Raw genomic sequence first — 57671 nt, 5'->3', positions numbered from 1 at the left:
CACCCGGGGCAACATCGCAGATCCGCAGCTTTACGAGGTCGCATCCTCGAAGCTTCGCATCGATCGCGCAGTTGAAAAGCGCGAGGTCCCGAACACGGCCCGTGCTCTTCAACTGCTGCCTGATCCCCCATACGTGCTTGGGCTTGAAGGGCGGCTTGGGGCCGATAAGCCGGCGATGGTTCCAAGGTTGCTTGGGCGAAAAGAAAAGGTCGAGCTGAGCCATGTCACGCCTCCTGCGTGCCGATGTCCCTCCCCTTCACTCTACACCCCGTTACCGTGGTCTTGCGCCAATAGCTGCCCTTGGGTCCGTGTCAGACTCCAGACATTCAGCCAGCTAGCGCTGACGGAGAAGCCCTCCCCTTGGTGGACTGTTTGAGGTGCCTGCTGCCGAGCGATCAGCCAAACGCCAGAACAGCGAAGTCGATGAAGCTGCGTAGCTTGGGAGTCATGCGGCGGTCGGGTGCGTACAGGATGTGTAATGGCCGAGCGGGCGCGGTGTAGTCGGGCAAGACTTCGACCAGCCGGCCGTCTTCCAGAGCCGGCTGAAGGAGTTCGACCGGTTGCAGCAAGACGCCGAGGCCTGCGAGCGCCGCGTGCAGCAGCGGTTCCCCATGATCGACCATCAGACGACTCGTCACCGGCACGACGATGCGCCCTTCTGGGCCGTCAAACGTCCAATGGGTCCGGAGTTCCGTATGGGCGAAGCCCAGACATTCGTGTTGCTGGAGGTCCCGAGGCGCAAGAAGCGGCGGCGCTTCAGCAAGATAGGCGGGCGCCGCGCAGAGGACGAGCCGATAGGGCGCCAGAGCGCGCCCGACCAGACGGCTGTCGGCCAAAGCGCCGACACGGAAGGTGGCGTCATAGCCCTCGTCGACCAGATCTATGGCGCGGTTGTTGAGCGTCAGATCGACGGTCACCTGCGGGTGATCGCGGAGGAACTCCGGTAACCGCGGGGCCAGGGCATGCATGCCAAAGCTGACCGGCGCATTGACCCGAAGCCTGCCCGTCGGCGTCGCCAGGGCTTCGGCCGCTAGGCTTTCCGCCGCCTCCAGGTCAGCCAGAATGATCTTGGCCCTGTCATAAAAGACCCGTCCGAAATCCGTCAGGCTCTGGCGACGCGTCGTCCGATGAAGAAGCTGCACCCCGAGGTGAGCCTCCAGCTGGCCGACCTGTTTGCCGACCAGCTGCGGCGAAATCCGCAACGCCTGGGCTGCGGCGCTGAACGATCCGCGCTCCACCGCCCGGACGAACACCCTCATCGCCGCGAATCGATCCATTGGAAACTCTACGTTTCTACTGTCCGTTCAAAGCTACCATTATTCGCCGGCTGGTTTTCGATTATCACGACTGCGCCGCTGCCGGTGAGCGAACCGTCCATGCCGAGGTCCGAAATGTCGTCAGACGCCGCCCACGCGTTCATCCGCCGCTTCACCGACTTCATCAATTCGGGCGACCCGGACCTGGCGCCGGCGCTGGTTTCGCCGGACGCCATCTTCCACGCGCCCGGCGTGCCGACCCCGTTGCTCGGTCCCGACGGCTATCTGCAACTCCTGGCGATGCTCCGGAGCGCCTTTTCGGATGTGCGGTGGGTGCTGGAAGAGGCGGTGGCCGAGGGCGACAAGATCGCTGCCCGCTTCGGCATGAGCGGCACGAACGACGGCTCATTCATGGGCGCGCCGCCGACCGGCAAGGCCTTCCAGGCGACAAGCATGGCATTCTACAAACTCACGGGCGGAAAGATCGTCGAGGAGCGCGGCCTTCCCGACATGCTGTCGATCCTCCAGCAGGTCGGGCTCGTCCCTCAACTCTCGTAGCGGCGAAACACGGTCGGCTCCCCTTCCAGCCGATTCACACGTCCGGGTCATAGGCGGGGTCGCGCCAATTGCGGACATTGGCCCATCTCCAGAAAAATGGCCATTCACCGGCTAGGTGTGCCGAGATGTAGCATCTCTGGTTGACGCATGAATCAATTTCCCGACTTAGAAATCGACAAACTACCTTCGATTGAGGGGCACCCTTTACCTCCCTTAAGGCACAGCTTGATGAGACTGCGCCGAACCGAGCGCATCAAAACTTGGGATCACGCCTTGTTTTCTAATGGACCATTACATCTGAACCTGGCCGAGTTGGCTGACGCTATCGAGCGCTTGCGACGCATGATGGACGCCGAACGACCTCCTCCGGCTTCGCAACTCGAATTCGAAATGGGCATCGACGTCAGCGAAGCCCGACCCCCGAGCGCGGCGCCGGCAGATAGCAGATAGACGTCACCGCGGCTGGCGCGCGGGTAGACCGTGAGCGCCTGGCGCTCGCCGCTCAGCTCCAGCACATAGCGGCGCCCGCCTTCAGCAAAAACCAGCGTGGCGTTGGCCAGTTCGAAGCTCAGCAGGCTCGGTCAAGCCGCCAGGTCAACCCGACGACCAGTGCGCTTAGGCGGCGCCTCTCGTCGGCGGGCGAAGGTCAATGGGGGCTGCTGCTCGCCCCGATCCGATAGTAGTCAAAGTCGACACGGCCGCCGGCGGTCTTGGTCGAATAATAGAAGAGGGCGAAGCGATAACCCATGAAGTGCGGGACGGTGTAGGTCAGGCGCGAGGGACGACCAATGGGGGTCCAGGATTTGCCGTCGAGGCTGTAGGAGAAGCGGGCGACCTCAGGCGCGGGTTCGAATTCGCACTCGACCCTCAGATGGATGGTTTTGCCAGAGAGAGGAATGGAGGCGACCTCCTCGGGATGGTCGGAGTCGGCGCTCACCATGACGAGAGATTTCGCGCCGTTGCTCATCTTCACGCCAACAAAACCATAGCGTTTCTGAAAAGCGGCCAAGCCGGCCAAGTCGCCGTCTTTCATGCCGCTCACGTCGATGCTGGTGCTGGCGGAACTGCTAGGTCCAAAGGTGCGCTGCGTGAGGGTGTTGGGAGCCTCGGTGAGCGTGGAAACCACCCGGTTGGTGACGAAGCTCAGGTAGCCGGGGCGTTTGGTAAGCGACCAATAACGAGGCTCGGGATTGTGATTCCATTGCCAGGCGAGAGGCAGCTTGGGGGCGCCGGGCCGGTGGTCGAATTCGTCGGAGGCGACGATGCCGGATACGCCGGAGGCGCCCTGTCCGCCGGCGGGGATGTCGAGCATCATGGGGACCTTGCCCTCCTCGCCGAGCACGGGCCAGCCGTCCTTCCAAGTCACGGGCGCGAGGTAGGGGATGCGACCGACGGCGCCGTTGTCCTTGAACAGATAGGCATACCATTTGCCTTCCGGGGTATCGATGAGACCGCCCTGGGCGATACCGCGATCATCGAGCGCGAGGCGACCCTCGTAGGGACCGTCGATGGCGTCGGCGCGGTGGATGATGACACTGCGCGCCCAGCGGCTCCCCGGCGAGGCGATGTTGACGAGGTAGTAGCGGCCGTTGGCTTTGAAAAGCTGCGAGCCCTCGCCTTTGAGCCCGCCCTGGTCGGCGCCGAAGACGGCGTTCACGTTTTCGACGAGGACCTTGTGCAGGCCGCCGGGCTTGATCCCGGAGAGGTCGGGTTTCAGCTCGGAGATCTCGATGCGAGCGTTCCCGTAAACCAGGTAGACGCGACCGTCGTCGTCGAAAAACAGGCTGTGGTCACCGATCGCGGGCTCAAAACTCGTCTCTTTCCACGGGCCGTGATCCGGATCGCGCGTGGTGTAGAAGTGGGTGCGTCCGCTGGTGGCGGAGAAAGTCGAGACATAGAACATGCCGTTGTGGAAACGCAGGCTGCTGGCCCAGGAGCCTTTACCGTAGGCGTCCTTGCCGTTTTCGAGCCGGAGGGCTTCGTTGTCGGCTAGGGTTTCATAGGCGTAGGAGGCCATCCGCCAGTTGACCAGGTCCGTCGACTTCATGATCGGGAGGCCCGGGCTCATGTGCATCGTCGTGCTGCTCATGTAGTAGGTTTTTCCCACCCGGATGATCGCGATGTCCGGGACGTCGGCCCAGATCAGGGGATTGTGGGCAGGAGCCGCCTTTGCCGATGGGGCCGCCGCAACGGCGTGAGACGCGACGGAGGCCAGGACGAGGGCCATCATGGACAACATCGGGCGGCTCAGGCTTCCGGGGCGTTTGTCCATGTTTTGTCTCTCGATCAAAGGGGCGTGCCGCCACTTCACGCAGGACGACACCGCCAAGCGCTGACGGCCTGCGGCCATCTCAGCGCCCGTAGAGGGCGAAGGCGAGGTCGATGGCGGCGCCGGACTTGTCCTTGAGCGGCTGGCCGTCCCCGAACGCGACGCCGGCCGCATAGACGTCGCCGCGGCTGGCGCGCGGGTAGACCGTGAGCGCCTTGCGCTCACTGCTCAGCTCCAGCACATAGCGGCGCCCCGCCTTCAGCAGGACCGGCTTGGCGGTGGCCAGCTCGAAGCTCAGCAGGCCCGCCCCCTGGGGCTGGTAGGCGATGGCCAGGCCGCCCGGGCCGCCCAGCAGTTCGGTTCCGCCGTCGACACCCTCCACATCGCCCAGGTCTCGCAGCGACAGCCGCAGCGATCGTCCGTCACCGGTGCCGAGGCCGTCGCCCGCGTAGAGGCTGATACGCGCAAGGGTGATGTCGGCCGGCGGCACGAAGGTCTGGGCGATGCGGCTGAGGCCGCCGTCGCGGTTGAAGCCCACAGGTTCGGGCGCCTGGTTGAAGGGGTCGGCCACCGACGCCAGCGCCGGCGCGCCGGGCCAGGCGTTCGGATAGCCCTGGGCGAATTGCTGCACCCGCACCGCGGGGTCCGAGCGGCCGTAGTCGACGGCCGGCGCGGGCGCGGCGGGCGGGGGCGGCACGCTGATGCCGGCCTCGGTCTGGGTGATCGGCAGGATGCCGCCGTCGGCGCCATAGCGCAGGTATTCGATGGTGACGCTGCGGCGCGTGGTGGCGCCGGTCTGGCCGTCGGGCAGGGTCAGCGCGCCATTATGGTAGATCAGATAGGACCGGCCCTTGAAGTCGAGCAGGCCGGGATGGATGGTGAAGCTGTTCTTGGCCGGGCCGGTGATGAGGCCGCCATAGGTCCATGGCCCGCGCGGATTGGGCGCCGTGGCGTAGGCCAGGTGCTCCCACTCGCCCTGGTGGGCCATCGCCGCATAGGTCAGGTAGTAAAGGCCCTTGCGCTTGGACAGCCACGGCCCCTCGGTGTAGTTGGGCAGGGCGATGGTCTCGATGGGGCCGTCCAACTCCGTCATGTTGGGCTTGAGCCGCGCCATGTGGAGCACCGGGTTGCCCCAGGCCAGCCAGGCCGTGCCGTCGTCGTCGACGAGAACGGTGGGATCGATGTCGTCCCAGCCGTAGGGGCCGGGTGTCATCTGCTCATTGACCAGCGCCGAGCCGCGCGCGTCCTTGAAGGGGCCCAGCGGGTTGTCGGCCACCGCCACGCCGATGGCCCTGCCCGGGTGGCTGTTGTCATGGGTCACGGTGGCGTAGAAGTAAAAGCGCCCGTTGCGCTGCACCGCCTGCGCCGCCCAGGCCTCGCCTACCGCCCAACGGAAGTCGGTCGGCTTCATGATGGCGCCGTGCGACGTCCAGTGCTTGAGGTCGCGCGAGGAATAGACGCGCCAATCGTTCATGCGGAAGAATTCGTCGCCCTTCGCCTCGTCATGGCCGACGTACAGGTAGGCGGTGTCGCCCACCACTAGCGGCGCAGGGTCGGCGGTGAAGACGTCGCGCAGCAGCGGGTTGCTGCCCGGTGCAGGTTCGGCGGCCAGCAAGCTGGCGGGCAGAGCGAGGCACAGCAGCAGGGCGCCGCGGGCAATCCAGGTCCGAAGCGGAGCGGGGCCAGAGCCGACACTTCCGCGCGATTTCGATTCCTGCCGCATGACGCTTTTCCCCCCGGGTTTGCGCCTCGCTACCGCACCGAAGGCGGCGCGACAAGGCGTGCGCGATTTTTGTCTGACAATTAACGCCATGTCCGGCATTCTCATCGTTTGGGGAAGTAGTGACAAAATCAGGCGCGTGGAAAGAGCTACAACATCCTTGACCAGGTCAGCTATTCCCCTCCCCCAACGATCGCCATCAGGCTTTAGAAATATTACTCAGACATTTTTGAGGCGTAAAGCGGTTGCGGCGGCCTACCGTCGTGAGTGGTCAATTTCCGCCCTTCTCCGCCGAGCCAAACGTCTGCATCGCCGGCCGGGTCGCCCGCCAATAGCTGCCCTTGGGTCCGCGCCAGACTCCCGACGTTCAGCCAGTTAGCCCAGCACGCAGAGGCGATGAACGCCCCACTCGGACATACACGAGGTCCGCTCATGGCCTATCCGCTGCGGCGCCACCGGATGGGCGCTCTTCGTGCGCCGCCGTCTTCGCCGCAAGCGAACGCTCGATCGCTCGCCGGCCGCAGACGCCTGTCGCCGCCACACCACTACCGGGCTTGGCCCAACCAGTCCTCAAGTGCGACGCGTCGTTCTATCTGGTTCGCCCCACGCTTGAGCGTCAGCACCATCGCCGTTCCCACCGGCTGCTCCCAGACCGGGCGCACGGTAGTCTTGGCAAGATAGTCACCCGGCGAAAGACCGTCGATCTTCAACAAGACATCGCCGTCCTGGAGTCCTGCCCGAGCAGCCGGTCCGCCGCTGGCCACCTTGGCCGCGAGGTCCGGCGAGGTGAAATTGGCGCCCAGGCGATTATAAACAACCGCGCTCGGTCCAAGGGCGGGCAGGATCACCGCCCTTTTTCCCGGCCCGTCGAGATAAAGGTCCTGGTTGGCGAAGACGTCCAGGCCCAAGATCGCCGCGGCTTGGATTTCACCGGGCTGCCGCGAGACCGGCCGCGGCGACACCAGGACGTTGCGCAGGAGCAGGCGGCCGATCCGCAGGGTCGGTGCGAAACCCTGGGGAACCACCTGCGTCCCACTAGCGGGCGAATATTGATTGAGCAGGGTCGTGGGTTGGTTCGGATGTTCGGCCAGCCAAGCGCTCCATAGCGCCGGCGAGAGCTGGACGCCCGCATTGCTGCCGGTGTCGAGCATCACCCGCAGCGGCGCTCCGGCTTCGCCGGCGTCGAGAACCGCGACGCTCTCATCGATCAGCGGAAACACTTGGCCGCCGTTCAGGTCCAAGGCGATCTGGCGTTCGATCCGACGGACGCCGCGACCCGGCGCGTAGTAGAGCGCGTTGCCGCGCAGCCCCGGCCAGCCGACCAGGGCGTCCAAGTCGGGCTCGATACCTTCGGGCGAGACCTTAAGCAGAACGAAGACGCCATTGGGTTCGACATTGTTCGGCGGCAGGAAGATCCGGTGAGGCGAAGACAGGCCATCGAACAGATCGGCGGCGCCGGGCAGGTCCGGCGGCGGCTTGGCGACGGTCAGGCCCAGACGCCTCGCCCCGTCGGGCAAGGCGGCCAGCGGAAAGCTGAGGCCGGTGTCGAGCACGAAACGAGCCGGGCGGTCATCGACCCGACCGTCGAGGCGTAGGCGATCTTCAGCACGCGCCGAGGCGAACGCCAGCACACTGAGCGCCGCCACGAGCCTCGCCAGACTACGAACATGCATGAGCTGTTTCCCCTTGGCCTGCGACCGTGGGTAGATTGTACCCATGCTGACCGCAAATTCCGAGCCTCTATCGGACCCAAAGCGATGGCTCAGCGTAGAATTCGGAACGGAGTCGCTTCTTTTCGCATTCGGGCTGTGGCGATTGGAGGGAGGCGCGTAGATGCAAATCCAGGGAATATACGCGACGCTGGCGACCGCGAGCATGGATCGCGCCGAGAAGTTCTATACTCAGCTTTTCGACCGAGAACCCGATGATCGCCCCATGGAAGGGTTGATCCAGTGGCGCGACGTGGCGGGCGCAAACATTCAAATCTTTTACGATCGAGAGAAGGCGGGATCCGGCAGATTGACCATCGTCGTGCCCAAGATGGATGAAGCCCGACGCGCGCTCGACGGCGTGGGCGCCGAGCTGACGGGCGAAACGGAGGGCCGCTACGGCCGGATCGCTCAGCTCGCAGATCCCGACGGAAATCGCATCACCCTTGCAGAGCCGCCATCAAAGCCATTCGACCGCTAGACCTGGCTCCTGAACACGGGCGCCCCACCCCGACCGCCAAATCTTGGTATGCGGCGGGAGTCCTGGCTTGTCGGGGGCCTACCGCCCGAGTCTGAACGGCCGGCTCACTCGCGCCAAGAGCCGACCTTGGCATTGCTCCAGATTCCAGACCTTCAGACGCCGCGCCGATGGAGGTGCTTGTCCCGCAGCGGCCACTCCCCTTACCGACTTCGCCTGGCGGTCCCTTACCGCGCCACTGCCACTCCGGACCCGGAGGTTTGGTTGGGGCTGTCGGATACGGCACGCTCGGCACGATCCTTTTCTCAGAGCCCAGACATGCGCCAAACCGCAGCATTGGCCCCAAGGGCATAGGGCGCGCTGAGCCAAGTCGTACCGTTTCGATCAACCTGCTGCCCAGAGCACGGCCATTTCCCTGTAGCGATCCCCCGAGCCGCGGAGGTTCCACAACGCGCAGCGGTTCGGGGGATCGCGTTTAGCCCCATCCACCTTCGTTATTCGTGCCGCAGCGCCTTGGCCGGTTCGGTGGAGGCCGCCGCCCATCCCAGGCCGCCGACGGCGATCAGGCCTATGGTCAGCGCCGCCGCGGCGCCGACGATGAAGATTCCGGGTCCGACCGCCACCGGATCGTCGAACTGCGAGAGCCAGCGACGCAGCGCCCAATAGGCCAAGGGCCAGGCCAGAAGGCAGGCGACCAGCACCGGCCGCAGGAACTGGCCGATCAACAGCCGGGCGACCTGCTGGCGCGAGGCGCCCAGGACCTTGCGCACGCCGATTTCCTGGGTGCGCCGCGAGGTGTTGAACGCCGCCAGGCCGTAGAGCCCGATGCAGCCGATCCCCGCCCCGACCGCCGCGCCCAGGCTGAACAGGTTCGTGCGGTCGCGCAGGGGCTTGTAGTAGCGGTCGAGATTGGCCATTGCGGTCTTGCCTTCGAACGGAACCCCGGGCGCGGCCTTGCGCCAGGCGGCCTCGAGACGTGCGCGGGCTTCCGCCTCGCCGATCCCTGAATAGCGAACCAGGGTGATCGGCCAGTTCTCCGGCCAGTAGGCCGGGTAGGTGTTGAAGGTGTAGGCCTTGGCGGAAACCTTCTTGGTTGGACTGTAGAAGCGCGCGTCCTCGACCACGCCGACGATCCGCGACTTGCGCCCGTTGTATTCCAACAGCTTGTCCAGCGCCGCCTGCGGCGAGGCATAGTCCAGCTGGCGCACGGCCGCGCGGCTGATCAGGATGTTGGTGATCGTCTCCGGGCCGGCCTTTGGGACATATTGCTCGTCGCCGCCGTGGGCGGCGTCCAGGAAGCGGCCCGCCACCAGGGGCGTCCCGAGCACCTGGAAATAGTCCGGACCGATCCACGATCCACTGAGCGTGGAGGCAAGCTCAGGGCGGCTGGCCCGATCCAGGCGTGTGGCGGTCGTGTTGATATTGAAGGTCTCGTCGGCGGGCGCGGCGGTGCTCGCCGCGACCCCGACAACCCCGGGAATTTGTCGCGCCGCAGCCCAGAAGGCTTCGCGCTGTTGCGGCGTGACCCCGACGCCGCGGGTGGCGGTGACCAGATAGAGGCCGTCCCGGCGATAGCCGAAATCCGCGCTCTGCATGTGACGGATCTGGGCGATAAAGCCCAGCATCAGGATGAAGGCGGCCACCACGGCGGCGAACTGAAAGACCACTAGGCCCTCGCGGAGCCGCGCGCTGAACCGTCCGCCTGCCGGGACGCGACTGGACGCCAGCACCTGCGCGGGCTTGAAGCCCGAGAGCAAGAAAGCGGGATAGACGGCGGCCAGCAGCCCCGCCGCCAGCACCACGCCGAACACCCCCGCCAGCCAGGGTCCGTCCCGGCGATAGTCGAGACCGAGCGACAGCCCGCCGGCGGCGTTGATCAACGGCAGAGCCAACTCGACCATGGCCAGGCCGATCAGGAAGGCCAGGGCGACGGTCAGGGCGGCTTCGCCCAGGAATTGCGCCCGCAAGGCGACGGGTCCGGCCCCGAGGGTCTTGCGCACGGCCACCTCCCGGGCGCGCATCCCGGCGCGAGCGGTCGCCAGGTTCATATAGTTGATCAGGGCCAGACCCAGGGCGACCACGCCGACCAGACCCAGGGCGGTGATCGCCGCGCGTTGCTTGGCGTCGATCAGGTGCACCTCCCGCAGCGGCACGAACCTCAGGCGCAGCATCTTGTGCGGGACGACGCCGTCGCCAAAGGCCTTTCCCACCTGCCGATCGACGAAGGCGGGCATTTGCGCCTCCAGCGCCCTGACCGCTCCGGGTCGGTCGAACTTGAGATAGGTGTTCAGTTGGATCGAACCCCATTGACGCCAGCCTTGCGCCTTGGCGATCTTCGCCGGGGTCAGAAGCCGCAGGAGGTCAAGCTTGAGGTCTGTGTTCTTCGGCAGGGTTTTGATCACCGCGCTGACCGTGTAGGCCGCCCGTCCATCGGCGTCGCTGATCTCCAGCGTGCGCCCGATCGCGTCGTCGGTTCCGAAGTATTTGCGGGCGATCTCCTGCGAGATCGCCACCCGGCTAGGATCACGCAAGGCCGTGGCCGCATCGCCCGTCAGCAGGGGCGTTTTGAAGAAGGTCAGGAAATCGGCGTCGACCAGTTCGACCTGTTCGGCGAACGCGGCCGCTCCCTTGTGGACGATGGCGGGCTGGCTCAGATCGCGTACGCCCTGAACGTCGGGATAGTCGGTCCGCAATTCCTCCAGCAGCCCGCCCATCGTGCCGATCATCGTGTCCTGGGTGAACCCCGGAATGCTGAAGGCCACGCCGCCGGCGTAGATCTTCGCGCGTTCCGGCGTCCAGCTTTCGTAGCTGGTCTCGAACCGGTGCAGCAGGCTCAGCGTCAGAAACGCCGCCACGCCCAGGCTCAGCCCCAGGAGGTTCAGCGCCGCATAGAGCGGGCGCCGGGTGAAGGACCGCCAGAAGGCGATCAGGATTGAACGCAACATGGCGGCGCCCTCACAAGGCCTGGGCGACGGAGGCCACCAGCCGGCCGTCAAGGATCTCGACCCGCCGGCCGGCCTGGTCGGCGTGGCTGGGCGAATGGGTCACCATGATGATGGTGGCCCCGCCCGCATTCAGGCTTTTCAGGATCTCCATCACCTGGGCGCCGTTTTCGGTGTCGAGATTGCCGGTCGGCTCGTCGGCCAGGATCAGGTCCGGCTGGCCGACAATGGCCCGGGCGATGGCCGCCCGTTGCTGCTGGCCGCCCGACAGCTGGTGCGGGAAGTGCCGCGCCCGATGGGCCACGCCGACCTGGTCCATGGCCGCCTCGACCAGCGCCCGCCGGGACCCGCTACGACCGCCCCGATAGAGCAGGCCAAGTTCGATGTTCTCGGCGATGGTCAGATCATCGACCAGATTGAAGCTCTGGAAGATGAAGCCCAGGTGCCGGGCGCGGTGGCGGGCCAGCGCCGCCTCGTTTCGGGCGGCCAGGTCGACCCCTTCGAAAAGATACTGACCCGAGGTCGGCCGGTCGATCGCGCCGAAGATGTTGAGCAGGGTGGACTTGCCGCAGCCCGACGGCCCCATGACCGCCACGAACTCGCCCCGGCGGATATTGAGGGAAATGTCGTGCAGCGCCGTCGTTTCGATCTCGTCGGACCGGTAGAGGCGGGAGACGGATTTCAGTTCGATCATGGTCAGCCTTTCGATCCGAGCCGCAGGGTCTTGGCCTTGAGCAGGTCCTGGGCGCCGGCCGTGACGATCCGCTCGCCGGGCCTGAGCCCGCTCAGCACCTCGACCTGTTCGGGATTGCGCCGGCCGATCACGATGGGTCGCCGCTCGGCCCGCTTGCCGTCGGAGGTCAGGACGAAAGCCCAGGTTCCGCCGGTGTCGGACAGCCAGCCGCCGGACGGGGCGATGACGGCCGCCTGCGGCTTGCCGAGAGACAGGCGCAGGTCGATCGCCTCGCCGCGCTTCAGGTCGGCGGGCGTCGGGCCGACGAAGACCAGGTCGACGGCGACCCGACCATTGGCGACCTGCGGAAACACCTTCTCCACCCGGACCTTGACCGGCCGGTCATGGACCACCGCCTCCGCGCCCTGCCCCGCCGCCAGGCGCGGCAGATAGAATTCATCGATCTGCGCGCGCAGCTTGTAGGCGTCTTCGGAGTCCACCTGGCCCAGGCCCTGGCCCAGGGTCACGGCCTGGCCGGGCTTGAGGTCGAAGGCGGTCAGCCGTCCGCTGGCGGGCGCGCGGATGGTCAGGGCTGATCGCCCCGCCCTGGCTTCGATCAGGTTTCGCCGCAGGTCCTCGGCGGTCTGAGCCGCCTGCGTACGCTGGGCCGCGTAGAAGGCCTCGTCGGAGGCTCCGGCGGCCTTCAGCGCCGCCAGCCGCTGGCGCTGATAGGCCGCCTCGTCGGCATAGGGCTGCACGGCCGCGGCGCTGAGCAGGTCCTTGGCCAGCAGGACCTGGCGTTTCTCCAGCTCCTGCCGCGCCTTGTTGAGCGCATGGGCCGCGTCCGCCAACGCCTGTTCGCGGCTCTCCTGGGCGGCCTTTATCGCCATCAGCCGGCTGGCGTTGTCGCTGATGCGCGCCGAGATGTCGGCTTCGCGGGCGGCGATGTCGAGGCTGAGCTGCGAATTGCTCAGTCGCGCCAGGATCTGGCCGGCCGTCACGCGGTCGCCGTCCCCGGCGGCGGCGCTTTCCACCCGACCGGAGGCTTCCGCCGCGACGAACGTGGTCTGGGCCGGCGTGATCTCGGCCCGCACGGGCGCATAGTCCAGATAGGGCGCGCGGACCACCTGGCCGAACGTCAGGCTCTCGGTTCGGACATTCACCGAACCGGCCTTCGGCGACAGCCCCCAGGCCACCAGCCCCGCCACGATCAGCATGGCGACGCCGCCGCCCGCACGATAGGCGCGCTTGACGTACCAGGGTGCCTCGATGCGGCGATCCATGTCGCCGATCCTGGAGCGCAGCGGCGATAACGGGACGGTCTCGGTCATGCTCACAGGGTAATGCAACTTAAGCAACAGAACTAAATATCTGATTTTGCTTGATTTATACGGTTTTTCGCGAGATTCTGCGGCCTGCAATCTCCCCAAGAGTGTCCGATTCCGTACATGTCCGACGACCGTCGCCTCTGCGCCCTGTTTCTCGACGACGATCCGGACATCCTGGCCGCCGCCGAGATGATCCTCGGTCGCGCGGAGTTCGATTTCGTGGGGGTGGAGACGCCCACGGCGGCGCGTGAGCATCTGGCGGCGGGCGGCGTCGACGTGCTGCTGCTGGATCTCAACTTCCGGCGGGGCGACACCTCGGGCGAGGCCGGCCTGGCCTTCCTGGAACATTGCCTGGCCGAAACACCTGACCTGCCGGTGGTGGTGGTCACGGGACATTCGGGCATGGCGATCGCCATCCAGGCCATGCGCCTGGGCGCGCAGGACTTCGTGGTCAAGCCGTGGAATAACGACCGCTTTCTGGTCTCGGTCACGGCCGCCATCGAGACGCCGCGCCGAGGGGCGTTGAACCTGCCGCCCAGAGACCTCAATCTGGAGCGCTCGGAACGGACCCTGATCCAAACGGCCCTGACCCGTCGCCAGTTCAACGTCTCCCAGGCGGCCAAGGATCTTGGCCTCACGCGGGCGGCGCTTTACCGTCGGATGGAGAAGCATGGGCTTTAGGCCGCTCGTCCCGCTGCTGCTGGCCCAGGCCGCCCTCTTCGTCGCCGGAGTGCTGGCCTGGCTGGCGTTCACGCACGGCCTCTACGCCAACGCGCTGCTGTGCCTGCTGGCGGCGGCCGCCCTCGTGCTCAGCCTGTCCCAGCGGCTCCTCTCCGCCCGCCCCCTACGGAGCGGTGTCGCGCCGCCGGGCGCGACCTTCTCCGCCGCGCTCGGGCGACGGCGTCTTCAACTGCTGCTGGACCAGGTCCCCTCGCCGATCCTTCTCAGGGGTCAGGACGACCAGATCGTCGCGGTCAACCGCGCCGCTCGCCAATTGTTCGACACCCCCTACGCCCTGCCCGCCCCCGCGCGTCAGGCGCTCACCGACGACCGGCAGTTCCGCGAACTGGCGACGCCGGTGCGCTGGCGGGACGCCGCCTACGCCGTCAATCGCGCCGAGCTTCTGGAGAACGGCGAAACGGCGGATCTGGTGGTGTTGACGGACATTTCCGCCGATGTCCGAGCCGCTGAGGCCGGCGCCCTGCGCGACCTTCTGCGGGTCTTGAATCATGAACTGATGAACGCCCTGACACCCGTGGCGTCCATGAGCCGAAGCGCGCTCGAGCTGCTGCGCGACGGCGACCCGCGCTCCATTCCGACGGCGATCAAGGCGATCGAACGGGTGGTGGCCCGCACCGACGGATTGCAGGATTTCATTGGCGCCTACCGGGCCATGACCCGCTTGCCGTCGCCCGTCCGCACGATGGTCGACCTGCCGCTCTGGTTCGACGTGGCCTGCGACAGTTTCGAGGCCCAGTGGCGCGACAAAGGCGTCGTCTTGGAGCGCGCCCCGCCACCGGACATGCAAGCACGTTTCGACGAGGACCAGATGTGGCTGGCCGTGGGCAACCTGCTCAACAACGCCGCCCAAGCCGCCCTTGAACGCCCAAATCCTCGCGTGCGCCTGACTGCGGAACAGGTCGAGGGTTGGCTTCACCTGACGATCGAGGACTCCGGCGCCGGCGTCGCACCCGGTCACATGGATCAGGTTTTCTTGCCGTTCTTCACCACCAAGGCGACGGGTTCGGGGGTGGGCCTCAGCCTCGCGCGCCAGATCGCCCAGGCCCATGGCGGGACGCTCGCCCTGTTGCCGTCAGACCCCGGGAAGCCGGATCACTTGGGCGGCGCAAGGTTCCGCATGGCGCTATGCTGTTGAAGAAGTCTCGCGGCCGGCTCCTGGCTCGCATTCAAGCCGTCGAAGGCCACCGCCGCGCGTAACGGCCGAGGTGGTCAAGCCTGACGGTGGAGACCTCGTCCCTGTCTCTCAGTCGGACCGCCTCTCCGGCAGGGCCCCGCAGAACCAGGCTTCGGGGTTGGCCGTCTCGCCAGGCCAGGTCGAGGCTCAGGCCGCCACGGGCCCGGGCTCCCCGAAGCTGTCCGGCCGGCCAGGCCTTGGGCAGGGCCGGCAACAGGCGCAGCTCGCCGCCCCAGGACTGGACCAGCATCTCCATGATCGCGGCGCTTCCACCGAAATTGCCGTCGATCTGGAACGGCGGGTGGGCGTCGAAGAGGTTGGGGTAGGTCCGGTGCGGGCCCAGCAGGCCGGTCAGGATCTGGTGGGCGTGCTCGCCCTCGCCCATCCGCGCCCACAGGCAGGCCCGCCAAGCCGTCGCCCAGCCGGTGGAAAGATCGCCGCGCTTCTTCAGGGTCGTTTTCGCGGCCGCCACGAGCGCCGGCGTGTCTCGGACGTTGATCTGTTCGCTGGGATAGAGGCCGTAGAGATGGGAGACGTGCCGGTGTTGCGGCTCGGGGGCGGCGTCGTCCCAGTCCTCCAGCCATTCCTGAAGTTGGCCCGAGCGCCCGATGCGATCGGCGGGAATGCGCAGGCGCGCCGCCTCGATCCGTGCGAGCAAAGGCGCGTCCTGGCCAAGACGGCGTCCCGCCTCGAGGGCGTGGGCGAAAAGATCGCAAACGATCTGCCGGTCCATGGCCGGACCGGCGCAGACCGACGAGCCGAACGGGTGCTGGTTCTCCGGCGAGACGGATGGCGAGGTGATGAGCCCGCGCCCCTGCGGGTCCTCGACCAGGGTGTCGAGGAAGAATTCCGACGCTCCCCTGAGCAGGGGATAGAGCCGCGCCAGCACGGCCGGATCGCGATCATAGTCCCAGTGGGTCCAGAGCGTGTTGCAGAGCCAGGCGCCGCCGCATGGCCAGAGACCCCAGGGCGGTCCGTCGATCGGGGCGGACGCGCGCCAGAGATCGGTGTTGTGGTGCGCCACCCAGCCGCGCGCGCCATACATGACCCGCGCCGTCCTGGCGCCGGTGACCGACAGCTCCTCGACCATGCGAAGGAGCGGCTCGACGCAGGCGCCCAGCCCGACCGCATCCGCGGGCCAGTAGTTCATCTCGGTGTTGATATTGATGGTGTACTTGCTGCCCCAGGGCGGATTGACGCCTTCGTTCCACAATCCTTGCAGGTTGGCGGGCTGCCCGCCCGGGCGCGACGAGGCGATCAGCAAATAGCGCGCGAACTGAACATAGAGCGCCGCCAGCGCGGGATCGTCGGCCGTCTCCGCGGCGGCGATCCGCTCGTCGGTCGGCAAGGCGGCCGAAGCGGTTCGGCCAAGTTCGAGATCGAATCCGTCGAAGAGCGCCCGGTGCGCGGTTTCGTGATCGCGCTTGAGGGCGGCGAAAGACTTGGCCGCGGCCGCCTCGAGACGGGCGCGGACCAGGGCGGTCGGATCGCCGCCGACATCCTTGTAGGAGACATGGCTGGTCGCGGCGGCGACCAGCAGGGTGACGGTCTTGGCGCCGCGGACGCTCAGGTCGCCGGCCTCCGAAACCTCGACGCCGCCGTCGCTCAGCACGCGCACGCCGAGCGCATAGGTCAACCCGGCCGGCACGTCAGGGCCCGCCTCGTTGCGCCCGGTGATCAGGACGCCGTGGGGCCCGTCCGGCGCCTGGCGCACGTCGGCCCGCCGCGGACCGGCGTCCTCATGGGCCAGCCAGTCGACGGTCTTGACGGCGAGGGTCTCCGTGGCCGGACCAGTATAGGCCGGAGAGGGATAGTCCACCTGCCGCGGGCCGCGATGTTCCAGGGTGAAGTCGAGTTCGCCGCGCTCGGCCTCCAGGCGCAGCACGATCACCTGGTCGGCCGCCGAGGCGAAGGCCTCCCGGCGATGACGACCGTGCTTTCCCGCAAACGTCACCAAAGCCGTCGCGGTCGCCAGGTCGAGGTCGCGCGCATAGTCCGCCGGCGTCTCCGCGTTCCGGAACGTCAGCAGCAGGTCGCCAAGCGTCCCGTAGGACATCTGCCAGAGCGGCTTGGCCATCATGTGCTCGCCGGCGAGTTTTTCGGCCTCCTTGAAACGCCCCTGCACGATCAAGGCGCGCACTTGCGGCAAGGCTGCGAGCGCCTCGGGATTGACGGGGTCGTAGGGCGATCCGGCCCACAGGGTGCTTTCGTTGAGCTGCAGTCGTTCCTGGCCGACCCGCCCGAACACCATGGCTCCGAACCGGCCATTGCCGATCGGCAGCGCCTCGTTCCAGGTGGCGGCGGGGCGGCGATACCACAGACGCGCGCCCAAGCCCGGCGTCTTGACCGCCGATTGCGCGAGTCCATGGCCGGACAAGGCGGCGACGCCGATCGGCGCTGCGATCAAACTGCGGCGGCTGATCGTACCCTTGGACATCACGCCTCACTCCCCTGATAGCGCTAACATTTTTCTTGGTTGTAGCGGACCTTGGGCCGCGGCGCCATCGGGCTGCGGCCGCCATCGCCCTGCGCCGGCCGAGCCTCGGCCTAAAGCGACGCGCGCTGGCTCGCCGGAGCCGTCCCCCGCAAGCCCTTGCGATCCAGATAGTCGAGCAGGGCCGAGGGGCGATCTGTCTGGATGACGCTGACGCCGTCGTCGATCAGGCGCCGCCACGTCGTGGCGCTGTCGGCGGTGGCGCCGCCGGCGCGCGCCCGGGCGACGACTCCTTTTAAACCTCGAGCCGAGAGCGTGTTGCTCCACAGCCGCACGCGGGCCAGGCGCGCGGCGGCGCGCACCGCCTTGAAGTCCGAACGTCCCAGGACGCACAACTCGATCGCGGGGATGCGGTTTTCGGCGGTCGTCTGGCGAGCCGTCAGGGCGCCGAGTTCGCGCGCGCCGGCGCCCCTGAGCCGAACCACCATCGGCATGAAGGACAGGCCCGCATAGGGCGGAAGGTCGGCCAGCGGCGGCGCGCCCGCCTGAGCCGGAGCCTTGACCAGCACCTGGCCGGCCGCGCCGCTGCGCATCACCACGTCGGCGACGGCCTGGGCGATCGGTTCCTTGACGTCGAGATTGACCAGGATCCTGCCCTGGGCGCGGGCCAGGAATTCTTCAAGGGTCGGCGGCGCCTCGGCGGCCGGGCTGCCTCCTCGGCCGGCCATCGGGCGCAGCCGCAGCGCCTTGACCTTGTCCAGGGTCATGGACGCCAACCGGCCGTAGCCGCCCGTCGTGCGGTCGACCGTCGGATCGTGCATCACGACCAGGGCGCCGTCGGCGGTGCGCCGCACGTCCACCTCGACCATGTCGACGCCAAGGGCGATGCAGCGATCCAGCGCGGCGAGGGAGTTCTCCGGAACGGCTGTGGGCAAGCCGCGGGACGGCGCGGGCCTGTGGCAGCCGCGGTGAGCCACCACGAGAACGCCGTCGGTCCAGTCGTAGAGCCGATTGCGCAGATCGCCGGAGGTGGCGGCCGCCGCCGGCGTGGCGGCCAACGCCGCCAGGATGGCCGCGACCGCCCAAGGGCGTCGGCAGGAGAATCGTCGAGGGCGCATGGTCAAGCTCGTCATTGCGCCAAGATGTCAGGATCGCGCAACAGGCGAACGTCGAGATCGATACACGGGCGTGACGACGCCGCCCTCCCGTGCGCGCGCCGTGCGCCAGTTCGAATCCCCCGCCCCTCCCCGCGGGCCTCCGCGCAGGCGCTTGACGCCGATCAATCGCCCCGGATCGCCCTGGCGGCGACGGCGCCGTGGGCGCTGTCGCCCAGGTGACTGAACACCTTGGTGTTGCGGGTCGCCGCGAAGGCGTGGTCGCGCATGATCCGTTCGGCCGCCTCGGCGTCGCCCTGCCGCACGGCGTCGAAGACCGCCCGATGCTGACGGTGCGCCGACAGCAGATGCCGGAATTCCGCGTCCAGGTCGTCCCAGTCCAGGGCCATGGCGCTGGCCGAGGCGAAGGGCTGGTAGTTGTTGCGCGCCAGGGCCGCCTCGACCGCCGGATTGCGGGCGGCGGCCGCCAGGGTGTTGTGGAAGGTCAGGTTGTAGTCGTGATAGCGATCCAGATCGCTGTCCGAAAACCGGCCAGCGGCGAACAGGGCGTCGCCGGCCGCAAGGCAGGCCTCCAGGGTCGTCTCGGCCTCGGCGTCCAGGCCCAGTTCAGCGGCCCGTCCTGCGGCGTAGCCCTCCAGCACGCCCCGCACCTCGATGGCGCCGCGGATCTGGTCGGCGGCCACGCCCCGAGCGGCGTAGCCGCGGGCGCCGAGCTTGACGACCAGTCCCTCCTGTTCGAGCGCGCGCAAGGCGGTGCGCACGGGCATGCGCGACACGCCCAGCGCCTGCGCCGTGGGGATCTCGGCGATCCTGTCGCCGCTCTTCAGCTGGCCCGAGGCGATCATCTTGCGCAGCGTCACGATCACCCGCTGGCCGGGCTTCATCTTGGGCGTGTCCATCGCCGGAGACTAGCCGACCTCGGCGCCGCCGCAAGCCGGACTCGGACATATTGGATCCAATTGCTTGACAGCATCCTGCGCACCATCATTATTGGATCCAATAACCGGCAATGGCTGCAATGAGGCCGGAGAGGAGACGACCATGGCTTCCCCGCCGAACGCTCCGCCGACGACCTGGCCCAAGAACGCCTGGTACGTGGCCTGCACCCCCGACGAGATCGCCGAAAAGCCGCTGGGCCGAAGGATCTGCGGCGAGCGCCTGGTGCTCTATCGCGGCCAGGGCGGCCGGGCCTTCGCCCTGGAGGACTTCTGCCCGCATCGGGGCGCGCCGCTGTCGCTGGGCTCCGTCCGCGACGGCGACCTGGTCTGCGGCTATCACGGCCTGACCCTGGGCTGCGACGGCAAGGCGGTCTCCATGCCCGGCCAGAGGGTCGGCGGCTTTCCGGGCGTTCGCGCCTTTCCCGTGCTGGAGCGCTACGGCTTCATCTGGGTGTGGCCCGGCGAGGCCGACCTAGCCGACCCGGCCAGGCTGCATCCCCTGCCCTGGGCCGAAAGCCCCGACTGGGCCTATGGCGGCGGCCTCTATCACATCCAGTGCGACTACCGGCTGATGGTCGACAACCTGATGGACCTGACCCACGAGACCTATGTCCACGCCTCCAGCATCGGCCAGAAGGAGATCGACGAGGCGCCGGTGACCACGCGGCTCGACGGCGAAACGGTGGTCACCAGCCGCTTCATGGAAAAGATCTCGGCCCCGCCGTTCTGGCGCATGGCCCTGGGCGGGGCCGGCCTGCCGGAGGACGCGCCCGTCGACCGCTGGCAGATCTGCCGCTTCTCCCTGCCCAGCCACGTGATGATCGAGGTCGGGGTGGCCCTGGAGGGACACGGCGGCTATCAGGCCCCGGCCGACAAGAAGGCGGCCAGCATCGTCGTCGACTTCATCACCCCGGAGACCGAGACCTCGCACTGGTATTTCTGGGGCATGGCCAGAAGCTTCGCTGTTGGGGACGCGGCCCTGACCGACACCATCCGCCAGGGCCAAGGCAAGATCTTTTCTGAAGACCTGCAAATCCTCGAACAGCAGCAGCAGAACCTGCTGCGCCATCCCGAGCGGCGGCTTCTCAAGCTCAATATCGACGCTGGCGGCGTGCGTTCGCGGATGCTGATCGACAAGGCCATCGCCGCCGAACAGGTCCCTGTCCCGGTCGACGCCTGAAAGAGAAACGCCGCCGATCAGCCCATTCGGACGACGGGCTTGATCACCCGCCCCTGTTCGCCGTCAGCGACGGCCTCGTTGATCCGGTCGAGCGGATAGAAGGCGATCAGCCGGTCGAACGGAAACTTGCCGGCCTGATAAAGCGCCACCAGCCGGGGAATGAACACGTCGGGGTCGGCGTCGCCCTCGACGATGCCGCGCACGGTGCGGCCGCCGCTCATCACCGCCACGGCGTCGAGGCCGAGCTCGTCGCCCATCTTCGAGGCCCCGACCAGGCCGCAGACGCCGCGCGGGGCCAGACAGTCGACGGCCTGGCGCATGACCCTGAGATTGGCGGTGGTGTCGAGCGTGTAGTCGGCGCCGGTCCCGGTGATGGCCTGGATGCGCTCGACCACCGGCTCGGCGCGGCCGTCCAGCGCGTGGTCGGCCCCCAGACTCAAGGCAAAGGCCAAACGGGCCGGATTGATGTCGACGACGATGATCGGCGACACGCCTTCGGCCTTGGCCGCCAGCACGGCGCTGAGGCCCACCGCCCCGGCCCCGAACACCACCAGCGAGCGGCCGGCCCTGGCCTGGAGCGCGTTCATCACCGCCCCGGCTCCGGTCATCACCCCGCAGCCGAGCGGGCCGAGGATCTCCAGCGGCGCGTCCCTGGACACCTTCACCGCGTTGCGCTCGTGGCACAGGGCGTAGGTGGCGAACGACGACTGACCGAAGATGTTGCCGTGGATGGCCTCGCCGTCCTTCGAGAGGCCCGAGCTGCCGTCCGGCCGCGCGCCCATGAAGTTGCGCGGGAAGAATTCGTGGCAATAGGTCGGGGCGTGGTCGCTGCAGGACGGGCAAGCGCCGCAGGAGTTGAAGGTCATCACCACGTGATCGCCGGGCGCCACCTTGGTCACGCCCGGGCCCACCCGCTCGACGGTCCCGGCGCCCTCGTGGCCCAGCACCACCGGCTGCGGCGTCGGCAGGTCCTGGTCGCGCATGACCATGTCGGTGTGACAGACGCCGGTGGCCACGACCCGCACCAGCACCTCGCCGGCCCGCGGGTCCTCAAGCTGGAGGGTCTCCAGGCCGAACGGGCCCGAGCGGCTGCGGAGAACGGCGGCCGTGATCTGCATGGAAGGGTCCTGAAGCGACGTGGAACTCAAGAAAGACCCCGATCGGCTTGGGAGTCGATCGGGGCCAGGGCGGGAGGTGGCTAGAAGGGATAGGGCGTCGCCGCCGGCTTGACCGTGGTCCAGCGCCAGGTCGTGAACTCGTCGAGATTGGCCGGACCGCTGATCCGCGAGCCGTTGCCCGAGGCCCCCATGCCGCCGAACGGCGAATGCGGACCGGCCTCGACGGTCTGGTCGTTGATGTGCAGATGGCCGACGTCCAGGCGCTCGCCCAGGCTCATGCCGCGCCCGACCGAACTGGTGATGATCCCGGCCGCCAGGCCGTAGTCGCCGCGATTGGCCAGGACCGCGGCCTCGGCGTCGTCGGCGAAGGCGGCGACCACCGCCACCGGGCCGAAGATCTCCTCGTCGAAGGCCCGCATCCCAGGCCGAACCCCGGTCAGCACCGTCGGGGCGTAGAACAGGCCCTGATAGGTCCCGCCCGCGGCCAGGGTCGCGCCGGCCGCCACGGTGTCGGTGACGATGGCGTGGACCCGCTCCAGCTGCGCCTGGCTGATCAGCGGCCCCAGGGCGACACGGCCGGTGGTCGGGTCGCCGACCGGCAGTTGGCCGGCCTTGGCGACCAGGCGCTCGACGAGAGCGTCGTGCAGGCCCTGCTGCACCAGGATGCGGCCGGCGGTCATGCAGATCTGGCCCTGGTGCAGCCAGGCGCCCCAGGCGGCGTTGGAGGCGGCGACGTCGGGATCGGCGTCGTCCAGCACGATCAGGGGGTTCTTGCCGCCCAGTTCCAGGGCCACCTTCTTCAGGTGGGCGCAGGCTGTCTCGCCGACCTTGCGGCCGGCGGCGGTGGAGCCGGTGAAGGCGACCATGGCGATGTTGGGGTCGCGGCACAGGGCGTCGCCGGCCTCGGCGTCGCCGGGCAGCACGTGCAGCAGCCCCGCGGGCAGGCCGGCGTCCTCGAACAGCCGGGCGATCAGGAAGCCGCCGCTGACCGGCGTGCGCGGGTCGGGCTTGAGCACCACGGCGTTGCCGGCCGCCAGGGCCGGGGCCACGGCGCGGATCGACAGCACCAGCGGGAAGTTGAACGGCGAGATCACCGCCACGACGCCGAGCGGAACCCGGCGAGCCATGCTCAGGCGCCCCTCCGACGACGGCAGCAACAGGCCCTGGGCCTCGGTGGCCATCATCGCCGCCTGGCGGACGAAGCCGGCGGCGTGTTCCAGCTCGACCGCGGCCTTGGCCTCGACCGAGCCGGTCTCGCGCATGATCCACGGCGCGGCCTCGCCGGCCTTGTCGGCCAGCAGGGCGGCGGCCTTCAGCAGCACCGCCTGGCGGGCGTCGGGCGCCAGAGCCGCCCAGGCCGGCTGGGCCGCCCTGGCGGCAGCGGCCGCCGCCGCGACGTCCTCGCGGCCAGCCCGACCGACCCGGGTCAGGACCTGGCCCGTCGCCGGCTCGATCACCTCCAGACGACCGCCCAGGCTCGGAACCCAGCCGTTCGAATAGAGCCGGTCGCGCCACTGGGAGTCGGCCAGGAACGGCGCGGCGGCCGTGTCGTCGAGGGCCTTGGCGGGGCGGTCTTGCAGCAGGGTCATGGCGGCTATCGCACTCAAGATCGGATCGTCGGATCCGGGACGCACCCCTTTGGGGCGGATGAGGCGGGCGCGCCGGACCGCGCGCCCGCCCCGGCTCAGAAGGTCACGCCGAAGCGGACATAGGCCTCGCGCGGCCGGCTGTAGGTGCCGAAGATCGTGCCCGCGGCGATGTTCTCGTTGCCGGTGGTCAGGTACCGCTTGTCGGTCAGGTTCGTGCCGCCGGCGGTCACCGTCCAGGCGCCGCCGGGATCGGCGTAGGACAGGCTGGCGTTGACCACCTGCACCGCTGGCCGTTTGAGCAGATAGGTGCGCTGGGCGTTGTTCCAGATGCTCGACGTATAGGTCCAGTCGGCCAGGGCCGTGACCGTGCCGCCGTTGCCGAGCGTGAACTGGTAGCGCGGGCTGACATTGATCTTCCACTTCGGCGTCTTGGGCAGAGGCGCGCCGACGAAGGTGCCGGCCTGGAACGGGTTGGGGCCGCTGACGGCCAGCACGCCGGCCAGCACGTCGGTGTAGCGGGCGTGGAGCCAGCCGGCCGAGGCGTTGATCGTCAGGCCCTTGACCGGCACGGCCACCGCCTCCAACTCGACCCCGTCGATCTTGGCGTCGCCGGCGTTGCGGATGGTCGGCGAGGTGCCCTGCTGGAAGTTCAGCTGGATGCCGTCGTACTGGGTGGTGAAGGCCGCGCCGTTCAGCTGCAGCCGCTTGTCCAGCAGCTTGGACTTGAACCCGACCTCCCAGGTGGTGGCCTTTTCCTCGCCGAACGGCTGGGCCAGCAGCTGGGGATTGGTCAGTCGGGTCGTCCAGCCGCCGGTCTTGTAGCCCTTGGACCAGCTGACATAGGCCATCAGGTCGTCGCCCGGATGCAGCTGCACGCCGACCTTGGGCGAGAAGTTGCTGAACTCCTGGTCGTTGACGCCTGGTGCATAGACCCGCACCGGATTGGTCGGATCCGGATAGTTCAGCGCCGTCTGGCAGGAGACTGGGGCCAGGGCGAAGGTGGCGTTGGGGGTGATGTTTCCGTTGGCGTCCGAACAGCCGAAGAGCTTGTAGTTGAAGCCGTTCAGGTCCTGCTGGCCACCCTCGAACAGCTTCTTCTCCTTGGTGTAGCGGCCGCCGATCGTGACGCCGATCAGGTCGATCGGCCGCCAGTCGACCTGGCCGAACGCGGCGTAGTTCTTGGTCTCCAGCTGGTTGGGCCCGTCGACCTGCAGCAGGCCCTCGTCGAAGGTGACGAAGTCGTGCAGCGAGCCCTTCTCCTTGAAGTAGTAGCCGCCGAGCACATAGTTCAGCTTCTTGTCGAAGGCCGAGCCGAGCAGCTGCACTTCCTGGCTGAACTGCCACTGCTTCATGTCGAAGCTCAGCTGGGCGATGTTGAGGGGCGAGCCATCGGCGTCGGTGCCGCTCTTCCACAGCAGCTTGCGATAGGCGGTGATCGACTTGAGCGTCACGGTGTCGGCGAGGCTGTGCTCGACGGTGGCGCCCAGGCCCCAGTTGGTCAGCTTCGAGAAGCTGTTGCCGGTGGCGTAGCTCTTGTCGATGTCCTTGCTGATGAAGCGGCCGTCATAGGGCAGCCGATCGTTGTTCGGGTCGCTGTCGACATTGACGCCGGCCAGGGAGGCGACGTGCAGGCTGGGGCTGTACTGGGTGCCGCGCACGCCGCACAGGGCCTGGGCGTTGCGGGCGGCGATCTGGGTCGGGGTCGCACCGATGCAGAAGTTGTAGAGCCCGCCGAACAGGAAACCCGTCGTGCCGGTCGGGTCGAAGGCTGTGCCCGGCAGGTTGGCCGTGCCGGCGAAATTGCCCGGAACCGTCTCGGTCGTGCCAATCAGGGTGTTGGCCAGGCCGCCGCTGTCCTCGCGGGTGTAGTCGGCCGCCAGCACGACCTTGGTCCGCTCGCCGGTCCACTTCAGCTTGCCGCGCAGGTTCCAGCTGTTCTCGCCGCCCTCCTTGGAGGCCGTGTCGAAGCCCGACGAGGGAAAGGCGGTGTAGGACGTGGTGTTGCGGGCCCGGGCGTCCGGATAGGGAATGCGCTCGACATAGCCTTCGCGGCTCTTGATCCCGAAGGTGATCGACGAGCTCAGGCCGTCAGCCAGCGGCAGGTCGGCGCTGCCGCGGGCCTGCAGCAGGTTGAAGCTGCCGGTGGTGACGTCGCCGGTGAACTTGAAGATGTCGCCCGGGTCGCGGGTGACGATCGAGATGGCGCCGCCGATGGTGTTGCGGCCAAACAGCGTGCCCTGCGGGCCCTTGAGGATCTCGATGCGCTCGACGTCGAGCAGGTCCTGGTTGGCGCCGACGGTGCGGGCCAGGTAGACGCCGTCGACATAGATGCCGACCCCCGGATCGATGTTGAAGGCGAAGTCGTCCGAACCGATGCCGCGGACATAGGCCGACAGCACCGAGGGCGAGCCGGAGAACGGCGTGCCGCCGTCCAGGGTGACGTTGGGCGCCAGGTTGGACAGCTGGGCGACATTGCCCACCGCCCGCTCCTGCAGCGCGTTGGCGGTGAAGGCCGAGATGGCGATCGGCACGTCTTGGACGTTCTCCGAACGCTTCTGGGCGGTGACCACCACCTCCTCGACCACGGACTGGGCGTGGGCGGCGCCCGCCGCGGCCGCTGAGATCAACGCCGATAGCGCCGATGCGGCGACCAGCGCCTGCCTGAACGACGTCCTGCGACCCATGATCCGATCCTCCCCTTGGTTATTTTGTTGACCGAGGGGAACACGGACTGGAGCGCCATGCTTGGCCAGGCGCGAAGCCGACTTTCACAGTCGCGAAGAAACTTCGCTTTTCAGCGCCTTCGCCCTATCCCGCGCGGTATTCCCGCGGGCCGACGCCGTAGAGCGCCTTGAAGGCGCGGCTGAAATGGGAAAGCTCGTTGAATCCCAGGCTGAAGGACAGCTCGGTGATGCTGCGGTCAGCGCCTCGGCGGCGCAGATGCTGGGCGGCCAGTTGCAGGCGCTTGCGACGGATATAGGCCAGCGGCGTGGTCGCCGAGGCGGCGAACACCATCTGCACGTAGCGCGGCGAGACGCCGAGCGCGCTGGCGACTCCGCCGACGCTGAGGTCGGGGTCGCAGAGATTGTCGTCGATGTACCGCCGGATGCGCGCCTTCAGCCCGTGGTCGGGCGCGGCTTCGACCGGGCCGTTGCGGGCGGCGGCCGCCAGCAGGGTCAAGGCGGCGTCCAGCAGGGCGTCGGCATAGTCGGCGGCGACGTCTTCGGCCGGCGTGGCCCAGAGGTTGCGGATGAAGGCGGCCAGCACCGCGCCGCCGATGGCTTCGCCGCCGATCCGGCGGCCGACCAGGGCGTCGGCGTCGTCCAGGCGGGCGGCGACCCGATCGGCCGGCAGCCGCAGGACCAGCATCCGGTTGGGGTCGTCGAACCGGATGGTGTAAGGGCGCGAGGAGTCGCAGAGCATCAGGTCGCCGGCCCCGAGCACCGCCTCCTGGCCGTCCTGGACATTGAGGCTGGAGCCCTGGTCCTGGACGTGGAGCTTGAAATAGCGGGGCCGTCCGTCGTTGCCCTGGCGCGCGCGACGCACGGTGGCGGGGCTGGAGCTCACCCGCGCCAGGCCGATGGCTCCGAATTCCCGGGCGTCCATGACGCCGCAGAAGCCAGCCCGGTCGGCGTCGATGGTCAGGTTGTCATAGACCGTTCCGACCAGGTCGTTCCAGTCGTCCAGGCCATGGACGGCGACGGGGTCCGTCCTCGCATCCTGGCGCAAAGCGCTACACAGCATCGTCGCCTCCCTGTTTCCGGCGGCGGCCTGACGACCGCTTCTTCCGGTTCCGTTTCCATCGCCCCGCCCCGTTTCGGGCGAGCGTCGTCACGATCCGCTCAGCACTATGACCTGCTCGCGCAGGACGCCCTTCTGAATCTTGCCCGAGCCGGTCCTGGGCAAGGCGTCCACCACCGTGGTCGCCTTGGGCAGCTTGTAGCGGGCGAGCTTCGACTCCAGATGGGCGATGACGTCGGCGTGGCCGAAGGCGGCGCCGGGCGCCAGGACCAGCACGACATGGCCGACCTCGCCCCAGCGGGGATCGGCGACGCCGAACACCGCGCATTCGGCGATGGCCGGATGATCGGCCAGGGCCGCCTCGATCTCGGCCGGGTAGACGTTCTCGCCGCCGGAAATGAACATGTCCTTCTTGCGGTCGACCAGCCAGTGGAAGCCGTCGGCGTCGCGCAGCGCGATGTCGCCGGTGCGGAACCAGCCCTCGTCGGTGAACGCCGCGGCGGTGTCGGCCGGCAGGCGCCAATAGGCGGCGAAGAGATTGTCGCCCTTGAGCAGCAGCTCGCCGGCCGCGCCGGGCGGGCAGTCGCGGTCGTCGGCGTCGACGATGCGGGTCATCACGCCCGGCATGGCGACGCCGGCCGAGCCGGCGCGCGCGTCGATCAGGTCCGGATCGACCGGCATGCCGAACACCGTCCCCGCCTCGCTCATGCCGAACCCGTCGGCCACCGGCACGCCGTCGCTCAGCCAGGCGCGAATGTCGGCGGCGGGATGCGGCGCGCCGCCGGTGAACAGGGCGGTGAGGCCTGCGAAGGCCGAGGCGCGGTAGTCGGGATGTCCCCGCAGCATCGCCGCCATCTGCGGCACGCAGAAATAGTGCGTCACGGCCAAGTCCGGATCGCCGATCCGCTCGAGGGTGCGACCCGGGTCGAAACCGTCCGACACCAGCATTGCGGCGCCGTGCAGCAGCGGCGCCCGCACGCAGGTCACCAGGCCGATGACATGGAACATCGGCGCGTCGTTGAGGAAGACGCTCTGGTGGGTCACCCGGCCCAGCCGGCCGAAATTGATCGCCGTCTGGTCCAGATTGCGCTCCGACAGCACCACGCCCTTGGGCCGCCCGGAGGTGCCGGAAGTGTAGAGGATCAGCGACGGCCGGTCGCGGTCGAAGGCGACCGTCGGCAGCGGCAGGGCCGCCTCGATCTCGGCGGCCAGGATGTCGAGCGACAGGCCTTCCACCTGGCAGCGCGCCAATTCGGCGTCGCCGACGATCAGCCGGGGATCGGCGTCGTCGATCAGCGCCAGGACCTCGGGCGGGCTGAGCCGCCAGTTCAGCGGCGCATAGATCGCCCCGATCCGCGCGCAGGCCAGGTGCAGGACGGCCAGCTCCACCCGGTTGCGCGCCAAGCTGGCGACCCGCTCGCCGACCGCGCAGCCGCGGTCGAGCAGCACCCGGGCGCAGCGGGCCACAGCCGCGTCGAGCGCGGCATAGGTCCAGCGCCGGCCGCTGGCCAGCTCCGCCGCCGCCAGCCGCTGGGGCTGCAAACGGGCCTGCACCCCCACGTGATCCACCGGAACGCCCATGGCCTTGTTTCCCCTGGTGTCCTCCCCTGCCCCGTCTCAGCTCTGCTTGGCCAGATCGTAGGCGCCGAGCCCCGGCTTGTAGGTCTTGTCGTCGATGAACTGCTTGATGCCCTCCTTGCGACCCTCGTTGTCGAAGGAATTGGCCGCCTCCTGAGCCCGGACCAGATAGTCCTCGGCGCTGTCATAGGTCATTTCCTTGACCCGGCGGATGGCGTCCTTGGTGGCCTTGAGCGCCACGGGGTTCTTCTTCAGCAGCACCTCGGCCAGTTCGCGCACGCGCGTCTCCAGGCGCTCCAGCGGCACGCTCTCGTTGACCAAGCGCCATGCGGCGGCCTTCTGGCCGTCGATCAGCTCGCCGGTCATGGCGTGATACATGGCGTCGCGCAGTGGCATCAGGTCGACCACCACCTTGGTGGCGCCGCCGCCCGGCAGGATGCCCCAATTGATCTCCGACAGGGCGAACTGGGCCTCGTCGGCGGCGATCGCCAGGTCGCAGGAATAGAGCGGGCCATAGCCGCCGCCGAAGCACCAGCCGTTGACCATCGCGATGGTCGGCTTCTGGTACCAGCGCAGGCGCCGCCACCAGCCGTAGGACTCGCGCTGCGCCTGGCGCACCGCGCCCAGGCCCTTGGCCTCGGTCTCGCGGAAATATTCCTTCAGGTCCATGCCCGCCGACCAGGCCGAGCCCTCGCCGGTCAGGACCAGCACGCCGACGTTGTCGCGGAACTCCAGCTCGTCCAGCACCTCCATCATGCGCCGGTTCAGGGTGGGGCTCATGCAGTTGCGCTTGTCGGGGCGGCTGAACTTCACCCAGGCGATGCGGTTCTCGACCCGGAAGGTCGCGGTGTCGTTGGCGTCGGTCATGCTCGGTCCTTGGAAATCGTGGAGAGGCGACGCGGGCCGCCCGAAGGGATGTCAGATCGGGAAATGGCCGGCTTGCGTCTCGATCGTGATCCAGCGCAGTTCGGTGAAGGCCTCGATCCCCGCCTTGCCGCCGAACCGGCCGTAGCCCGAGCCCTTCACGCCGCCGAACGGCATCTGGGCCTCGTCATGCACGGTGGGACCGTTGACGTGGCAGATGCCGGACTGGATCCGCCGCGCGACCTTGAGGCCGCGCGCGATGTCACGGGTGAAGACCGAGGCCGACAGGCCGTATTCGGTGTCGTTGGCCAGGGCGATGGCGTGTTCTTCGTCGCGCGCGCGGATCACGCCGACGACAGGGCCGAAGCTCTCCTCGCGGAACAGGCGCATGGCCGGCGTGACCTTGTCGACCACGGTGGCGGGCATCAGCACGCCCCGGGCCGGGCCGCCGCTGACCTGGACAGCCCCGGCGGCGACGGCGTCGGCCACCAGCCCCTGGACGTGGGTGACGGTCTTCAGGTCGACCACGGCGCCGAGCGGCGTCTTGCCCTCGCGCGGATCGCCAACCGCCAGGCTGGCGACCTTGGCGGCGAACTTCTCGACGAAGGCGTCAGCCACGGCGTCGACGACGATAATCCGCTCGGTCGACATGCAGATCTGGCCCTGGTTCATGAAGGCCCCGAAAGCGGCGGCCTTGACCGCCTCGTCGAGGTCGGCGTCCTCCAGCACGACCAGCGGCGCCTTGCCGCCCAGTTCCAGCAGCACCGGCTTGAGGTGCTCGGCCGCGCGCTTGGCGATGATCTTGCCCACCGCGGTCGAGCCGGTGAAGTTGATCCGCCGCACGGCCGGATGGTCGATCAGGGCGCCGACGATGGCCGCGGCGTCGGCCGGGGCGTTGGTGACGACATTGACCACGCCCTCGGGCAGGCCGGCGTCGGCGAAGGCCTCGATGATCAGGCTGTGGGTCCGCGGACAGGTCTCGGAGGCCTTCAGCACCACGGTGTTGCCGCAGGCCAGGGGCGTGGCGATGGCCCGCACGCCCAGGATGATCGGCGCGTTCCACGGCGCGACGCCCAGCACCACGCCGGCCGGCTCGCGGAGCGCCATGGCCAGGCAGCCGGGCTTGTCGGACGGGATCACCTCGCCGGCCACCTGGGTGGTCAGGGCGGCGGCTTCGCGCACCATCGACGCGGCGAGCATCAGGTTGAACCGCGCCCAGCCTTCGGTGGCGCCGATCTCGCCCATCATCGCCTCGACAAAGGCGTCGGCCTTGGCCTCCAGGGCGGCGGCGGCCTTGGACAGGAAGGCGCGGCGGGCGTTGGGGCCCAGGGCGCTCCAGCCGGGCAGCGCCGCCTGGGCGGCGTCGGCCGCGGCATTGGCCTGGTCGACCGTCATCGCGGCCGAGGTGGTGGCCACCGCGCCGGTCACCGGGTCATGGCGGTCGAAGGTGGCGATGCTGGCGGTCTGGTTCATGCTCATCCCTTTCGCGGGGCGCCGGCCGCCGAAGCGGGCTCGTCGGCGACGTCGTCATTGAGCCGCAGCTTGCCCAGCAGCCGGCGCAGCTGCGCCTGTTCGTCCGGAGTCAGGGCGGCGAAGGCGGCCTGGTCATGGTCCTGGGTCACCCGCTCGATCTCTTCGCGCAGGATCCGGCCCGAGGCGGTCAGGTGCAGGGCGTTGGTGCGCCGGTCGCGGCCGGACCGCCGCTCGATCGCGCCCAGCGCCTCGAGCTCGTCGACGGCCTTCATGGTGCTGGCCCGGTTGATGCCGAGGGCGCGGCCGAGGGTGATCTGATCGCAGCCCTCGTTCAGGCCGATATAGACCACGGCGGTGGCCCGGGCCGGGGTCACGCCGAACGGCGCCAGCCGCTGCGAGAGCCCGGCCATGGCCCGGACATCGGCATAGTGCAGTTGCAGGCCGAGCCGGTCGCCGAGCGCGCCGAAGGCCTCGATCTCTTCCATGCCGCGCAGCCTCCCGGTCGTTGTTCTTGCGATATTAGTATGCTCGGCAAACAGTATCGTCAAGACTCTATGTCGGCGCGGATCTAGGCCGGCCGTCGCGCTTGCCCGACCGCCAGCAACACGGCGCCCAGTCCGCCCAGGACGGCGATCGGCAGGACCGCCAGCAGCAGGCCGGAGGGCGACAAGCCCAGCGACAGCATGGCGCCGGCCAGCAGAGGTCCCACCGCCGACCCCAGGCGGCCGATCGACACCGCCGCCCCAACCCCGGCCCCGCGGTCGGCGACCTCATAGAGCTTGGGCGCCAGGGCGTAGAGGATCGCCTGGGCGACCAGCACGCCCGCCCCCAGGCCGATCGCGATCGGCACGAGGCTCCAGAGGCTGGCGCTGGTGGCGGCCAGCAACGCCAGGAACAGGACGATCGCCGCATAGGCCGTGACGCTGACCGCCACCCCGCTGCGACGGTCAAGCAGCGGTGCGGCCAGGATGCAGCTCAGCCCGCCGGCGACATTGAAGACGATCTGGAAGACGCCGATCTCGGTGCGGCCGAAGCCCCGCGCCTTCAGCAGCGACGGCGTCCAGTTGAGCAGCAGGTAGAGCACCAGCAAGGTTGCGAAGAAGCTGGCCCAAAGCAGCAGGGTGCGCACCGTGCGCCCCTCGCCCAACAGCGGCCGGTGCGGCGCCCCGGCGATCCGAGCGACCGCCTGTGCCTGGGAACTGGGCAGCAGCAGCACCAGGGCCGGCGCCAGCAGCAGCGGCATGATCCCGCCGATGTGGAAGATCGCCTGCCAGCGGTCAGTGTACAGACTGGCCAGGGTGGCGATCGCCCCGCCCAACGGGGTTCCGCAGTACATCAGGGCCACGGCCCGACCCTTGCGTTCGGGCCGGCTGTTCTCGGCCACCAGGGCGATCAGGTTGGGCAAGGCCCCGCCCAGGCCGACCCCGGTCAGGAAGCGGGCGGCGATCAGCGGCTCCACGGCGTGAGCCAAGCCGGTGAGCACCGAGCACAGGCCGAACAGCGTCACCGACAGCACCAGCACGAACTTGCGCCCGCGCCGGTCCGACAGCCAGCCGCCGGCATAGGCGCCGATGAACATGCCCAGGGTGCTGGCGCTGAAGAACCAGCTGAGCACGCCGGGCGTCAGCCCCAGGGCCGGGGCCAGCCTGGGCGCGGCGACTCCGGCCGCCTGCAGGTCGAAGCCTTCGAGCAAGGCGACCAGGAGGCACAGGAAAAGGGTGCGGCGGCTCGCCGCCGTGTCGATCCTCGACGTTTCGACCATGCCGTCGCCCTCCCCTGACCGACGCCTTTTTCGGCGCTCTTGATTGTGAAGCCGCCACCGGACGGCCCTCCACCCGATAATCCGTATGCCTGACAAACAAATGCGTCAAGGAAGGCGGCGGCGGGCGTCGCGAAACGCGCGCGGCGACAGCCCTTCGGCCTTGGCGAAGAACCGCGAGAAATAGGCCGCGTCGCTGAAGCCGAGATGATAGGCGACCTCGGCGACGCCCATGTTCGAATAGAGCAGCGCCCGCTTGGCTTCGAGCCGCATGCGGTCCTGGATCAGGCGCAGGGGCGAGGCCCCCGCCACCTTCAGGCAGGCCGCCCGCAGCCGGGCCTCGGTGACGCCCAGCCGCCCGGCATAGTCCTCCAGCGGACGACCGCTGCGATATTCGGCCTCCACCAGCTCCCGGAAACGCGCGACCAGCACGGCCTGGTGGCCCAGCACCGTAGGGCTGGCGGCGCGGGATCGCGTCAACAGCCTCAAGGCCTCGACCAGCACGCCGAGCAGGTGCGCCTCTATGGCCGCCCCGCTGGCGGGGGCGCTCCACACCAGCTCGCGGGCCAGTCCGGCCAGAGCCTCGCCGACCGGCGTGTCGCCCGACAAGGGCAGCTGGCAAGGCCCCTCGAACAGATGGGCGAAATCGGGCTCGCGCTGGGCGAGATCGCGCAGATAGCTGTCGGCGATGGTCAGCACCGATCCCGTCGTCTCGGTCTCATAGGCGAAGCCATGCACCACGCCGGATGGGGCCAGCAGCAGGCACGGCGCGGCGAAGGCGATGGTCCGGTCGTCGGCGTCCATCACCCCGCCGCCGGCCGTGATGTGAAAGACGTGATTGAGGTCGGCGTGCGCGTGCGGCCGGATGTTCCAGTCGTTCGGCCGCGTCCGATCGTCCAAGGCCTCCAGGTGCAGGAACTTGCCCTCGACAGCCCTGAGCGGCTCGCCGAACAGGAAAAAGCTGGGGACTACGGCGCTTTGCATGCAGACATCGTCAGCGGTCCGGGCGGGAGGGTCGCGACAAAAAAGTCCAACTTTATCGCCGGTCTGTCCATCGCTATTCGCGCCGCCCCGCCTAGGCTCCGGTCAAGTCGCGGCAAGCGGCGGCCGGCGGAGGAGACAGCGTGCGCACTCAGGTGGCCATCATCGGCGCCGGCCCGGCCGGCCTGTTCCTCGGCCACCTGCTGCAGCGCGCGGGGGTCGACGCCGTCATCCTCGAGCGCAAGGACCGCGCCTATGTCGAGGGCCGCGTGCGGGCCGGGGTGCTGGAGCAGGTCACCGTCGACCTGATGGAGCGCCTGGGCCTGGACGCCCGCATGCGGCGCGAGGGCCTGGTGCATGGCGGCACGAACCTGGCCAGCGACGGCGAGGTGTTCCGCATCGACATGGCAGAACTGACCGGCGGCTCGACCGTCATGGTCTACGGCCAGCAGGAGGTGATGAAGGACCTGTTCGACGCCGCCGAAACCCGCGGCGTGCCGATCGTCTTCGACGCCCGGAACGTCGCCTTGCACGACATCGACGGCGACCATCCCTACGTCACCTGGGAAAAGGGCGGCCTCGAGCAGCGGCTGGACTGCGACGTCGTGGCCGGCTGCGACGGCTATCACGGGGTCAGCCGCGGCGCGATCCCGGCCGCCGTGCAAAGGACCTTCGAGCGGGTCTATCCGTTCGGCTGGCTGGGCGTCCTGGCCGAGGTGCCGCCTTGCGACCACGAGCTGATCTATTGCAACCACGAGCGCGGCTTCGCCCTGGCCTCGATGCGCTCGCCGACCCGAAGCCGCTACTACATCCAGTGCAGCCTCGACGAGGACATCGCGGACTGGAGCGATGCGCGGTTCTGGGACGAACTGTGCCTGCGCCTCGGCCCGGAGGCGGCCTCGCGCGTCACCCGCGGTCCGTCGTTCGAGAAGACCATCGCCCCGCTGCGCAGCTTCGTCACCGAGCCGATGCGCCACGGCCGCCTGTTCCTGGCCGGCGACGCCGCCCACATCGTGCCGCCGACCGGGGCCAAGGGCATGAACCTGGCCGTCTCTGACGTCGTCATGTTGTCTGAGGCCCTGATCGAACACTTCCAGGAGAACTCGGCCGCCGGGATCGACGGCTATTCGGCCCGCGCCCTGGCCCGTGTGTGGAAGGCCGAACGGTTTTCCTGGTGGTTCACCAGCCTGACTCACCGCTTTCCCGACCGCGACGGTTTCGACCGCAAGATGCAACTGGCCGAACTGGCCTATATCAAGAGCTCGCGCGCCGCCCAGGTCACCCTCGCCGAGAACTATGTCGGCCTTCCGCTCGTCTGATGAGAACCCCGCGATGAAGAGCAAGATCTACGAGAGCGCCGCCGCGGCGCTGGAGGGCGTGGTCTTCGACGGCATGACCCTGATGTCGGGCGGCTTTGGCCTGTCGGGCAATCCCGAGACCCTGATCCCGGCGATCAAGGACACCGGCGTCAAAGGCCTGACGGTGATCAGCAACAATTGCGGGGCCGACGGTTTCGGCCTTTGGCAGCTGCTGAACAACGGCCAGATCCGCAAGATGATCAGCAGCTATGTCGGCGAGAACAAGCTGTTCGAGCAGCTCTACCTGTCGGGCGAGCTGGAGCTGGAGCTGAACCCGCAAGGCACCCTGGCCGAACGCATCCGGGCGGGCGGGGCGGGCATTCCGGCCTTCTACACCAAGACCGGCGTCGGCACAGTGGTGGCGCAGGGCAAGCCGGTCGAGGATTTCGAGGGCGAGACCTATGTCCGCGAGACCTGGCTGCGGGCCGACCTTTCCATCGTCAAGGCCTGGAAGGCCGACCCGGAAGGCAACCTGATGTTCCGGATGACCGCCCGCAACTTCAACCCGGTGATGGCCACGGCCGGCAAGGTCACCATCGTCGAGGTCGAGGAGATCGTCGCGGCGGGCGAACTGGACGCCAACGCCATCCACACGCCGGGCATCTATGTCGACCGCATCATCCGCTCGACGATCAACGAGAAGCGGATCGAGAAGCTGACCACCCGTCCGCGTGAGGAGACCGTCTGATGGCCTGGACCCGCGACCAGATGGCGGCCCGCGCCGCCCGCGAACTGCAGGACGGCTTCTATGTCAATCTCGGCATCGGCATCCCGACCCTGGTGGCCAACCACATTCCCGACGGCGTCCATGTCACCCTGCAGAGCGAGAACGGCATGCTGGGCATGGGTCCCTTCCCCTACGAGGGCGAGGCCGATCCGGACCTGATCAACGCCGGCAAGCAGACCATCACCAAGCTGCCGACCTCCAGCTTCTTCGACAGCGCCCAGAGCTTCGCCATGATCCGCGGCGGCCATATCGACCTGACGGTGCTGGGGGCCATGGAGGTGGCCCAGAACGGCGACATCGCCAACTGGACGATCCCCGGCAAGATGGTCAAGGGCATGGGCGGGGCCATGGACCTGGTGGCCGGCGTCAAGCGGGTGATCGTGGTCATGGATCACGCCAACAAGGCCGGCGACAGCAAGGTCCTGAAACGCTGCGCCCTGCCCCTGACCGGCGCGGCCTGTGTCGACATGGTGATCACCGACCTGTGCGTGTTCGACCTGGACAGGAAGGGCGGCGGCCTGACGCTGATCGAGCTGGCCCCGGGCGTGACCCTGGACGAAGTCCGGGCCAGGACAGAGGCCGATTTCAACGCGGGAGCCTTCGCATGAGCGTCGCCTATATCTGCGACGGGATTCGCACGCCGTTCGGCCGCTATGGCGGCGGCCTGGCCAAGGTCCGGACCGACGACCTGGCGGCGATTCCGATCCGGGCGCTGATGGCCCGCCATCCCGATCTCGACGGGAGCGCCGTGGACGAGGTCGTGCTCGGCTGCGCCAACCAGGCCGGCGAGGACAACCGCAACGTCGCCCGCATGGCCGCCCTGCTGGCCGGCCTGCCCGACAGCGTGCCGGGCGTCACCGTCAACCGCCTGTGCGCCTCGGGCCTGGAGGCGATCGGCTACGCCGCCCGCGCCATCGCCTCCGGCCAGGCCGACCTGGTGATCGCCGGCGGCGTCGAGAGCATGAGCCGCGCGCCCTTCATCATGGCCAAGGCCGACAGCGCCTTCTCGCGCAACGCCGAGATCTTCGACACCACCATCGGCTGGCGGTTCATCAATCCGGCCATGCGCAAGGCCTACGGCGTCGACACCATGCCCGAGACCGCCGAAAACGTCGCCGCCGACTTCGCGGTCAGCCGCGCCGACCAGGACGCCTTCGCCCTGCGCAGCCAGCAGCGGGCCCGCGCCGCCATCGCGGCCGGCTTCTTCGACGGCGAGATCACCCCGGTCGAGATCCCCGGCAAGGCCGGTCCGACGATCGTCGACCGCGACGAGCACCCGCGCGACACCACCCTGGAGGCCCTGGCCAAGCTCAAGCCCGTGGTCCGCGAGGGCGGCACGGTGACGGCTGGCAACGCCTCGGGCGTCAATGACGGCGCGGTCGCCCTGATCATCGCCTCGGAAGCGGCGGTGAAACGCCATGGCCTGACGCCGCGGGCCCGCATCCTCGGCTACGCCACGGCCGGCGTCGCGCCGCGGGTGATGGGCGTCGGACCGGTTCCGGCCACCCAGCGCCTGATGGCCCGCACCGGCCTGTCGATCGGCGACTTCGACGCGGTCGAGCTGAACGAAGCCTTCGCCGCCCAGGGGCTGGCGGTGCTGCGCCAGTTGGGCCTGGCCGACGACGGCGCCCATGTGAACCCCAACGGCGGCGCGATCGCCCTGGGCCATCCGCTCGGCGCGTCCGGCGCCCGCCTGGCCCTGACCGCCCTGCGCCAGTTGGAAGCCACTGGCGGCCAGCGCGCCCTGGCCACCCTCTGCATCGGCGTCGGCCAGGGCGCCGCCCTCGCCTTCGAACGGGTCTAGGAGGCCTCCATGACCGACCTCATCGGCTTCACCCGCGAAGACGCCGGCCAACCGCCGTCGCTTTGCCCGGCTTACGCCTCGACCGTGCCGCGCTCGCCGCGCCAGCCCCTGGTGCGCATCCCCCAGACCCTGACCGAGCTGACCGGGCCGGCCGGCTGCTGGGACAGTCTGATGGGCCCGGCCCTGGCCGACCTGACCACCCAGCACAGGGCCATGCCGCAAGGCCAGCGGATCATCGTCGCCGGCCGGGTGCTCGACGAACGCGGCCGCCCCGTCCCCAACACCGTGATGGAGATCTGGCAGGCCAACGCCGCCGGCCGCTACATCCACAGCAAGGACCGCTGGGACGCGCCGCTCGATCCCAACTTCACCGGCGCCGGCCGGGTGGTGACCGACGCGGAGGGCCGCTATCGGTTCACCACCGTGCGTCCCGGGGCCTATCCGTGGGGCAACCACCACAACGCCTGGCGGCCGGCCCATATCCACCTGTCGCTGCTCGGTCCGGCCTTCGCCACCCGCCTGGTCACCCAGATGTACTTCCCCGACGATCCGCTGATCGAGATCGACCCGATCGCCAACGCCATTCCCCTGCCCTATCGCCAGCGGCTGGTCTCGCGGTTCGACATCGAGACCACGACGCCCAACTGGGCCCTGGGCTACCTGTTCGACGTGGTGCTGCGCGGCCGCGACGCGACTCCTTTCGAGGACGACCATCATGACTGAGCAGGTCAATCCCGCCCCGCGCCTCGACAACCAGGACCCCGGCCTGTTCGGCCAGACCCCGTCCCAGACCGTCGGTCCGTTCTTCCACTATGGCCTGCCCTGGAAGGGCGGCGCCGACCTGGTCGGCCAGTCCGACATGGGCGCCCGGTCCGAACTGTTCTCGGAGGAGCACTATGTCCTGAACCTCGCCCCGCCCAAGGGTCCGGTCAGCGGCGAGGTGATCACTCTGGAGGGCGTGGTCTATGACGCCGACGGCAAGCCGGCGCCCGACGCCATGATCGAGATCTGGCAGGCCAACGCCGCCGGCCGCTACGCCAGCCCCGACGACGACCGCACCGAGCTTCCGCTGGACGCCGGCTTCATCGGTTTCGGCCGCGCCTCGACCAGCGAGGAAGGCCTCTATCGATTCAGGACCGTGCTGCCGGGCGCCGTGCCGGGACCGGGCAACAGCTTGCAGGCGCCGCACATCGCCGTCAGCGTGTTCGGGCGCGGCGTGGTCAAGCGCCTGGCCACCCGGGTCTATTTCGAGGACCAGGCAGCCAACGAAGCCGACCCGATCCTGGCCCTGGTGCCCGCCGATCGCCGCGACACCCTGATCGCCAGGAAGATAGACGACGCCTGGCGGTTCGACATCGTCTTGCAAGGCGTGCGGGAAACCGTCTTCTTCGATATCTGACGGTCACGCCCCGGAGCCCGCGCCCTTGTCCTCTCTCCTTCGCGACCGCCCCGCCTCCACCCCGGCCATGCTGGCGGTGTTCGGCGACGCGGCCCTGCTGCGCGCGGCCCTGCTGTTCGAGGCCGTGCTGGCCGAGGCCCAGATGGCCGAGGGGCTGATTTCGCTGGAGGCGGCCGAGGCCATCGTCGCCGCCTGCGCCGAACCGCCGGACGTCCAGGACCTGGCCGAGGCCGCCGCCCACGCCGGGACCCTGGCCATTCCCCTGGTCCAGATCCTCCGCCAACGGGTTGCGGCCCGGCATGGCGACGCCGTCGCCGCCCTGGTCCACAAGGGCGCAACCAGCCAGGACCTGGCCGACACCGCCCTGATGCTGCAGGCCAAGGCCGGCGCAGCCCTGGTCGGCGGCGAGGCCCGCCGGCTCGCCCAGGCCCTGGCGACTCTCGCGGAGACTCACGCCGCCACGCCGATGCTGGGCCGCACTCTGTTGCAGCCGGCCCAGCCGATCACCTTCGGCCTGAAGGTCGCCGGTTGGCTGCAGGGCGTGGACGCCGCCCTCGTCCGCTTCGACGCCGAGGCCGCCGCCGCCCTGCGCCTGCAGTTCGGCGGCGCGACGGGGTCCCTGGCCGGGCTGGACGGCAAGGCCCTGGCGGTCGCCGAGCGGCTGGCCGCGCGGCTGGACCTGGCTCTGCCCGCCACCCCCTGGCACGCCCAGCGCGAGGCCATGGCGGGCCTGGCCAGCGCCCTGGCCATCCTGGTCGGCGTCGTCGGCAAGATTGCCAGGGATATCTCGCTATTGGCTCAAGCCGAGGTGGCCGAGGCCTTCGAGCCGCGGATCGACGGACGCGGCGGCTCCTCGGCCATGGCCCACAAGCGCAATCCGACCGGCTGCCAGGTCGCCCTGTCGGCCGCCCTGCGCGCGCCGCACCTGGCCGCCACGATCCTCTCCGCCCTGCCCCAGGAACACGAGCGCGGCCTGGGCGGCTGGCAGGCCGAGGGTCCGGTGCTCGCCGAACTCTTCCAGCTGGCGCACGGGGCCCTGGCCGCCATGGCTCCGGTCCTCGAAGGGCTGGAGGTCGACACCGAGCGGATGACCGCCAACCTCGCCGCCGCCGGCGTCGGGACCGACATCGGCGAGTCCGAGGCCCTGGTCGCCCGCGCCCTCGCCCACTTCCGGAGAGACCGCTGATGGCCTTCGCATCGCATGACGGGGTTCGGATCTACTGGCGGCTGGACGGCGCGGCCGACAGACCGGTGCTGGTGCTGCTGAATTCGATCGGCTGCGACCTTTCCCTGTACGACGCCGCCGCCCCGCACCTGCTGCCCGCTTTCCGCCTGCTGCGGATCGACACCCGCGGCCATGGCGCCTCCGACGCGCCGGCCGCCGACTACACGCTGGACCTGCTGGCAGACGACGTGCTGGCGGTGATGGATGCGGCCGGCGTCGCCAAGGCCAGCGTCTGCGGCGTTTCGCTGGGCGGCATGATCGGTATGCAGCTGGCCCTGAAGTCGCCCGAGCGTCTCGAGGCCCTGATCGTGGCCTGCACGGCCCCGACGCCCGCGCCGGACGTCCCGACCTGGACCGCCCGGGTCGCCGCCGTCCGCGCCGAGGGCATGACGACGGTGGTCGAAACGGTGCTCGGGCGGTTCTTCTCGCTGGATTTCCGGGCGCGCCATCCCGAGGCGGTCGACACCGTCCGCGCCGGCATGCTGGCCATGGACGCCGAGGGCTACGCCGGCTGCTGCGCGGCGATCCGCGACATGGACCTGCTGCGCCGCCTGCCTGGCGTGACCGCCCCGACCCTGCTGGTCTACGGCCGCAAGGACATCGCCGCGCCGTTCGAAGGCCATGGCGACCGGATCGCAGCCGCCATCCCTGGCGCGCGCGTGGCGATGCTCGATACCGCCCACCTGCCCTGCTTCGAGGATCCCGCCGCCTTCGCCGGCGCGGTGCGCGGCTTCCTGGCCGAGGTACAGAGCGGTTCGGCGACGCGCGAGGCCGCCGAGGCCCTGTTCGAGGCCGGCTTGAAGACCCGCCGCAAGGTGCTGGGCGACGCCTGGGTCGACCGGTCACTGGCGCGACGCACCGACTTCACAGCCGACTATCAGGCGATGATCACCCGCTACGCCTGGAACGAGATCTGGAGCCGTCCGGGCCTGGATCACCGCACCCGCCGCCTGCTGGTGCTGGCCATCTGCGCGGCCCTGGCCCGCTGGGAGGAGTTTCGCCTGCACGTGCGCGGCGGGCTCGAACAGGGCGGCTTCACCCAGGACGAGCTCAAGGAGGTGCTGATGCAGACGGCGATCTATGCGGGCGTCCCCGCCGCCAACACCGCCTTCACCGAGGCCGCGGAGATCATCGCCGAACTTGGAGCGGGCTGAGAGGCCGGCGCGGATCCCGGGCGCTCAAGCCGCGCAGCGTTCCGCAGGGCCGCACCTGGCGGTCAGTTCGCCGGAACCGCGGCCAGCGCCCTGACCGCCGCGATCACCGGTTCGGCCTCGGTCCGCACCAGCCAGTCGGGGCTGACGTCGGCGAACTTCACCACCTGGTCGCGGCCGATCACCACCACGGCCGGCTGCGGCAGCTCCCAGGTCCCGGTCCCCGTGGTCTCGCCGATCGAGCCGCCCTTGGCGCGCTGGGCGGCCTGACTGGCCTCGTCGGCCGTGTAGAGAATGCCGAACCGCCGCCCCAGGGCGTTGCCAGGATCGGTGACGACCTTGAAACTCAGAGCGTGGCGGACGCGGATCTCGCCCAGCCGCTCGGGGATCTGGGGGCTGACGGCCACCAGCGGCACGCCCAGGGCCTTCAGCGTCGGTTGCAGGGCCCGCTCGTAATAGGGCAGCGCGATGTTGCAGGCCGGGCAGCCGGCGAAGCGGAAGAACACCAGCACCGCCGGTCCCCTGGCGGTCAGGCTTTTCAGCGTCAGTTCCCCGCCCTCGACGTCCAACAGGGTGAACGGTTCGACGCGGTCGCCGGCCTTGACCCAGGCGGACGGGTCAGCCTCTTCGACCAGGGTCGCGCGCTGGTCGATATTGATCTTCAGGGCGGCCGGATCCCAGGTGCGCAGGCGTTCGGCGTGCAGGTCGGCCAGCAGTGGGGCCAGGCTCTCTTGGCTCATGGTTTCGTCTCCTCGGTTGTCGTGACGGCGGCTCACGGGGCGACCGCGGCGTTGAACGAGCGGTCGAAGGCGCCGGCCGGGTCGCGGGTCGAGGTCACCGCCCCTGCCGCCCGGAAGCGGTCGAGCACCGCCCGTCCCTCGGCCACCGCCGCGTCGTCGATCGCCGAGGGCGCGATGCGGTAGTGCTGGACGGTGTACAGCGCCACGTCCGGCTGCAAGCCCGTCTCCTTGGACAGGGCGGCGGCGAATTCCTGGGGATGCTCGCCCGCCCAGCGCCGGGCCTTGGCCAGGCGGCGCAGGAAGTCCTCCATCTGCGGCCGCTTGCCGGCGATCGCCGCCTCGCTGGCCGCCTCGTAGCCATAGCCGCTGAGCCGACCGTCGCCGTCCGCCAGGACCGTGGCGTCGTCGTGCAGCCTGGCCAAGGCGACATAGGAGCCCCAGGTCACCCAGGCGTCGATCGCCCCGCTGCTGAAGGCCGCCTTGGCGTCGCCCGGACTGAGGAACACGATCTGGACGTCGGTCGGCTTCAGCCCGGCTTCTTCCAGCAGCCGCAGCAGCAGGTAATGACCGATCGAGCCGCGGCCCGTGGCGATCTTCTTGCCGCGCAGGCCGGCGAGGTCATGGATGGGCGAGCCCTTGCGGACCAGCAGGGCCGTCGACGCGCCGCCGCTCTTGCCGGCCTGCACCGCCTTGATGCTGGAGCCTCCGGCATAGGCGAACAGGAACGGCGCGTCGCCGGCCTCGCCCAGGTCGATCGCCCCGGCCCCCACAGCCTCCAGCAGCGGCTGGGCGGCGGCGAACTCGCTCCACTCGATCCTGTAGGGAACGCCCTCCAGGGCGCCCGACGCGACCAGGATCGCCTTGGTCCCGCCCCTCTGGCTGCCGACCTTGAGCGGGGCCTGGCCGTCCCCTTCTCCGCCGGCGCCGCATCCAGTTAGCAGGGCGGCGGCGGTCAGGACGGCGATGAGGCTGCGTCTTTGCATGGCGCCCTCCCTCAGAAGCGTTGAGTCAGGCGGGCGTAGTAGTAGCCGCCGGTGATGCCGAAGGGCGAGAAGATGCCGAACTGGTTCATGCCGGTGTCGGGATTGATCACGCCGATCTTGTCGGGATGCCGGTCGAACAGGTTGTTGGCCCCGATCGCGACATTGGTGGTCGGACGGACGTCCCAGGCGATGTCGAGGTCGGTCACCCACTTGGCGCTGTAGGTCCGGTCGAGATCGGCCGAGGTCCCGGCCTCGGTGTACTGGCCGTACCGCGTGGTCCGCAGGCTGGCGGTGACCGTGTCCCGGCTCCACAGGGCGCCGAGGATCAGCTTCTTGCGCGGCGTGCCGACGGTCAGGTCGGCGATCTTCTGGCGGTCGAACAGCACCAGGTTCGGATTGACCGCCTTCAGCACCGCCGGCGTCTCGATCCGCTGGGTGATCTTGGTCTTGTTGAAGGCGTAGGCGGCGTTGAGGTTGAGGCGACCCCATTCGCCGAGGTCGAAGGCGTACTCGCCGACCAGGTCCACGCCCGTCGTCCGGGTCGAGACGGCGTTGGTGTAGTAGGTCGCCGCCAGGCCTTGCGGGAAGCGGGCCAGCAGCGACGTCAGGGCCGGCTGCGAGGCCAGCTGGGCGGCGCTGAGGTCCAGGTTGCTGGTGTCGACGATGCGGTCGTCGATATCGATCTGGTAGGCGTCCAGCGTGACCCGCAAGCGGCTGGTCGGCTCGGCGGTGATCCCGAAGCTGTAGTTGGTCGAGGTCTCGGGCTTCAGCGGCGCGGCGCCCAGGGCCTGGGCCTCGCTGGAGTCGGCGCGCAGCACCTTGGTCGGGAAGGTCAGGTATTCGCCGGGGGTGCAGGGCGCGCCCCGGAAGACGTTGTTGGGCGCGGCGGCGCAGAGATTGCCGTTGATCGTCGAGCTGGCGAACACCGACTGGGCCAGGGACGGGGCGCGGAAGCCGTTGCTGACCGTGGCCCGCACCGCGTAGCCGGGCAGGAACTCCCAACGGGTCGTCAGCTTGCCGCTGGTGGTGTCGCCGACGTCGCCCGTATAGCGCTCGTGCCGGCCGGCGACGCCGACATACCAGTTCTCGGTCAGGTTGGTCCCGACGTCGACATAGGCGGCGTAGACGTTGCGGCTGACCGAACCGGCGTCTTCCGGCGCGGTGCCGGCGTAGGAGGCCAGGCCGGGATTGGGCCGCAGGCCGGCGAACGGCTGGCCGGCCGGGATCACATAGTCGCCGACGGCGTAGGACGCCGCGTCGCCTGGCTCGATCCGGAAGTGCTCGTAGCGCTGCTCCAGCCCCCACGACACCTGAAGCGGACGCGGCAGCAGGCCCTCGAACGCGCGGGTGACGTCGAGGTTGGTGGTCCACTGCTGGAACTGGTGGGTCGACAGGTGGAAATAGTTCGGGCTGGCGGGGCCCAGGGTGGCGTTGAGGGTGTTCTGGCCGTCCAGCTGGGCGTGGTCCTGGGCGAAGGTGGTCGACAGGTCCCAGTCCCACCCCCTGACTTGGCCGCGCGCGCCGACCGTGGTCTGGAGGTCGAGCTCGAAGATCCGCCGCAGGGCGTTGAAGCCGTCGGGATAGACTTCGGGCAGCGAGTTGCGGTTCTGCGGCCGTCCGGGGGTCACGCCCGCTACCGGCGCCAGGTTGGGCAGGAAGCTGCCGGTGTTCTTCTTCGACGCGCGGTGGCTGAGCGTGCCGGTCGAATAGAGCGTCAGGTCGTTCCAGGGCAGTTCGGCGTTGTAGGACGCCGCCAGGATGTCCTCCTCGCCGGGGCCGTAGCTCTTGCCCCAATAGTAGCGGTCGGCGGTGGCGTCGCGGGGGTCCGGCGTCACCGTCGTGACCCCGCCCGCCGTCGTGACGGTCGGCTGGTAGAGGTACTGGGCCCGCGACGGGACCGAGCGCGAGGCGGCCTCGTTGTTCTTCCAGTCCAGGGCTAGCTGGACGAAACCGCCCTGGTGGCCCAGCGGCAGGCCGTAGTTCAGGGTGGCGCTGCGGGTGTCGCCGTCGCCCAGATAGTTCTGGCCGCCGATGTAGCTGAACGATCCGCCTTCGGCGTCCTTCTTCAGGATGATGTTGACCACCCCGGCGATGGCGTCCGAGCCGTACTGGGCCGAAGCGCCGTCGCGCAGCACCTCGATGCGCTCGATGGCCGAGGCCGGGATCAGGTCCAGGTCGACCGGCGCCCCGCCGCGCCCCACCCGGGCCAGGTTGTTGATCAGGGCGGTGCCGTGCCGCCGCTTGCCGTTGACCAGGAACAGCGCCTGGTCGCCGTTCAGGCCGCGCATGGTGATCGCCCGCACGGTCCACGACGTGCCGCCGCCATTGATCCCCGGCAGGTTGAAGGACGGGACCAGGGTGTTGAGCACCTCCTTCAGGCCGACCTTGCCGGTGGCGGTCAGCTGCTCGCTGGAGATCACGTCGACCGGGGCCGGGCTGTCGGCCACGGTGCGGCGGACGCCGCGCGCGCCGGTGACGATCACGCCTTCCACGGCGACGGCGCCCTCAAGCTCGGCCGGCGCGGCGTCGACGACCGGTACGGCGGCCGTCGTCGTGTCGGCGGCCCGGGCCTGATCGGCCAGCACCGAAACGGTCAGGATCGAGGCGCAGGCCAGCAGGCCGGTCCGGAGGGTCGATTGGGGCGCAAGCCAGGCAAGCGCCCGGGTCTTGTAAGGCAAAGTCAAACGTCTATCCCCCGCGCGGGGTCGATGACCGCCGCGTCGTGTTGTGGTCTCGAAGTTGGAAGAGACGCGCCGTCGGCCTCCGGCGCGCTCGAAGGTCAGGTCGCGCGGCGCTCGCGGTACGGAATATCGTCGGAGCCGATCAGCACCCGCTCCATCACCCGCGGGAAGTCGCCATAGTCGCGCACGGCGTAGTGCAGGCCCGCGCGGTTGTCCCACAGGGCCACCGAATTGGGCCGCCAGCGGAAGCGGACGTGATGTTCGGGCTTCTTGACCTGGTCATAGAGCCGGGCCAGCAGCGCCTTGCTCTCGTCCGGCGCCAGGTCGACGAACCGGGGCTTGAGGCTGAAATTGATCCAGAAGATATCCTCGCCGGTCTCCGGATGGGTGCGGATGGCGGGATGGGCGACCAGCGGATAGCGCTCGCCCGAGCGGTTCAGGGCGTCCTGGTAGTCGTGGATCACATAGAGGTCGTCGACCGCCGCCTTCAGGTCGTCGGGCAGGCCGCGATAGATCGCGCCGCCGTCGGCCCAGATCGTGTCGCCGCCGACCTCGGGAATGTGCACGGCCTTTAGCACCGCCCCGAACGAGGGATTGATCCGCCAGCTGGTGTCGGTGTGCCAGTGGTTCTCGCGGATGTCGTAGTCCTTCAGCGCCTGGGCCGAGATCGGCTGGACGGCGCGGTGGGTCTCGACCCCGCCGACCGGGTGAGCGTAGACCTCGCCGAAGTTGGCCGCGAACGCCAGCTGCTGGTCGCGGGTGATGTCCTGGTCGCGGAAGAACAGCACCTTGCGCTCCAGCAGCAGGGCCTTCAGCGCGTCGCGCTGCGACCGGTCCAGCGGCTGGCGCAGGTCGATCCCGCTGACTTCCGAGCCGATGGTGGGATTGAGATGGATCGTGCTCAGTCCCGCCTTTTCGCGAAGGCCGGTGATGGTGGCGCTCATGGGCCTCTCCTCGCCTGATGGTTCGACATGCGGCGAACAACGCCGCGACCGCAGGCAACATGAGCAATCCGATCGAACCGCGCGAAACAGTATTCCTTCAATCCATCCCAGAGAATTGTATATCCGCGGCTCAAATACATCTCTTCATGACGAGAAATCATAAGCATCGATAAAGGATGCTCATATGTCCTATTCACGAAACTCCATTGCCGCTCCTGACGTCCGGTGACAGTCATGCCGCCGAAACATTCCATCGGAGGCCGTCATGGCGAAGCGCAGGCAGTTGAAGCTCGGCCACATGATCGAGGGCGCGGGGCGCACCTGGACCGACTGGCGGCATCCGGACGCCCAACCGGGCGCCAGCACCGACTTCAAATATTACAGCCGCGCCGCCCAGCTGGCCGAACAGGGCAAGTTCGACTTCCTGTTCATCGCCGACAGCCTGTCGATCAACGCCAAGTCCAGCCCGCACTATCTGAACCGCTTCGAGCCGATCACCATCCTGTCGGCCCTGGCGGCGGTGACCGAGCACATCGGCCTGGTGGCCACGCTCAGCGTCACCTATTCGGAGCCCTTCAACGTGGCCCGCCAGTTCGCCTCGTTGGACCACATCAGCGGCGGCCGCGCCGGCTGGAACGTCGTCACCTCGTGGCTGGAAGGCTCGGCCGAGAACTTCGGCAAGGCCGAGCACCTGGCCCACGACGTCCGCTACCGCCTGGCGGCCGAATATCTCGACGTCGTCCAGGGCCTGTGGGACAGCTGGGAAGACGACGCCCTGGTCCACGACAAGGCCAGCGGCGTGTTCTTCGATCCCGACAAGCTCAACACCCTGGACCACAAGGGCGAGTTCCTGTCGGTCAAGGGGCCGCTGAACATCGCCCGCTCGGCCCAGGGCCAGCCGGTGATCTTCCAGGCCGGCGCCTCGGAGGACGGCCGCAACCTGGCGGCCAAGCGCGCGGACGCGATCTTCGTGGGTCATGGCGGCATCGAGGAGGCCCGAACCTACTATGCCGACGTCAAGGCGCGCGCCGCCGGCTTCGGCCGCGATCCCGACAGCCTGTTCATCCTGCCGGCCGCCGCGCCGATCGTCGGCTCCACCAAGGCCGAGGCCGAGGCCCGCTGGCGGGAGCGCGCCGAGCTGGTGTCGATCGAGTCGGCCCTGGCCATGCTGGGCCGCGGCTTCAACGACCACGACTTCACCGGCTACGACCTCGACGCCCCCTTCCCCGACGTGTTCAGCCGCGGCGTCAACAGCTCGCAGTCGGCGACCCTGAAGATCGCCCAGGCGGTCGAAGAGGAGAACCTGACCCTGCGCCAGGTGGCCCTGCGCTTCGCCACGCCGCGCGGCGACCTGGTCGGCACGCCCGAGCAGATCGCCGACAAGTTCGAACTGTGGCTGGACAGCCGCGCCTCGGACGGCTTCGTGATCGGCGAGTCCCTGCCCGGCCAGTTCCAGTTGCTGGTCGAGCAAGTCGTTCCCCTGCTGCAGAAGCGCGGCATCTTCCGCGAGGACTACGAGGGTTCGACCTTCCGCCAGAGCCTGGGACTTGAGGTTCCGGTCAACCGCTTCACGGCCCGCAAGTCCCGCCGCGCCGTGGCGTGATGTCGAAGCCACGAAAAGAGACCGGTGGGGATCGCAGGATCCCGCACCGGCCCACGCGGTAAACGCTGGCGGGTTCGCCGAACGGCTAGAACTTGCCGCGCACCCCGAACTTGATGGTCCGGCCGTCGTACTTGGCGTAGTCGAGGCGGGTCTTCCTGCCGTTGCCGTAGCGGCCCGCGACGTCTTCGAAGTAGTCGAAGCCCAACGTGTTGGTGAGGTTCAGGACGTCGAGACGCAGTTCAAGGGCGTCGCTGATCTTGTAGCTGACGTTGCCGTCGAGGTAGCCGGCTCCAGAATGCCAGCGCTCCAGATCCGAACCATCGGGGTTGGTGTCTATGATGTTCCGAGCCTTGTAGTTGTAGGTCAGCCGCGCACCCAGCGGACCTTTTTCATAGTAGCCGGTCAGGCTGTACGAATATTTCGGGATGCGGTTGACCATATCGAACGACCCGTCCTGCTTACGATACTTCAGATCGTTGCTCTTCGAGTTGACCTTGGTGTAGCTGGCGAGCGCGCCAAAACCGTCCCACGGCGCGGGCAGGAAATCAAAGGACTGCTGATAGGCGAACTCGAGGCCGTCGAGATTCACCGTGCCGCCATTGATGAAGGTGTCGACGTCGATGGGCAGGTTGGGGTCGACGTGCCCGTTCTGGGTCTGCCAGATGATGGCCAGCGATTGGTCGGGAAGGCCGAGGCTGGAGAACGGCACGACCGAACGCCGGGCGATCGTCGTATCCTCCAGCTTCTTCTTGAAGTAGCCCGCGCTCAGAATGCCGCCGCGCCCGAAATACCACTCGGCCGTCGTATCCCAGTTCGTCGAGACCTCCGGCTTCAGGTCCGGATTACCCGAGGTCGCATAGGTGTTGTAGATATTGGGAATGACCGTCTGAGCGGCGATCCGCGACAACGACGCCCGCGTGATGGTCTTGCCCCAGGAACCTCGCCAGACCAGGTTGGGGATCACGTCGTACGCGAAGCTGACCGAAGGCAGGGTGTTGTTGTAGCTGCTCTCCTCGGTATTGGGCTGATAGGCGCCCCCGGCCCCCGTCTTCTTGAAGTTGTCGATGGTCATGTCGGTTTTCGAATAACGCACGCCAGCGTTGATACGCAGTTCGCGGTCAAGAACCTGCCCGCTGAAATCCGACTGGATGAAGGCGGTGCTGACCTGTTCGTCGGCGGTGAAGCTGGTGGAGAGATCGATCGGCGAGGCCATGGCCGCGCCGACCGGATCCAGCACGCTGATCATATAGTCGCGCGAGAAGGTGGCCCATTGCTGCGGGTAGTTGTCGCCGATGACGAGGTTGTCGAGCGGCACGTGATGCAGCATCGAGGCGCGCAGCCCCGCGGCGCCGATCGCGGCCAGGCGGGCTTGAACGATCGCGGTTCCGTTACGCTTGGTCTTTTGCTTGGTCGTATCGACGTATGACAGGCCCGCCTTCAGGTGACCCTTCCAACCGCCCAGGCCGTAGTCCCAGTCGGCCACCAGCTTGGCGACCCGCTCCTTGTCCACTTCGCGATTCCAGTCCACGGCCGTGCTGAAATCTTCGAAATTGGCCGGGTTGGTGAAGTCGACGCCCGGCGCCGAAAGCCCCGGATAGACCCGGTTGCTCCCCCAGTCGAGGGTGGAGGTCACGCCGTAGAGGTTCGAGACGATCCGCTTGTTGTCGTAGAACGCCCGGCTGTCCGAAGCCGCCAGCTGGCCAGTCAGCTTCAGTGAATCGTTGACTTGGTACTTGGCGTTGAGGCCGCCGTACGCGAACTTCGTCTCGGCGTTATAGTAGTAGCTCTCGCCCAGATAGGACGTGTTCCCGAACGTTCCCTGCAGCAGATTGCCGTCGACGATGCTGACGTTGATGGGCACGAGGCCGTTGTGACCGGCCGTGCCCGGACGGGCGGCCGGATTGGTGGTGGCCGAGTTGCGGATCGGCAGGCCGAAGGTGAACTCGTCCCGCGAATCTTGCAGATGCGACAGCAGCGTGTCGAAGCTCACGTCCAGCTTGTCGTTCTGGTACTGGAGCGAAGACACCAGGCCGTCGCGGTCGCGCGTATTCTCGGCGCCGTAGTAGCGGTAGAAACGCGACAGATAGGCGTTGTCGATCGCCGTTCGATTGCCAAGCATGCCCGAGGCCCGCGGATCAGCCCAGTCCAGCGCCATGTTGAAGGGACCATTGCGCAGGGTCGGCGGCGTCTTGGTGTCGACGGGGACCGGGTGGCCAGCCAAATAGTTGCTGTTGTAGCCGCCCGTCGCCTCGAAGCCCGACTTCATGTTGACGCTGGTCGAGTGGGCGACGCCGATCAGGAAGCCCCAATTGTTCCAGGTCTTGGAGAACAGCCCAAAGACGTTGGGGTCCATCTTCTTGGACGCGGTGTTGTAGGAGGCCACCGCGTTGAAGCGCAGAACCTGGCCGCCGGCGCCGTCGAACGGCCTTGGCGTTTGCAGGTCGACCACGCCGCCGACACCGCCTTCTTCAAGTTCAGCCAGGGGCGTCTTGTAGAAGTCCACGCGGCCGAACAGCTCGGAAGCAAAGACGTCGTAGTTGAAGTCGCGCGAAGAGCCGCCGACGTTGGTCGAGGAGGTCGTATGGACCGGAGCGCCGTTGAGGGTCGTCACCGTATATTCGGGACCCAGGCCCCGGATGGCGATGCGCTGGCCTTCGTTGGAAGCGCCATCGCGGGTCATGTAAATGCCAGGGATGCGCTGCAGGGCTTCGGCGACGTTGGCCTCGGGGAACTTGCCGATGTCTTCGGCGACGATCGAGTCCCGGACGGCGATCGCGTCGCGCTTCAGGGTCAGCGCCTTCTCCAGCGACGAGCGAAAGCCGGTGACCACCACTTCGGTGACCTGGTCGTTCTGCGTGTCGGCGGACGCCGCGGCCTGGGTGTCGGCGGAAGTCGCCGCATCCTGGGCCCAGGCGACATTGGCCCCGCCAAGACCCACGGCCAAAATCGTCGTGAGCAAGAGTTCTCGTTTCATGTGTTCCTCCCCAGCACGGCTGGGCCGTGCGAATCCCCTCCCCCGGGCCTGCCGGGGGACCTGCGCGTCGCCGCGCATTGTTTGGCTGATTGGATGGCGGCCGCGCCGCTAGGCGCTACGCTGGCCTCTAGGCAACCTGTGCATTTCCTCACCTTCCCTGCTGGTCGGCGATCTTTTGATGATCGCGCTCAGAAGGTGAGTAGCAGATATCGGTATCGTCGCACAGATATCGGAACAGCATTTGTCGTACTTATGCGATGAGATGGCGAAATATTGGCCTCGTGTGACATGCCCGCAACAGGAACAAGCGTTGCGACTATCGGAACGCCTGTCGAGGCTCTGCACGGCGCGCAGCTCAAGCCGCCGTGTAGCCGAATTCCCGGCTGATCTTCAGGGTCGTTTCCTTCACATAGCCCTTCATCAGCTGGATCCGCGCGTCGTCCATGTACTGGGCCACCGAGGAGACCGAGACCGCGGCGATGATCTTGCCGTTGATGTCGCGGATGGGGGCGGCGACACAGCGGATGTGATCTTCGTTTTCGTCGAGATCCAGGGCGTAGCCCTCGTCGCGGTAGTGCTTCATGACGTCGAGCCACTGCCGCAGGTCGTAGCGGTAGCGCGGGAAGATCGCCGCCTCGCGCAGGAACACTTCGCGCAGCACGTCTTCGGACTCATCGAGCAGCAAGGCCTTGCCCAGGCCGGTATGGCGCAAGGGCTGACGCTCGCCGACGACGCAACGCACCTCGATGCGCCGGGTGCCGGGGATCTTGTCGATATAGTGGACCTGGTCGCGGTCGAGGACGCCGAGATTGACCGTGTCGCCCGTATCGGCCGACAGCTGCCGCAGGTGCTCGTGCGACACCCGCGTCAGGGTGATCTGCTGGGACGCCGCGTAGCCCAGCTGCAGCAGCTTGGTCCCCAGCGCATAGCCCTCGCGGGGCGAGAACGATAGGAAGTCGGCCTCCACCAGGGTGGTGGCCAGGCGATGCACCGTGGTCTTGTTCAGCTGCAGCGACTTGGCCATCTTGCCCAGGGTGTTGTCGCCCTTGGAGACCCGGGTCAGCACCTCCAGCCCGCGAAACAGGGTCTGGGCCCCGCCGCCGGCCTTGGGCGACGCCGCCTCTTCGTCTCCCGCATCCAGCGCGTCGTCAACGGTGTCGGTCATGGCTTCGCGAACTCCAGCGGCGAAGGGCGGATCGTTCCGGATAATGATACACCTGACGCGAAAAGCAACTGGTCTACGCTCCAGCTAGTAGTCGACCGCGTAGTCCTTGGCGAAGGCCTGACCGGCGAAGGCCTGCTTCTGGGTCCAGACCTGCGGCGGCGCGGTCCAGTAGCTGTCGGTCGCCGGCAGGCCAAGAGCCAGGAAGCTCTCGGTCGTGATGTACATGCTGCCGTTGTTTGAATACCAGTCGCCCAGGCTCGGATGGTGGCCGACGAACCCGATCGTCAGGAAGCCGTCCTTGGTGAAGTTGCTGGGCTGGCTGAACACCGCCTTGTGCGCCGCGGTCAGGGCCGACCTCACCTGCCCCTCCGACAGCTTCGCCGGCAGTTGCTTGCGCCAGGCCAGGAGCGCCAGCGGCTGGAACGCCGCCGTCCGGTAGGTCAGCGACCGGCCAAAGGGCGGGAAGGTCCCTTCCGGCGAAATGAAGCGCTCCAGATGCTCGCTGTAGCGCTGGGCGCGCTTGACTGCCAGGTCGCGCCACTTGGTCAGATCGTCCTTCCAGAACGGGGCCTTGTGGGCCTCCATCACCTCGAGCACCTGCACCATCATCGGGTGCATCACGAACGAGCCGTAATAGTCGAAGTGGAAGGTCGCGCCGTCCTTGATCCAGCCGTCGCCGATGTACCATTGATCGATCATCCGCACGGCGGTGTTGAGCCGCATCGGATCGGCCTCCTCGCCGATCGCCAGCAGGAAGGCCTCGTTCATCGCCGCGAACAGCAGCCAGTTGATGAAGGGCGGATTGATCCGCCTCAGGCCCTTGATCTCTTCGACGATGCGCTTCTTGGTCGTGGCGTCCAGTGGTTCCCACAGCGCCTTGGGGGCGCGGAGCAAGGCCTGGGTGAAATAGGCGGAATCGACCAGGGGCTGGCCCTGGCCGCGCCAGGTCAGATAGTCGGGGCTGGCGGGATCCACCGCGTGGACATAGCTCTGCAGGGCCTGTTCGGTCAGGCGCTTGCGCACGCGCCCCTCGGCGGTGGCGTCCTCGGGCAGGCTCAGCCAGGGCGCCAGGCCGGAGATCAACCGGCCAAAGCATTCGAGATAGGCCACATTCCTGTCGCGGCCGTCCCAGGTGGGGCTCAGCTCCAGCGGAAAGGTCGCCTTCAGCCGGCCGTTCGCCATCGCCCCTAGCACCGGGTCGGCGATGGTCTGCAAAAGATCGGCCATGTAGTCGCGGTCGCTGACCGACGGGGTCTTGGCGGCGGCGTCCGCCGCGGTCGGGCCGGCGAGAGTCGCTGCGCCGACCAAAGCCGCCTTCATGAAATCGCGCTTGTGCATGGAATGCCCCTCAGTGAGTCGCGTTGAGTTCGGCCTGGCGGGCCGCCAGCCAGGTCTTGAAGCCCGCCAGGTCCTTGACGCCCTGCTGGTCCTGCGCCCAGGCCGCGCCGAAGGCGTAGTCGACCGAGGCGGAGTCCTTGAAGGCTACGAAGACCGTCACGCCGTCATCCCGCGGACCGCCCTGCACGGCGCCCGGCTTGTAGAACACGGCGATCCCAAGATTGTCCTCGGCCAGGCTCTGGACGCCATAGGTGGCCAGATAGGCCCAGCCCGCGGCGTCCGGCGGCGACTGCAGCACGACCACGCCCGGATGCTTGACCACCCCGGTCACCAAGGCCTCCTTGAGGTCGTCGCCGACGGCGCTGACCCGTGTGATCGCCGATCCGCGGCGCAGTTCATAGCGGGTGCGAAGCCGGCCCTTGCCGCCGCCAAGGCCGGTATTGGTCACTTCCGACACCGCGCGTTGCGGTCCGCTCTCGAGGACGCTGGCGGTGATGGCGGAGGCTCCCAGCTGGACGGCCTTGCCCTGGCTCAGCCGCCCGAGGCCGCCCAGGCCCACGGTGTCCCCGACCTTGAAGATGTCCATCCCCCAGGAGGCCATATCATGATAGTTATCAACACCTTGTCCGATCCGGTTCAACACCGGCCCGGGCGTCTTCTTGCCGAAAATGTCGATCGCCATCCGCTCGTCGAGATAGAGCCGATAGGCGGCCAGGTCCGACTCCCAGCCCAGGCCCTCGAAGGCGATCAGGCCGTCATGGATGACGTGGTCGGCGGGAACCTTGAACGTCTTCCGCCGATGAAAGACCCCGCCCTGGATGACGCCGTCCTTGCGCTGCCCGCCGCTCTGGATGTTCAGCACCGCTTCGACCGGCGACGGCGCCGGCGTGGTCAGATCCCGTCCCGGCTTCAGGTCGAGGTCGGCCATGGCCGTCGCCGCCAGCAGAAACGCGCCGACGCCGTAGAACTGGGTGTCCTCGTAGCTGACGCTTTCGGGCCGGTCCGACACCGGCTGGACATAGCCGAACTTGCCGTCGGGATGAACGGCGCGGGTCAGGGCCTCCCATCCCTTGCGCGCCGTCGGCTCGAACCTCTTGCGGTCGAGCAGGCCGGTCTTCACGCCCCAGGCCATGCCATAGGTGAAGAACGCCGTGCCGCTCGATTCGGGCAGCGACTTGGCCGGGTCGGACAGCAGGGACGGCGACCAATAGCCGTCGGGCTTCTGGATCTCGGCCAGTTTCCCGGCCATCTCCCTGAAGATCGATTCCATCTTCAGGCGATCGGGATCGCCCGCCGGCAGCAGCGGGATCATCCGCGCCAGGCCGGCGAAGACCCAACCGTCGCCCCGGCTCCAGAACACCTTCTCGCCGTCCGGCCCGCGCCGCGTGAAGAACCGCGAGTCGCGATAATAGAGGTGCTCTTTGCGGTCATAGAGGTAGTCGGTGACGGCCCCGAATTCCGACTTGGCGTAGGCCGCATAGCGGGGATCGCCGGTGACCTTCGACAGTTCCAGCCACGCAGCCGGCGCCATGAACAGGGCGTCGCTCCAGCACCATCGCTGGTCACAGTCGACGCCGCGCGGATCGGAATATTCGGCATGCTCCAGCCCCACCTTGGGGGGATGGGCCAGGATCGCGTCGAACCGACGCCGCAGGGGGCCGATGGCTTCGGCGCCCGCGCCGTTCTGCGCCGCCCAGAGATAGGCCTGGCCGATCACATGGTCGTCGGCGTGATAGAATCGCTTGCCCAGCTCCCACTGATTGGCCAGTCCGCGCGCCATGATGGCTTGCCGATAGGCCGGATTGGGCGAGCGGTCGGCCAGGTCGGTCAGGCCGACGAACAGCGCGCCCTGGACCCAACCCTTCGGGTCGGGCGTGTCGGGCGAGGTGTTGGGCGGAATATATCCGGCCGCCATCGTCGCCAGCTGATAGTCGGCGACCTTTTCGGCCAGACGCATGACCTCGGCGCGGGCAAAGGGCGTGGTCGCGACGGTTTCGGCCGGGATCCCGACCGGCGCGGCCAGCGACGGCAGGGGCGCCAGCGGCGCGAGCAGCACCACGGCGACGAGAACGGTGCGGGCTAAAGGCCTCATCTTGGTGTTCCTCTTGGAGCCGGATGATGGATCGGACGCATCATCGGCCTATTGCAGCTGGCAGATATCGAGGACGTTCATGTCCTGATAGTCGAGGTTCTCGCCGCCCATCGCCCAGATGAAGGCGTAGTTCGATGTCGCCGCCCCGCAGTGGATCGACCATGGCGGGCAGATGACCGCCTGCTGGTTTTCGACCACCAGGTGGCGCGTGGCGTCGGGCGCGCCCATGAAGTGGAACGCGCGGTCCTCGGGCCCCAGCTGGAAGTAGAAATAGGCTTCCGAGCGGCGGTCATGCAGGTGGGGCGGCATGGTGTTCCAGACGCTGCCCGGCTTGAGGATCGTCAGGCCCATCAGCAGTTGCGCCGAGGCGCAAACCCCGGGCGTCACCAGTTGATAGATGATGCGATGGTTCGAGGCCTCGGGCGACCCGCGCTCCAGCGGGATCGCCGAGCGGGTCGACAGGGGGACGGTCTCGAAAGCCGCATGGGCCGGCGTCGACGCCAGGTAGAAGCGTGCGGGCGTCGCGGCGTCCTGACTGACGAACCGCACATCGGCCGAGCCTGGCGCGACATAGAGCCCGTCCAGCGGCTCTAAGAGATAGCTTCTCCCGTCGACCGTGACCCGGCCCGGGCCTTCGCCGACATTGACCACCCCCATCTCGCGCCTGGCCAGGAAGGGCGCGCCGCGCTGGGACGGCGGCTCGGCCTGGGCCGGCAAGGCGACCTCCTGGACCAGCGGAGCGGCGCCGCCGATCACCAGGCGCTCCTGGTGCAGGTAGTTGAGGGTCACCGCCTCCGGCGCGAACAGGCGGTCGATCAGGTAGCGGTCGCGCAGGTCCTGATTGCTAGCCCCGGCCATCATGTCCGGATGGGTCGCGTAGAAGGTCTTAGCGAACATGGCTGGCCTCGGCGCCGGTCCTGATCCAGAACTGGGAGGCGGCCTGACTGTTCGCCGCCGCCATGCTGTCGGTCCAAGCCATGTCGCCGCTGTCCACCAAGCGCCCCCTCGCCACGCACTGGCGGCGAGGCTCTATCGATTGGTGTGACAAACGAAATAGTGAAACGCAAGCCCATAAATCGGAATGCGATAAGTCCGCACCGGCACCAGAGGCCATGCTTCGCGCCGGCAAGCTCCTGAGCGCCGACCAGATCGCGTTTCGATTGTCGACGCCTGATGGCGACGAACTGGAACGATTATTCAGGATGAGCAGGCCCGCTCAAGCGCGGCGCGCGTTCAGTGCGCCTTGCGCCGCGGCAGCAGGTGGACGGCGACGACGATCGCCCCGCCGATGATCAGGCCGACCACGGCCGAGGCCGCCGCCATGGCCATCCAGCCGGTGACGGGGCCGACGCCGGGCGCGCCGGCCGCCCAATGCGAGGCGCCTTCGACCATGTGCGGCACGGCGTCGAGGCCGAAATGCTCCAGGCCGTGGACGATGATGCCGCCGCCCACCCACAGCATGGCCGCCGTGCCGATGACCGTCAGGGCCTCCATGGTCAGCGGCATGGCGCGGACTAGCCCGCGGCCGAGGGCCCGGACCGGCCGCGTCCGCCGGCCGGCCATGTGCAGGCCGATGTCGTCCATCTTTACGATCAGGCCGACGACGCCGTAGACGGCGATGGTCAGCAGCACCCCGACCACGGCCAGGGCCCCGGCCTGGACGGCCAGCGGGCGCTCGGCGACGTCGGCCAGGGCGATGGCCATGATCTCGCCGGACAGGATCAGGTCGGTGCGGATCGCTCCGGCCACCTTCTGGGCCTCAAGGTCCTTGCTGCTGAGCGCCAGCTCCTCGACCGCCTCGCCCTCGGCATCGGGGCTGAAGGCCTCGATGATCTTCTCGGTCGCCTCGAAACAGAGATAGGCCCCGCC

At 68.3% G+C, this 57671-nt stretch carries 45 protein-coding genes (2 of these 45 only partly in view); 14 read left to right on the top strand and 31 right to left on the bottom strand.

The annotated features are described in order from the left end of the window. Positions 1-223: the 5' portion of a site-specific integrase gene (locus tag ACIPQB_RS19465; RefSeq protein ID WP_446486917.1), read on the bottom strand. It extends 404 nt beyond the left edge of the window; 223 of the gene's 627 nt are visible here — the first part of the coding sequence; its start codon is at positions 221-223; its stop codon lies beyond the left edge, outside the window. Between the two features lie 172 nt (positions 224-395). Further along, positions 396-1238 carry a LysR family transcriptional regulator gene (locus ACIPQB_RS19460; RefSeq protein ID WP_446486916.1) on the bottom strand — a complete coding sequence of 281 codons (843 nt, stop codon included), beginning with the start codon at positions 1236-1238 and terminating at the stop codon, positions 396-398. On the opposite strand from ACIPQB_RS19460, the gene ACIPQB_RS19455 reads away from it, so the two are divergent. Continuing rightward, positions 1128-1814 (top strand): ester cyclase, encoded by a 687-nt coding sequence (locus tag ACIPQB_RS19455; RefSeq protein ID WP_446486915.1) that lies wholly within the window; start codon positions 1128-1130, stop codon positions 1812-1814. The two genes, ACIPQB_RS19460 and ACIPQB_RS19455, sit on opposite strands and share 111 nt — an antisense overlap. A gap of 646 nt (positions 1815-2460) precedes the next feature. On the opposite strand, the gene ACIPQB_RS19450 is transcribed toward ACIPQB_RS19455, so the two are convergent. The 3 genes from ACIPQB_RS19450 to ACIPQB_RS19440 all read right to left on the bottom strand — a co-directional run bounded on the left by ACIPQB_RS19450 (position 2461) and on the right by ACIPQB_RS19440 (position 7521). Continuing rightward, positions 2461-4086 carry a glycoside hydrolase family 43 protein gene (locus ACIPQB_RS19450; protein ID WP_446486914.1) on the bottom strand — a complete coding sequence of 542 codons (1626 nt, stop codon included), beginning with the start codon at positions 4084-4086 and terminating at the stop codon, positions 2461-2463. Between the two features lie 79 nt (positions 4087-4165). Continuing rightward, a complete protein-coding gene (locus ACIPQB_RS19445) occupies positions 4166-5806 on the bottom strand; it encodes a glycoside hydrolase family 43 protein (protein ID WP_446486913.1) in 1641 nt (546 codons plus the stop codon). 542 nt (positions 5807-6348) lie between these two features. Further along, complete coding sequence (locus tag ACIPQB_RS19440) at positions 6349-7521, bottom strand: PDZ domain-containing protein (RefSeq protein WP_446486912.1); 1173 nt, start codon at positions 7519-7521, stop codon at positions 6349-6351. A 115-nt stretch (positions 7522-7636) separates the two neighbouring features. Between ACIPQB_RS19440 and ACIPQB_RS19435 the strand changes: the two genes are divergently transcribed. Continuing rightward, positions 7637-7993, top strand: a complete 357-nt coding sequence (locus ACIPQB_RS19435) for a VOC family protein (RefSeq protein WP_446486911.1) — start codon at positions 7637-7639, stop codon at positions 7991-7993. A gap of 491 nt (positions 7994-8484) precedes the next feature. Here ACIPQB_RS19435 and ACIPQB_RS19430 read toward each other — a convergent pair whose 3' ends face one another. From ACIPQB_RS19430 to ACIPQB_RS19420, 3 genes are read right to left on the bottom strand one after another with little or no spacing between them, the layout of a single operon-like run. Further along, entirely contained in the window at positions 8485-10935 is a 2451-nt protein-coding gene (locus ACIPQB_RS19430; RefSeq protein WP_446486910.1) for an ABC transporter permease, read from the bottom strand. A 10-nt stretch (positions 10936-10945) separates the two neighbouring features. Then, positions 10946-11626, bottom strand: coding sequence for an ABC transporter ATP-binding protein (locus ACIPQB_RS19425; protein WP_446486909.1), 681 nt, complete (start codon positions 11624-11626; stop codon positions 10946-10948). Positions 11627-11628: 2 nt separating this feature from the next. Further along, positions 11629-12888: an efflux RND transporter periplasmic adaptor subunit gene (locus ACIPQB_RS19420; protein WP_446486908.1), complete on the bottom strand. Its 1260-nt coding sequence runs from the start codon at positions 12886-12888 to the stop codon at positions 11629-11631. 165 nt (positions 12889-13053) lie between these two features. Here ACIPQB_RS19420 and ACIPQB_RS19415 point away from each other — a divergent pair, with 165 nt between their 5' ends. Both ACIPQB_RS19415 and ACIPQB_RS19410 read left to right on the top strand, forming a co-directional pair. Beyond that, on the top strand, positions 13054-13614 hold the full coding sequence (locus tag ACIPQB_RS19415; protein WP_446486907.1) for a response regulator: 561 nt from the start codon (positions 13054-13056) through the stop codon (positions 13612-13614). Continuing rightward, a complete protein-coding gene (locus tag ACIPQB_RS19410) occupies positions 13604-14809 on the top strand; it encodes a sensor histidine kinase (protein WP_446486906.1) in 1206 nt (401 codons plus the stop codon). Before ACIPQB_RS19415 ends, ACIPQB_RS19410 begins: the two co-directional genes overlap by 11 nt. 31 nt (positions 14810-14840) lie before the next feature. Here the strand turns inward: ACIPQB_RS19410 and ACIPQB_RS19405 are convergent, their stop codons facing one another. The 3 genes from ACIPQB_RS19405 to ACIPQB_RS19395 all read right to left on the bottom strand — a co-directional run bounded on the left by ACIPQB_RS19405 (position 14841) and on the right by ACIPQB_RS19395 (position 19296). Next, positions 14841-17285, bottom strand: coding sequence for a glycosyl hydrolase family 95 catalytic domain-containing protein (locus tag ACIPQB_RS19405; protein ID WP_446486905.1), 2445 nt, complete (start codon positions 17283-17285; stop codon positions 14841-14843). 110 nt (positions 17286-17395) lie between these two features. Then, on the bottom strand, positions 17396-18400 hold the full coding sequence (locus tag ACIPQB_RS19400) for a glycerophosphodiester phosphodiesterase family protein (protein WP_446486904.1): 1005 nt from the start codon (positions 18398-18400) through the stop codon (positions 17396-17398). A gap of 161 nt (positions 18401-18561) precedes the next feature. Next, entirely contained in the window at positions 18562-19296 is a 735-nt protein-coding gene (locus ACIPQB_RS19395) for a GntR family transcriptional regulator (RefSeq protein ID WP_446486903.1), read from the bottom strand. Between the two features lie 142 nt (positions 19297-19438). Here ACIPQB_RS19395 and ACIPQB_RS19390 point away from each other — a divergent pair, with 142 nt between their 5' ends. Continuing rightward, positions 19439-20515: an aromatic ring-hydroxylating dioxygenase subunit alpha gene (locus ACIPQB_RS19390; RefSeq protein ID WP_446486902.1), complete on the top strand. Its 1077-nt coding sequence runs from the start codon at positions 19439-19441 to the stop codon at positions 20513-20515. 17 nt (positions 20516-20532) lie between these two features. Here the strand turns inward: ACIPQB_RS19390 and ACIPQB_RS19385 are convergent, their stop codons facing one another. The 10 genes from ACIPQB_RS19385 to ACIPQB_RS19340 all read right to left on the bottom strand — a co-directional run bounded on the left by ACIPQB_RS19385 (position 20533) and on the right by ACIPQB_RS19340 (position 33621). Beyond that, entirely contained in the window at positions 20533-21633 is a 1101-nt protein-coding gene (locus ACIPQB_RS19385) for an NAD(P)-dependent alcohol dehydrogenase (RefSeq protein WP_446486901.1), read from the bottom strand. A gap of 80 nt (positions 21634-21713) precedes the next feature. Continuing rightward, positions 21714-23222, bottom strand: a complete 1509-nt coding sequence (locus ACIPQB_RS19380) for a benzaldehyde dehydrogenase (protein ID WP_446486900.1) — start codon at positions 23220-23222, stop codon at positions 21714-21716. Positions 23223-23317: 95 nt separating this feature from the next. Continuing rightward, positions 23318-25906, bottom strand: coding sequence for a TonB-dependent receptor (locus tag ACIPQB_RS19375; protein ID WP_446486899.1), 2589 nt, complete (start codon positions 25904-25906; stop codon positions 23318-23320). A gap of 124 nt (positions 25907-26030) precedes the next feature. Further along, complete coding sequence (locus ACIPQB_RS19370) at positions 26031-26966, bottom strand: AraC-like ligand-binding domain-containing protein (RefSeq protein WP_446486898.1); 936 nt, start codon at positions 26964-26966, stop codon at positions 26031-26033. A gap of 87 nt (positions 26967-27053) precedes the next feature. Then, on the bottom strand, positions 27054-28544 hold the full coding sequence (locus ACIPQB_RS19365) for an AMP-binding protein (protein WP_446486897.1): 1491 nt from the start codon (positions 28542-28544) through the stop codon (positions 27054-27056). A gap of 36 nt (positions 28545-28580) precedes the next feature. Next, positions 28581-29408, bottom strand: coding sequence for a p-hydroxycinnamoyl CoA hydratase/lyase (locus ACIPQB_RS19360; protein ID WP_446486896.1), 828 nt, complete (start codon positions 29406-29408; stop codon positions 28581-28583). A 51-nt stretch (positions 29409-29459) separates the two neighbouring features. Further along, positions 29460-30878 carry an aldehyde dehydrogenase gene (locus ACIPQB_RS19355; protein ID WP_446486895.1) on the bottom strand — a complete coding sequence of 473 codons (1419 nt, stop codon included), beginning with the start codon at positions 30876-30878 and terminating at the stop codon, positions 29460-29462. A 2-nt stretch (positions 30879-30880) separates the two neighbouring features. Continuing rightward, the gene (locus ACIPQB_RS19350) at positions 30881-31363 is read right to left on the bottom strand and encodes a MarR family winged helix-turn-helix transcriptional regulator (protein WP_446486894.1); all 483 of its coding nucleotides are present in this window, start codon (positions 31361-31363) and stop codon (positions 30881-30883) included. An 83-nt stretch (positions 31364-31446) separates the two neighbouring features. Continuing rightward, positions 31447-32640 carry a 3-(3-hydroxy-phenyl)propionate transporter MhpT gene (gene mhpT, locus ACIPQB_RS19345; protein ID WP_446486893.1) on the bottom strand — a complete coding sequence of 398 codons (1194 nt, stop codon included), beginning with the start codon at positions 32638-32640 and terminating at the stop codon, positions 31447-31449. 105 nt (positions 32641-32745) lie between these two features. Continuing rightward, a complete protein-coding gene (locus ACIPQB_RS19340) occupies positions 32746-33621 on the bottom strand; it encodes a helix-turn-helix domain-containing protein (protein WP_446486892.1) in 876 nt (291 codons plus the stop codon). 140 nt (positions 33622-33761) lie between these two features. Between ACIPQB_RS19340 and pobA the strand changes: the two genes are divergently transcribed. The 8 genes from pobA to pcaDC are packed head-to-tail and all read left to right on the top strand — an operon-like array spanning position 33762 to position 41285. Then, the gene (gene pobA / locus ACIPQB_RS19335; protein WP_446486891.1) at positions 33762-34937 is read left to right on the top strand and encodes a 4-hydroxybenzoate 3-monooxygenase; all 1176 of its coding nucleotides are present in this window, start codon (positions 33762-33764) and stop codon (positions 34935-34937) included. A gap of 13 nt (positions 34938-34950) precedes the next feature. Then, positions 34951-35664: a CoA transferase subunit A gene (locus ACIPQB_RS19330; RefSeq protein WP_446486890.1), complete on the top strand. Its 714-nt coding sequence runs from the start codon at positions 34951-34953 to the stop codon at positions 35662-35664. Then, on the top strand, positions 35664-36311 hold the full coding sequence (locus ACIPQB_RS19325) for a CoA transferase subunit B (protein ID WP_446486889.1): 648 nt from the start codon (positions 35664-35666) through the stop codon (positions 36309-36311). The genes ACIPQB_RS19330 and ACIPQB_RS19325 overlap by 1 nt, the downstream gene beginning before the upstream one ends. Further along, a complete protein-coding gene (gene pcaF, locus ACIPQB_RS19320) occupies positions 36308-37507 on the top strand; it encodes a 3-oxoadipyl-CoA thiolase (protein WP_446486888.1) in 1200 nt (399 codons plus the stop codon). The genes ACIPQB_RS19325 and pcaF overlap by 4 nt, the downstream gene beginning before the upstream one ends. Before the next feature lie 9 nt (positions 37508-37516). Then, entirely contained in the window at positions 37517-38230 is a 714-nt protein-coding gene (gene pcaH, locus ACIPQB_RS19315) for a protocatechuate 3,4-dioxygenase subunit beta (protein ID WP_446486887.1), read from the top strand. Beyond that, positions 38223-38906, top strand: coding sequence for a protocatechuate 3,4-dioxygenase subunit alpha (gene pcaG, locus ACIPQB_RS19310; RefSeq protein ID WP_446486886.1), 684 nt, complete (start codon positions 38223-38225; stop codon positions 38904-38906). Before pcaH ends, pcaG begins: the two co-directional genes overlap by 8 nt. Before the next feature lie 25 nt (positions 38907-38931). After that, entirely contained in the window at positions 38932-40092 is a 1161-nt protein-coding gene (pcaB, locus tag ACIPQB_RS19305; RefSeq protein WP_446486885.1) for a 3-carboxy-cis,cis-muconate cycloisomerase, read from the top strand. Next, on the top strand, positions 40092-41285 hold the full coding sequence (gene pcaDC / locus ACIPQB_RS19300; protein ID WP_446486884.1) for a bifunctional 3-oxoadipate enol-lactonase/4-carboxymuconolactone decarboxylase PcaDC: 1194 nt from the start codon (positions 40092-40094) through the stop codon (positions 41283-41285). Before pcaB ends, pcaDC begins: the two co-directional genes overlap by 1 nt. A 62-nt stretch (positions 41286-41347) precedes the next feature. Here the strand turns inward: pcaDC and ACIPQB_RS19295 are convergent, their stop codons facing one another. The 4 genes from ACIPQB_RS19295 to ACIPQB_RS19280 form a co-directional block, all read right to left on the bottom strand. Further along, complete coding sequence (locus tag ACIPQB_RS19295) at positions 41348-42022, bottom strand: peroxiredoxin-like family protein (RefSeq protein ID WP_446486883.1); 675 nt, start codon at positions 42020-42022, stop codon at positions 41348-41350. A gap of 32 nt (positions 42023-42054) precedes the next feature. Beyond that, positions 42055-43005 carry an ABC transporter substrate-binding protein gene (locus ACIPQB_RS19290; protein WP_446486882.1) on the bottom strand — a complete coding sequence of 317 codons (951 nt, stop codon included), beginning with the start codon at positions 43003-43005 and terminating at the stop codon, positions 42055-42057. Positions 43006-43016: 11 nt separating this feature from the next. Further along, on the bottom strand, positions 43017-45689 hold the full coding sequence (locus tag ACIPQB_RS19285) for a TonB-dependent receptor plug domain-containing protein (protein WP_446486881.1): 2673 nt from the start codon (positions 45687-45689) through the stop codon (positions 43017-43019). Positions 45690-45784: 95 nt separating this feature from the next. Then, complete coding sequence (locus ACIPQB_RS19280) at positions 45785-46630, bottom strand: TauD/TfdA dioxygenase family protein (RefSeq protein WP_446486880.1); 846 nt, start codon at positions 46628-46630, stop codon at positions 45785-45787. A 265-nt stretch (positions 46631-46895) separates the two neighbouring features. Here ACIPQB_RS19280 and ACIPQB_RS19275 point away from each other — a divergent pair, with 265 nt between their 5' ends. Further along, on the top strand, positions 46896-48233 hold the full coding sequence (locus ACIPQB_RS19275; RefSeq protein WP_446486879.1) for an LLM class flavin-dependent oxidoreductase: 1338 nt from the start codon (positions 46896-46898) through the stop codon (positions 48231-48233). Positions 48234-48318: 85 nt separating this feature from the next. Here the strand turns inward: ACIPQB_RS19275 and ACIPQB_RS19270 are convergent, their stop codons facing one another. From ACIPQB_RS19270 to ACIPQB_RS19245, 6 genes are all read right to left on the bottom strand, one after another. Further along, positions 48319-51207: a TonB-dependent receptor gene (locus ACIPQB_RS19270; protein ID WP_446486878.1), complete on the bottom strand. Its 2889-nt coding sequence runs from the start codon at positions 51205-51207 to the stop codon at positions 48319-48321. Positions 51208-51562: 355 nt separating this feature from the next. Beyond that, positions 51563-52372, bottom strand: coding sequence for an IclR family transcriptional regulator (locus ACIPQB_RS19265; protein WP_446486877.1), 810 nt, complete (start codon positions 52370-52372; stop codon positions 51563-51565). Between the two features lie 84 nt (positions 52373-52456). Continuing rightward, on the bottom strand, positions 52457-53710 hold the full coding sequence (locus tag ACIPQB_RS19260; RefSeq protein WP_446486876.1) for a DUF2264 domain-containing protein: 1254 nt from the start codon (positions 53708-53710) through the stop codon (positions 52457-52459). A gap of 10 nt (positions 53711-53720) precedes the next feature. Beyond that, positions 53721-55802, bottom strand: coding sequence for a glycoside hydrolase family 88 protein (locus ACIPQB_RS19255; RefSeq protein ID WP_446486875.1), 2082 nt, complete (start codon positions 55800-55802; stop codon positions 53721-53723). 48 nt (positions 55803-55850) lie between these two features. After that, a complete protein-coding gene (kduI, locus tag ACIPQB_RS19250; protein ID WP_446486874.1) occupies positions 55851-56699 on the bottom strand; it encodes a 5-dehydro-4-deoxy-D-glucuronate isomerase in 849 nt (282 codons plus the stop codon). Between the two features lie 336 nt (positions 56700-57035). Next, positions 57036-57671: the 3' portion of a DUF808 domain-containing protein gene (locus ACIPQB_RS19245; protein WP_446486873.1), read on the bottom strand. 300 nt of this gene lie beyond the right edge of the window; 636 of the gene's 936 nt are visible here — the last part of the coding sequence; its start codon lies off the right edge, out of view; it ends in the stop codon at positions 57036-57038.

The sequence above is a fragment of the Caulobacter sp. LARHSG274 genome (assembly GCF_052871235.1).
This window is presented reverse-complemented; position numbering and strand designations above follow the sequence as displayed.

Bases quoted from the DNA above. Each gene is read 5' to 3' on its own strand.
- ACIPQB_RS19455 (WP_446486915.1), top strand. From the start codon at position 1,128: ATGAAGAAGCTGCACCCCGAGGTGAGCCTCCAGCTGGCCGACCTGTTT.
- ACIPQB_RS19450 (WP_446486914.1), bottom strand. From the start codon at position 4,086: ATGGACAAACGCCCCGGAAGCCTGAGCCGCCCGATGTTGTCCATGATG.
- ACIPQB_RS19445 (WP_446486913.1), bottom strand. From the start codon at position 5,806: ATGCGGCAGGAATCGAAATCGCGCGGAAGTGTCGGCTCTGGCCCCGCT.
- ACIPQB_RS19440 (WP_446486912.1), bottom strand. From the start codon at position 7,521: ATGGGTACAATCTACCCACGGTCGCAGGCCAAGGGGAAACAGCTCATG.
- ACIPQB_RS19435 (WP_446486911.1), top strand. From the start codon at position 7,637: ATGCAAATCCAGGGAATATACGCGACGCTGGCGACCGCGAGCATGGAT.
- ACIPQB_RS19430 (WP_446486910.1), bottom strand. From the start codon at position 10,935: ATGTTGCGTTCAATCCTGATCGCCTTCTGGCGGTCCTTCACCCGGCGC.
- ACIPQB_RS19425 (WP_446486909.1), bottom strand. From the start codon at position 11,626: ATGATCGAACTGAAATCCGTCTCCCGCCTCTACCGGTCCGACGAGATC.
- ACIPQB_RS19420 (WP_446486908.1), bottom strand. From the start codon at position 12,888: ATGGATCGCCGCATCGAGGCACCCTGGTACGTCAAGCGCGCCTATCGT.
- ACIPQB_RS19415 (WP_446486907.1), top strand. From the start codon at position 13,054: ATGTCCGACGACCGTCGCCTCTGCGCCCTGTTTCTCGACGACGATCCG.
- ACIPQB_RS19410 (WP_446486906.1), top strand. From the start codon at position 13,604: ATGGGCTTTAGGCCGCTCGTCCCGCTGCTGCTGGCCCAGGCCGCCCTC.
- ACIPQB_RS19405 (WP_446486905.1), bottom strand. From the start codon at position 17,285: ATGTCCAAGGGTACGATCAGCCGCCGCAGTTTGATCGCAGCGCCGATC.
- ACIPQB_RS19400 (WP_446486904.1), bottom strand. From the start codon at position 18,400: ATGCGCCCTCGACGATTCTCCTGCCGACGCCCTTGGGCGGTCGCGGCC.
- ACIPQB_RS19395 (WP_446486903.1), bottom strand. From the start codon at position 19,296: ATGGACACGCCCAAGATGAAGCCCGGCCAGCGGGTGATCGTGACGCTG.
- ACIPQB_RS19390 (WP_446486902.1), top strand. From the start codon at position 19,439: ATGGCTTCCCCGCCGAACGCTCCGCCGACGACCTGGCCCAAGAACGCC.
- ACIPQB_RS19385 (WP_446486901.1), bottom strand. From the start codon at position 21,633: ATGCAGATCACGGCCGCCGTTCTCCGCAGCCGCTCGGGCCCGTTCGGC.
- ACIPQB_RS19380 (WP_446486900.1), bottom strand. From the start codon at position 23,222: ATGACCCTGCTGCAAGACCGCCCCGCCAAGGCCCTCGACGACACGGCC.
- ACIPQB_RS19375 (WP_446486899.1), bottom strand. From the start codon at position 25,906: ATGGGTCGCAGGACGTCGTTCAGGCAGGCGCTGGTCGCCGCATCGGCG.
- ACIPQB_RS19370 (WP_446486898.1), bottom strand. From the start codon at position 26,966: ATGCTGTGTAGCGCTTTGCGCCAGGATGCGAGGACGGACCCCGTCGCC.
- ACIPQB_RS19365 (WP_446486897.1), bottom strand. From the start codon at position 28,544: ATGGGCGTTCCGGTGGATCACGTGGGGGTGCAGGCCCGTTTGCAGCCC.
- ACIPQB_RS19360 (WP_446486896.1), bottom strand. From the start codon at position 29,408: ATGACCGACGCCAACGACACCGCGACCTTCCGGGTCGAGAACCGCATC.
- ACIPQB_RS19355 (WP_446486895.1), bottom strand. From the start codon at position 30,878: ATGAACCAGACCGCCAGCATCGCCACCTTCGACCGCCATGACCCGGTG.
- ACIPQB_RS19350 (WP_446486894.1), bottom strand. From the start codon at position 31,363: ATGGAAGAGATCGAGGCCTTCGGCGCGCTCGGCGACCGGCTCGGCCTG.
- mhpT (WP_446486893.1), bottom strand. From the start codon at position 32,640: ATGGTCGAAACGTCGAGGATCGACACGGCGGCGAGCCGCCGCACCCTT.
- ACIPQB_RS19340 (WP_446486892.1), bottom strand. From the start codon at position 33,621: ATGCAAAGCGCCGTAGTCCCCAGCTTTTTCCTGTTCGGCGAGCCGCTC.
- ACIPQB_RS19330 (WP_446486890.1), top strand. From the start codon at position 34,951: ATGAAGAGCAAGATCTACGAGAGCGCCGCCGCGGCGCTGGAGGGCGTG.
- ACIPQB_RS19325 (WP_446486889.1), top strand. From the start codon at position 35,664: ATGGCCTGGACCCGCGACCAGATGGCGGCCCGCGCCGCCCGCGAACTG.
- pcaF (WP_446486888.1), top strand. From the start codon at position 36,308: ATGAGCGTCGCCTATATCTGCGACGGGATTCGCACGCCGTTCGGCCGC.
- pcaH (WP_446486887.1), top strand. From the start codon at position 37,517: ATGACCGACCTCATCGGCTTCACCCGCGAAGACGCCGGCCAACCGCCG.
- pcaG (WP_446486886.1), top strand. From the start codon at position 38,223: ATGACTGAGCAGGTCAATCCCGCCCCGCGCCTCGACAACCAGGACCCC.
- pcaDC (WP_446486884.1), top strand. From the start codon at position 40,092: ATGGCCTTCGCATCGCATGACGGGGTTCGGATCTACTGGCGGCTGGAC.
- ACIPQB_RS19295 (WP_446486883.1), bottom strand. From the start codon at position 42,022: ATGAGCCAAGAGAGCCTGGCCCCACTGCTGGCCGACCTGCACGCCGAA.
- ACIPQB_RS19290 (WP_446486882.1), bottom strand. From the start codon at position 43,005: ATGCAAAGACGCAGCCTCATCGCCGTCCTGACCGCCGCCGCCCTGCTA.
- ACIPQB_RS19280 (WP_446486880.1), bottom strand. From the start codon at position 46,630: ATGAGCGCCACCATCACCGGCCTTCGCGAAAAGGCGGGACTGAGCACG.
- ACIPQB_RS19275 (WP_446486879.1), top strand. From the start codon at position 46,896: ATGGCGAAGCGCAGGCAGTTGAAGCTCGGCCACATGATCGAGGGCGCG.
- ACIPQB_RS19270 (WP_446486878.1), bottom strand. From the start codon at position 51,207: ATGAAACGAGAACTCTTGCTCACGACGATTTTGGCCGTGGGTCTTGGC.
- ACIPQB_RS19265 (WP_446486877.1), bottom strand. From the start codon at position 52,372: ATGACCGACACCGTTGACGACGCGCTGGATGCGGGAGACGAAGAGGCG.
- ACIPQB_RS19260 (WP_446486876.1), bottom strand. From the start codon at position 53,710: ATGCACAAGCGCGATTTCATGAAGGCGGCTTTGGTCGGCGCAGCGACT.
- ACIPQB_RS19255 (WP_446486875.1), bottom strand. From the start codon at position 55,802: ATGAGGCCTTTAGCCCGCACCGTTCTCGTCGCCGTGGTGCTGCTCGCG.
- kduI (WP_446486874.1), bottom strand. From the start codon at position 56,699: ATGTTCGCTAAGACCTTCTACGCGACCCATCCGGACATGATGGCCGGG.